We start from the raw sequence: 57,671 nt of genomic DNA, 5'->3' as shown, positions 1-57,671 counted from the left end.
CCGCGTGCTTGGCGTGCACGATGCGCCAGCACTGGCTGAGATAGAGGAGGAGCAGGGTTCCGACGACGATCCGGTGCAGCGCTCCATGTTAGCGCGTACCACCTTTCCACAGGACGTATCGCCAGACGCCGAAGACGAAGAAAAGCAGAAGGCTTGGGATGCGCAACAATCAACGGTGTGGCAAGGTTATTTTCACCTTGATCGCATTCTGACTGCTGCCGATGCCCAACTCGCACTGCATCATGTCAGTCAGGAATGTGTGGAATCATTGGTTCAATCGTACCCCGAGGTGGTCGAAGACTGGCTTGGGTGCATCGAGCGCGCCGGACACATCCAGCAGCGTCTTGCAATGCATTTCTGGCAGCAGCTAGTGATGGCATATTCGCATGTGCGGGGTCAAGTCGAGCCATTGAGCAGGCTCGCTGCGCTCGAACCAATTACCAATGTCGTGCGTGAATATCGTGGACCTAAATGGTTCACGTGGATGCTTTGGCGAGACGCCCATGTTCCCGAGGTGCGTGCGCGGTGCTTTCACCGGCTAGATACCGCGTTGACGGATGCCGCCATCGCGGCCGAGGTCTACGCTGCCGAAGATGCTGGAAGTGGTAACGCACTCGATGACTATCTCGACCTTCAACTCTCCGCCGGCGAGCCGCTCAACCTTTGCCGCGCCTTGATGATTGCAGGATACCGCGACAGTTCGTCGAAGGGTGCGCAACTATTAAAACAATTCGCTGCAGCAACGGGCATGGTGGGGGAAGCCTGGGTAGCAGCTCACTACGCCACCGAACGTAACCTGTGGTCATACCACTGGTTTAAAAAAATGAAAACTGCAACGACGGTAGAACAATTTTGGCTCGCATCCAAACTATTCCTGAAAATTGCCGATGTTCGTTACCGTCATTGGGAGAAAAGCATGAAGTCCGAACAAATCTTTTCGAAGTTCTTCCCTACGATCCGGACCGATTTATACCAGAGACTTGATCGCTGGGAAAAATTGCGAGGCAATAAGCTATACGGTGCCAAATTACCCTGGTGGGACCGATCCTGAATCTTCCCTGCGTGCCTGTCCAAGCGGGCTGCGGCGGTACATCACACAGGCTCGCCTCCTCGACCATACCGTTAAGGGCACCTCGAATAACTGGCTTTCATGACGCGTGAAGGAAAAGTACCTGCCAGCCGACGTTGCGGGTAACAAAAAAGCGATTCGCGCGGCAGAACGAAATAAGCGTCAAAGAGCGGGCAAGCGGATCAAATGGTGGAAAAACAGTCCCTTCCAGCCGATCCCCTCGCTGTTTAGAACGGAGCCAGCCCTCGTTCTTTCAAGAAGACGAGCCGCTTCAGGTTGTAGCTCGCTGCTTTGAGGTACAACGCGAAAGTGGTGCGCAGGATGCCCAGGCATCGCACGAGTTTTCCGCCCATCTGCGCCAGCGCGCCGAACACATGCTCGACGCGGGCGCGCGGGGTGGCGATACGGCGGTTGCGCCGTTTCTGCGCGGCCGAAATACCTTTGGTCGCGTGGCCCCGGCGCTGAATATGGACCTGCCAGCCGGCCTGTTTGAGGGCGCTTTCCCGTTCAGCGCTGGGGTAGCCCCGGTCGGCATACACCGCTTTGCTAGTGTTGCTCGGATCGAGTACTGCCTCGAATACCGAGGTGTCGGCTACGGCGGCGTTGGTGACGGCGATCTTGCGGATGAGCTTGTAGCGCTTGTCCACGCTGGCGTGCAGTTTGTAGCCGAAGTGCGATTTACCGTGCTTTTTGGTCCAGCGTGCATCGACATCTTTTTGCGCACGTTTGTGGGGTTTCCAAGTCAGGGGCATGGTGCCTTCTTTGACCGTGTCGGCCTCGTCGCGCTTGTTGCGTTGTATTGGCGCCTGCACCAACGAGGCATCAACGATTTGACCGCAGCGGGCCATGTAGCCATGTTTTTGCAATTGCAGTTGGACCTGCTCGAACACCAGCGTGCCGGCGCCGGCCTGGGCCAGACGGTCGCGGAACAGCCAGATCGTCTTGGCGTCGGGGATACTGCTGCTCTCGGTCAACTCCAGAAATTGCAGGAAACTGCGCCGGTCGAGCAACTGGTACTCGAGCGCGTCGTCGGCCAAGTTGTAAAGCTGTTGGAGCACTAGGATCTTGACCATCAACACAGTCGAATACGGCGGACGACCACCTTTGGCGCGAGATGGCCTCGGTGCGGCTGCGTCGATGCTGGCGGCCAGCGCGTCGAAGTCCACGTGTTTGGTTAAACCGACCAGCGGATCACCGATCTTGGATCGGCGATCTTCGCGTTCATGTTCTGCAAACAGGCTGATCCGGGGCTTCATCATTGCGGTACTCGTTGGTCGCGGGCTGATACAGAATTTTACCGAACCGGCGAGCGGTAGGCTAGGTTTCTAGAGGTGGCCTTAAGCGGGCACCTCCCTCACCTCGAACGTGAACTCCGCCACGCCGCCTGCTCCCCGGACACTTTGTGCCTAGGTGAAGATCTGCCTACGCCGGCTGGGGGGCGCCGAAAAAAGTCAACTCTTTACGCGCCCAGGGTAACGCAACGAGAGATGTATTTGGGGAGTCGGCAACGGGCCAGATCAGTTCGCTGCCACATGATAAGCCTCGATGCATAATGTGTCGATGCAGCGCGATTCGCAGCAGCTGACATGATGCAACAGGTCTACGAAGGACATCGAAAATATGGAACCGAAGGCAAGAAATGAAAAAGGCGCTTACGCGCCTTTTAGCTAAGGATGTTTCGCTTCCATGAGAGGCGTTCCCAGCGTTGTCATTTACAATGGTAAATACTTTGTCACGACTTGTCAAGCGGAGTGCTCCTTGTCAAGCCCACACCGGACGGGCCTCCCAGCCATTTGGAAAACCCAAGTGCATGCGTGGATCTACATGAGAGCATGACGCGAGTAAAGCTTGCAAACTGTCACGCCACCAGCCATTCAACCCCATTTCTGTCATCAACATCTGTATAACGACTGCGCGACAGTAGAAGGTTGTTTTTTGGGTAAACTCTGCACTGCAGCCTGTGTGCGACTCAGGCGCGAACAAAGTAATGGGATTATTCCACAATCGGTCTTGATGAGCACAAATATTGCGAACATGAGTCAGTGAATGAAACCATGAGACCAGCAATTTTTCCGGGTACGACCAAATATATCGTGCAATGATCTTGCGTCTGTCTATCTTCAGAGCCGCGTAGAAATGAGATAAAGCACCAAAACTCAGCTTCTCGCACACCAACCAAATAGGCGGTAAGACAGGGGTATGATAATTTTCAAAATAATGTGAAAGAGCCAAGCCTTTCTTGGTGCCAGCGCCTTGAATAATCTTGCCCATCACACCGTGAAATTTTATATCATCATCAAAATGAGAGGGATCCAGATACCAATGCGGCCCATGCTGTTCGGCAAGGGGGTTGATAAGCGCAGTGCGTAAAGCTACTTCCAACTTTTCAATCGCATTCAGCGTCAACAACCGGATTTCTCTGTCGAAATTGTACAAATCGACGATGTAACTAAACTTCGTTTTTGGCCGAAAATTTCTTGGGGCGACATTACTCTGAAAGTGCCGCATGTAGATCAGCAGGCGGTAGTACCCGATGGTCTTCATCGCGTTCTCAGCATCGAGGCGATTGTCTATCATCAGTGACTTCGTCCAAAGCCTGTGCAGCGTCTTCGAGTAAGGCTCGGCTATCTTGGAATAAACCTTGGTCACTTTCGCAGCCTTCGCTGGGGCTTTGACTTTTGCTTTTTTTGTTGCCATGCTAGTTGTTCACAATCCTGTCGTCACTGGGCAGATGGCATCATAGGCGCAAGCAGGCGATCCGAGAAGCTAAAAAGTAACACCGATCCGGCGCGCGCTTGCAGAGTGAAAAATTTTATCAACTATCGACGGGCGGAGTCATTTCGGACAGCTGTTGGCGAGCCCCATCTCATCACCCCGACATACGGGAAGAGAGTACGCCATAAAGTAATACAACGACTCGACGTAAACAGCGTTCCGCTTAATCATGCAGATCAAAAAATAGAGCGCCTGGAGCGTTCGCCGTCAGTGTCGGCATTGGCCATCGATAGTCGATGTTGCCTATGCACTCAGCTTAACTTCAAACCACCGTTGGTTACAAATCTGAAGCGACTCAGGAATCTCGCGCCGCCGCTTACGCAAAGCCTTTTCTCAACTTGGCCGCTCTGTTTGGTTGTTCCGAAAATGCGAACGATCTTTAACCTCTGCGCAGTGTGCTTCCATACAGTAAAATTATGATCTAACGTTAGCAAATTAATCTCATGAGATTTCACTCAGATGGGCCGGCGATACCGGATATACTACTACAACGTTGTGATGAGGGCCGCGTCGTATTTCTCTGCGGCGCTGGCGTTTCTTTCCCTTCCGGAATGCCAACTTTTGTCGACCTGACGAAGCACGTCATCAAAAATTTTGCACCTCCCAGCAATTCGGAAGTTATGAAAGCGTTTGGTCCATGGCGGAGGACAAAAAAGCAAACAGGAGCGAACGTACCTCTCGACCAGATCTTCAACCTTCTATATCTCGAATACGGCAAGGATGCAGTCAATGCGCTGGTCACGGAACGATTATCAGCAAAACGGAAAAACAAGGATTTCGCGCATGCGCATGGTCTGATAAAACGAATTTCAAAAAGCGCCGACGGTGTTCCGCAGATCGTTACGACGAACTTTGATCGATTGTTTGAGGTAGAGCCAGAAGGGGTGAATCTAGCCGTTCACGTACCACCTGCATTTCCAGAGCTAAAGTTCGGATCGCAAATTGAGGGGATTACATACCTCCACGGACGACTTGTAGATGCCGGCTCCGCAACGCCCTCATACGTCCTCAGTAGCGGAGATTTCGGGCGGGCCTACCTCTCTGAAGGCTGGGCGACCAACTTTATGCGACAACTTCTCGAACGATACACGGTCGTTTTGGTCGGATATCAGGCGGAGGATCCCCCGGTCAAATATCTTCTACAAGGTCTCAGCCACGACAGCAATAACGATCCATCTCAACTATTCGCCTTTGATCGTGGAGGGCCGGGGGAAGTGGCGTCCAAGTGGCGTGATCGAGGTGTAACAGCGATCGCCTATGCCGAACATTCCGATTTATGGAAAACCATGGAAGCATGGGCTCAGAGAGCTGATGACTCGCGTGGTTGGCGCTCGGCTATCATCGCGAAATGCCAGCATAATCCGAAAGATCTCCTCCCCCATGAACGTGGCCAAGCCGCCCATGTTCTCCGCACCGTGCAAGGCGCCAAATTATTTTCTGCAGCCCATCGGTTCACTCATCCGGAATGGATATGCGTGATGGATGCTGATGTGCGGTCAGCCACGCCAAACGATGGAGATTACAAGTTTGTTCCGCGCGAAGCGTATGGACTTGACGATGATATAAGGCATAGCTCCGATGCCCCCCCCAATCAGGACAACCTCAACGACAATCTTCTTGTGCGGCGCGACTCAGACACCAAGTCAGCTCAGGGTGATCGTCTCGGATGGGCAACCTGGGATCTCCCGAAACGCCTTTGTCACCTCGCCAGCTGGATGGGCAAGTCTGTCGATAGTCCCGTCCTAGCGTGGTGGGCCGCTCGGCAAAGGAACTTACATCCGCTTATGTTCGAGCAGCTCGAACGTGAAGTGAAGCAGTCAAAGACATTACACGGACGTGCTCGGGATATCTGGAAACTCATCCTGGAATATCATCGAACTCCACGCAGCACTCACCGGCTGGGGGAATGGCAGGGCTTAATCCGGCAGATCACCACCGAGGGATGGACCGCAAGCGTGAAACGTGATTTCGTCAACGCCATGAAGCCGCAGTTTGAGATGGCTGCGCCACTAGGCATAAGCCGGATCCAGCCGCCATCGTCGTCATGGAGCGAAATTAAACTGTTTGAATTAGGTTTATTCAAAGTCAGCATTCTTGAGCAGCGTGGCCAAGAATTATCTGTCCCAGACAATCAGTTAGATCAGGTATTGGGTATGCTGGAAGCACATTTAATCACGGCCTCGGGAATGCTGGGGGATATCCAGCCGGCATATTTTGAGACACCGACTTGCTATCCGGAACGCGAGACCGATGGAAAGTCGAGGGGGGAGACGTTTACCGGAATTCTTACATGGTTCGTGCGTCTTTTCGACCGAATCGATGCACAACGGCCAGAACTGGCCCATGCACATGCGATGATCTGGCCGGCAGAAGACCGCTTTATCTTTCGCAAATTAAAACTGTACGCACTTAGCAAAAAAAATTCGTTCACAGCTGACCAGGTTGCGAGAGAAATATGTGCCTTTAACCAAGACAGCTTTTGGGACAGTAAAGTGGCCCGGGAGTTGTTGTTCATGTTGGCGGATCGATGGAAGGAATTTTCGCAAGAGATTCGCGACAAACTCATAGATCGCATACTTGCCGGGCCAGATGAACCAGTAAAGGTCTCTGTCAATGAGTATCCCAAAATGAAAATCGTGCTCGCAGCAAAGTACGCGCGTTACCTCCAATTGCAGGGGTGCCAGTTCTCTGCGGATCGTAGCGAACATCTTGCTGAGCTGATTAGAAGTATTCCTGAATGGAATGACAGCGGGATCCATTCGATGTTGGTCAAGAGGGGGGCCAGGTCGGGATGGTTCGGTACAGACGATCGATCCGATGCCTTGAAGGACGTTCCGATAAACGATATCGTCAGTAAAGTGCTGGAACTTCACAAGCGTGAATTTGGAAGCATGACTGAAAAGCGGCCATTTACAGGACTGGTGAAAGAAAACCCTCGTAAGGCTTTGGCAGCGCTGGTCAGCGCAGGAAGAAAAGGCACCTATCCCACCGCATTGTGGTGCGCCCTGATCGAAGAACTTCCCTCAGATATTTCGCCAAGATTTAGGCGACTGTTTTTAAACCGTATAGCGAAGCTACCGTATAGCATTACCACCACGCTTGCACAAACTTTAGGGTACTGGCTCAAAGGCAACTTAGTTGATATTCTGGTGCTCGAAATGGCTCTTGGATGGGCAGTCTACGACCACTTGATCGACAGTCTGCTCTCCGCTCAAAAAGATGCAATAAAAGCCACTGCTGGAGATGGCGCCCCAATTGATGAAGACGTCCATAGTTTTAACCGTACCCTCGATCGCAGGGCGGCAGGGCCTGTAGGCGACTGTGTTGTTGCTCTATTTAATTTGGTGTCAGAAGCGCCGCTGGAGAAACACTCGCAAATTCCAAACGAGATCAAGATCCGAGTTGACCGGCTCCTAAGCGCCGGAGGTGAGGCATCCGACGATGCCGCATTGGAAGCAGGATATCGCCTCAATTGGTTAATGGCTATTGATCCCGAGTGGGCACTTAGCCGCATTGTGCCGATGCTAGCATTTGACCATCCCTCCTCTCGGCCTGCTTGGAACGGGCTTCTCAGCAGCGAGACACCACCTGATCCGGTCCTGGCGGAAAAAATTAAACCGAAGCTGCTGAACCTTTTTTCATGGATCGACCAATGTTCGTGGGGGAACGAGCTGTCAGATGTAGCGGCCTCTTGGCTGGGTCACGGAAGACTGTTTCGAAAGCGCGGGGCTGGCGGCATAGGAAGTGTTGAACTGCGCTCTGCTTTGCGAACGATGTCCGATACGACAAGGAATAAATTCATTGGATGGCTAGGTGCCGTCGGTACGGACACAACAGGTAGTTGGGTCGAAAACGTTATCCCGCTTATTAATAGAGACTGGCCCAGCGAGCAGCAGTACAAGACCCCTATGTCTGTGCAAGCATGGCTCTCGCTGCTTCAGGAAACGGGCGAAGCCTTCCCCGACGTGTTCGAGGCAATTAAAAAATTTCTGGTTCCAATTGAGACGGATGAACTATTGTATTGGCTTACACAAAGTAGTGACGTAGAAAATTCGCTTGCTGAGCGATTTCCTGAAACGGCGCTGGACTTGATGAACGTGATGACGCCTTCGATTCTGACGCGTACGCCGTACGAACTAGCGACTTTGTTAATAGTGATTTCAAGCGTTAAGCCTAGTTTTCTTTCTGATCCACGCTATATACGTCTTATTGAGTTAGTCGAACGAAATTAGGCGCTGGTGGCAGTGGCCGTTGACGCACATCATACTGGAATACTGTATTTCCGCCTTTTCATGCAACTAGATAGCCATCATCCATGTCGGGGTGGGGGCTGAATCTTTTCGTGGAAATGTAGATTGAGCTGTCTCGGTAGGGCAGCGCGTCCAAGCGATCAACGGCGTTGTTCAGGCGAATGCATTGCTCGTTATTAAAATAGAATCTATGTTCGTCAAGCCAATTGCGCGGTCTCAGGTAGTTTTTGCGCGAAGCAGACTCGAAGTCCGAGATGCTCTTTTCAATGACGCTACGGCTGGCCAACGGCCTTAGCTTTGGAACGACGTCAACGGTTCTGTCTTCCGATACGACTATTGCCAATCTCTTGTTGAGCCTGGATCTGACATAGCGAACGCCGGAATTGTATCTGGAACCCCGCGCCGGAGTGCATTCGTCGTTGGCTTCGCCATCCAGAATGATGCCGAATGCGTAGCAAATGCCGTACGGATCGACCAGAACTGTCCCGTCAATTCCACTGATTCGGCCCAAAAGGACCTTCGATAGAGGCGTGGGCACGATCAAAGTTCCTTGCTTGGCCAACCGGATCGCTTCACGTTGCGCGTCGTCGGACACAACTACCATGCTTCCGTGCGGAAGCGAGATTTGAAATTGAACGAGTTCCAGAATGCGGGCCACGTCATCGTCGGAAGAGTCCGGAAACATCCTGTGGTAGCTGTCTTTGAAGGTCTGCTGGTCTGTGAATTCCTTGAACAGTTCCGGGATTCCCATGCGGCACCGGAGCAAGATCGATTGACCACACTTCAGCTCCCAATAATGTTGGTCCAAGAACGCCACCGTAAAAGCATCCTGAGTGTTCTCGTCGTGGAAGCCTTGCAACTTTCCTAGGCCGTACGCATGCCTGCCGTCCGTGATGATGTCCACCTCCGGGGCCGCCATCTGAAGGACTTTCCTTATCCATCGCGGTTCGGTAAACGGCACCGGCTCACGGAACCGGATCAGGAAATCGATGCTCGGGTTTTCCTGATCGATGAAAACCAGTCTGCCGACTCCTTTCGCTCCTTCATAGACCATCGATGCCACCAGATTCAAGAAAGCAAATATGTCACTTTCAACGTAGCGGTGCCCAATTGACAAGACCGGCGTTGCGAGGAACCCGTTGGCGGCGATCTGTACAATTTCCTTCCTCGATCGCATTGCACCGTAACTGTCCCGACCAGGCTCTGGCGTGGTGAGGTGAGTCGTGGCCTCCTTCAGCACGGCGCTCATCGCGGCCTGTATCAGGCCACGATAGCCATAACTCTGGTTCTCGTCGGAATTGGGAAACGGGGGCAACGCTGGAAACCGTGCGAGCGTCGCGTTCGGAATCTGCACAACTGTGGCCACGTAAAAATCGTCCACCCGTCGGACGCCTCCGCAAAAAGAAGTCACGTCGTTGGCAACGTCGAAGGGGGCGAGTGCCAAGGCGACCGCGACGCCAACCGAATCCTGCCGAATCCATTCTGGTTTGTCCCGCATGCTGGCCTCGTCTCCGTAGAACATGTTCTGAAGCTTGTGACCGGCGACGGTTGATTCGACCGATTCTGGCAATCCAGCGAACAGGTCCAAGGGCCAACGTTCTTTTTCCGGTTCGACGCATACCGCATTTCGGTTGTCGCTGCCTGGAGCCCGAACGCCGACCAGCAATGCGTTTGCGAACCCAGGTGCTCCCAGCTCTTCAAGAACTCCGCGAGCCAAGACTTCTACGGAGGCGCGGAATGAGTACTGATAGGGCCACATGAAGAGGTCGGTTGTAATACGCGTCACGGATTCTCCTTTAGTAAACCGCTTCATTCGTGAAAACCCGTTCAGGTTGGTGAATCTTCAGTCTTTCAATGGCGCTGCTGCAGCTGGATGGCGCAAGTCCCAAATCGCGGGCATGCCCGAGCCCTTGTGGCGGGAGCTCGGTCTGCACAGCAGTTTCATACGTTCGCCCAATCCTTCATATCGGCCCAGGTTTGGTACGCCTCCGCAATCGACTCGACGTGTAGCTGCCCGCTGGATTGCCGCACCCGAACGAACCCGGTGGTGCCGGCTATGGTCCAAAACTCGCCCTCAAGCCAGCGCGAGCGGCTATCCTCGATAAGATCAAGCTCAGCCGCGCCATGTCTTGCTCCATGGTCTCCATTACTCGTACGTTTTTCCTGAAAAAGGTACGCAAGGAATTTCGTTCCGCGACCGCTGTCACATACCAACGATTCCACGTATGAATTCGTCTTCTGCCGTTCGCTGAAGGCGCGAACGGAAATCGCGAAGAAGGATTGCCTCACTACCAGGACGAACCTACCGGGAGGGACGCCCGCGCCGTCGGGCCCCGTCCAGTCCGACTTGAATTGTCCGATCCAGGTTCCGTTCAGGTTAGGCCGGAACAATATCCTCCTAGCATAGGGCTGTTTCCAGCCCCATGAGAAATAGATGGTCCACGCGATTGAAACGGTACCTGCCGAGACGTTTAGCGCTTTCAGGCTGGCAATTGAAAGAGGTGTGACGCCCGCGAATACAATGGTTGCAAGCCAAATCGCCGCCGAAAGACCAACTGTGACATAGGCAAATATCTTTATTTCGTCGGGCTTCACAGGGTCGTCTCCTCCCCGTCTTGAAAAACAATCACCTTTCCGTCCTTGCCGACTATTAGGACCGCGACGACGTTTTCGATAAGCGCCCCAAGCTCCGCCGCACGGTATCGCGCGCCAACGCCGTACCGCTTTGCCGCGTATCCTTTTGGTATGGGTGGCGAGAAGAACTGCGCGAAATGAGTCAGGCCGAGGCTCTCGTGCACAAAGTGGAACCCGTCGTGCCGGTCGTCCGAATATCGCGAAACTGCAAACAACAGGTCCGCGATCTTCGAAACGTCCCCCTCGGGAAAGCCCAATTCCGATCCAGGTGTCAACGGCGTCACGGGAAGGTCGGCAATGCTGCCCCGGTAAAACACCGCGCCAAACCCCGAGAAGTCGGACGAACTCGGCACCACTTGCCGCTCACAGACATATTGAACTATTTCCTGAATCGAATACATCGCCCCTCCGTTGCGTACGTGGACGACAGATTGGGGAATAGTGGCCAACGGCCGATCACGGCATCGGCACTCATGCTACGGCCTCCTTGTATCGAATTCACAGAATAACTCACCAGTTGTTCCACAAATGGACTAAACCATTCAGGAACGTATCGCAACTTTCAGAGTTCCAGCTAACATCACTATTGTCATTCAGTAGATTATATTGCTCATTTGCGCACACGAATTTCCTTCTGTCAGCTGCCAATAACCAGTTGATGCATTTAACCATTGATTCGTCATAGCTGGTTCCAAACATTTCAAGTGGAACGTTATAAAGCAGACCCTCGAGGTAGTATGAAGGGGCAACTCCCTTGCCTATCATTCCTTGTTCGATAAGCTTCTGTCGGCTATTTTTAAAGATGCGAACGATGTGCTTGAACCACTCGTTGGTAGACTGATTCTTCGTGATCATATTTGCTTTGTGCTGCTTGGGGTAATTCGCTACTCTGTTACCATCCTGCTTATGAAAGCTTATGCCCTGGACGAAAGACTGATCAGAAGCCGACACATATCGGTTGTACCTGCGATGCTGTATCGCAATAAGGACGTCTGCCTTACGGCGGTTGTGAAGTGGTTCGATCAAGATTGCTTTACTTCCTGGCTTAACGTACTCGCCAAATCTGGCATAAAGCGCTGCAAGAACATCGTCCCGGAAATGAGTATATGTGTATTTTGCTGGCCCGTGAACAGCTGTGAATGCCTGACTTTGCTCAAGCGGAAGGTTCGTCAAATCGTATGTAAAGATCGAGTCAAGGCAGACGACTACATCTACATCGCTTTCTCTGTAGATGTTGGTATCATTCCCGTAGGAGCCCTGCAAGAACACATTATAGTTTTTTGAAGCATACCCAGTGTCATTGGCCTCAAGCGCTAACTTTACAGTAGAGTACGTTTCTTTCGAGGTTATTTGCGCGCCGATCGCGGCCATTGTTTTTAGATCGGCTTCGGGAATTGCCATGTTCAGATTCCTTATGATAGTAGCTTCTTCAGATCATCCTCATGTTTTCCGAATGACTCGCCTCCTCGCTGATAGAGAATGTTTAGTTTCTTAAGGTCGTGCTCCATTAAGTCTGCTGCCATATCAGGTGTATTATAAGTGTCATTGATCCGAACCATTGGTACATCCTTAAAAAGCACGCTTGTTAAAGTCTCCATTGAATGGGTATTGATACCTAGCGTTTTGTGCAGTAAGCGAACGAGGAAAAATTTGGAAATCACCCAATTGTGCCAGTATTTTGGTGGCTCGGGATAGTTCCCTACACCAATACTGAGCACGCGCAACTGGTCATGCTCCATTTTAAATGCCTTGACCGCATCGGCAATTGCGTAAAGAGTTGGATTGTTCGCGCAATATCCTCCATCCAGCAACTCCACTTCGCTACCGTCCGCAATGGTAACCATCTTGCGATTAAAGATTGGGTACGCTGAGCATGAGGCAACAACAGCGTCAGCTAGCGTACATCCAAATCCAGGTTGAAAAGTCGCCTTCATGCCGTGCGCTTGCGTAACGCTTGTCTTAAAAATCATTGGCTTTTCTTCGAGCCAGCGTGCTGCAACGATGCCTATATCAGTCTGCATTGCATCGAACTTCAAATCTCTGTAGATCTCAGCCGCCAGCCTTTCTAGAGCGGCGGATCGCGCACCACTACTACGCAACGCCATGATGTTCGGCACGTGTGTCTTGTAAAGTTCGTGAATCTCCGCAACCGTTTTTCCAAGGGCAATAAGAGACGCGATTATTGCGCCAGTACTAGTACCAAAAATTAGATCAAAATGTGTACTAAGAGGCTTCTTACCCAACATAGATTCGAGCTGATTTAGAACTCCAAGCGTATAGAAGCCTTTAGCACCGCCGCCATCTAAGCTTAGAATTCGGCATGTCCTTGCCGGTACTGAATTCATATTCATTTAATTAGTTGTAACTGAATTCTGAGTGCTGCCGACTCTCTAATATTCCTATAGATCTCACAATTTTTTCCGTAGGAAGTTATATCGATGTCAGCAAGTAGATTAACATTTTACATAATAAAAATGTACGTAAATTATCACATGCCTGAATTTCGGGATTCTCCTACAACGTAGGCTCATACCTAAAATTCTGAATGCGATCCGGGAAACGGCAATTGGCAAGTAGCGCAGCAAGAAACTTGTCTTCAGTCGAGTTCGGGAAAAGTTCGTGGGTTAACATTCTCTCAGCTAACGGCAACTCGAAATCGATTTTAAAAGCGTGTACAAGATAGAGGCCTGCAAGATTAATTGCAAGGGAAGAGGAACGACAAATTACACATGACTGGTTCTTGGGACGAAGGGGCTCAAGATTATGGAGTACCCGACCATGAGCATACTCATGCATCTCATGTCGATCGTGCTTGAAGATGTACAATATTGATTCTCCTTCGTTCCTCCCGACAAATTGATACTCAGGGCCAATAACTGTTGACCTGTACTTGTGACTAGCGAAAAAGAGGGCGATCCTGAGGTCGCTCGATAGATCTAGGTAAGGCGTCGGAAGACCGTAATGCTGCAGAAGCGTGTCGAGGAGATCGGGAAGGTTCATTGGTGAGCCCAGCGAAAGATCTAGCTTGATACGACCGTATGTGCTCAACAATGGATCGTCGCAATCTTCTAGATCATGTGCTGAAGCCAACCATTCGCCCTGATCAATTCTCTCTTTTATCCGCCGATTAATGTCTTGAAGATCGAACTGGGACTCAATGATTTTCATCCACTCAGGCCAAAAGAGTCCCTCGAAGCCGTGATAGGAGCTAGGTTTTTTCTGCAAAAGGGTTCGCCAAATCGACGGGATAAGCGAAACCTCACCTAGCCCGTCAACGATAAAATTTGGGTTAGGTATCTTGCGTGTTGTTTGATAGTGCGTAGTCTGTCCCCTGAACAAGAGCTCCCGTCCATTTAACTTGCCTCGCAGATCCTTTATTTGCTGCTCTAGGTCACCTATAGAGGTGGCGGAAGTTACTTTTGGGGGCTTTCTGAACATGGGAGTGCGCGACTTCGCAGCTCCGTACCACATCTTAAACGTGCTTATATCGAATCGCGTTATAGAATCGATGCTCATGATTGGGCCGCCGTAATAGCGATCAATTATCGTATCGCCCTTTACATTTACATAGCCAGACTCGATCAGTGTATTGTGTTCTTCGGGAGGAATTCCTGCTTGTTCAAAAATCTGGCGAGTTCGTGTAATGTCAGGCCGAACGAAGTTATCTGGCCAGTCATAGTCGTCTTTGAAGTAATTCCAATAATTATGAAAGGTAAACATTCGTCCTCATTTGGGGGATAGGTGTGAACGAGAAGTAACCTCTCAGTCTTCTCGCAGCTGACTTCATTCTCGCCATGACGCTTGATCTAAGCATCTAGATTTTTAACGTTGCCCCGTTCAATCATGTCGCGCAACGCTAACTGCCGTTACGACGGGGAGGTTGTGTCGCATGCGGAAGTCCGTATATGGACTCCCCCTCGTTTGCAAACATTCCGTCTTTGACTTTTAGGTACGACTGCTCACGTATATTCGGTCTCTAACTGCTCTGCCCGTTCCGGGCAAGGACCATAATGGGCTATTCGCGCGCTGGCTCCCTATCGCTTCTCCGGACTCAATGGCCTCAGACATTCTCGGGTTCTGCCAGCGCCGGTTCGACCTGTTGGCCATCATCGGCTTGTTTCGCAATCGTGGTTGGATACTCTTTTTTACGTACTAACTGCTCACTGCTTAGACCGCTTCGAGACCAGGCTGACAATCGGTGCCCTTGGTTATCATCGCCCAGGCGATACGCGCCGTCTTGTTGGCCAGCGCGACCGCCGCGATGTTGTGGTGCCTGGTCTGGGCGATGTGCGTTACCCAGCGACTCATCCGATCATTCTTGCTCGCCGCCGTTCGTAACACTGAACGCGCCCCGTGAATCAACAGCGTCCGCAGCTGAGCGTCGCCGCGTTTCGTAATACCCAGCAATCGCTCCTTGCCGCCTGAACTGTTTTGCCGTGGCGTCAGCCCCAGCGACGCCGCCATCTAACTACCACTGCTGAACTGCTTCGCATCGCCGACATTCGCCACAATCGCGGTGGCGATGATCGGGCCGACGCCGCGCAGCTGTTGCAGCCGAGTGGCGACCGGATCGGTCGATGCCGCTATTTCTATTTCCTGATCCAGTTCCTTCACTCGCAGTTCCAGATTTAGCAGATCGAGCCACAAACCGCGCAGCATGCGACGGAAATGTTGCGTTAGCCCGTTCTCCATATCTTCCAGCCACAACGGAATGGCTGCTCGCAGTTGAATCATTTCCCTTGGCGCCACCAAGCCATACTCACTGCACAACCCACGGATCTGGTTGCCCTTGGCGTAGCGCTGGCTCACGAGCTCCGCTCTGATCCGGTGTATCGCCTGCAGGTCCTGCTGCTCCACCGATTTGACCGCAACAAAACGCATACTCGGCCGGCTCATCGCCTCGCAAATCGCCTCCGCATCGTTGGCATCGTTCTTGTTGCTTTTCACGTACGGCTTGACGAACTGCGGCGCGATGAGCTTCACCGTGTAGCCGCGTTTCTGCAATTGCCGGGCCCAATGATGCGCACCGCCGCAAGCTTCCATACCAATCTCGCAGCCCGGTTCGATTTTCTCCAGCAATGCCGTCAACCATTCTGACCGGCCAAGCTTCTTACGCCAGACAACCTTTTCGCAACGATCAACCCCGTGCACTTGAAAGACACTCTTAGCGAGATCAACGCCGAAGCGGATAATCTTCATGGTGGACTCCTTCTTTCAACTGGTTGTTTCGAAACTCCAGTTTAGGCGCTCAGGCGCCGATAGGTGAGGAGGAGTCCATCCCATTGGTTCTGGCCGAAGTCGGTCGATGGCCATAAGGATAACATCTTGCTCATCTGAAAAATACTCGAAATCTCACAAATCCAAGTGGCAGCGTTCAATGCGACCGGGGGTCGGCGGAGAGTGAGGACGAGTGGCGGCGACTTATGAGCATCGCTGGCAGCAACGGAGAGAGTACTTAAAGCTATACGCGCGACTAAGCGGCCATGCGGATCATACCGTGCCCACCGAGTTAAAAATTGAACGCTGAGGATTTTTAGCAACTAGCCAGCGACCTGCTGCGTGTCCATAAGTTAGTGTGGCTCACGGGACCCGATCCGATCGTCAAGCGCCCGGAGTAAAGCGCCCGTGCTGGATGCCTAAACCCCGCGACGATGACTAGCAACATCGTATCGTGGACATCTAACTTCCCATTCATCATTCGACTGCATCCATTAGCCATCTACTCCATGCGCCTACGGATGCCGTCCATCGCGACCATACATCATTTGAGCGGCGTCTGCCAAGCGACGCTCCCGAGCTCGGACATATACGGCTGTTGTCTCCGCGCTGGCGTGGCCCAGAATTTCTTGCACAACGAAGAGATCCACGCCTCCTTCCACTGCCAACATCCCGAACGTGTGCCGGAAGGCGTGCGGCGTGGCGTCAAGTAACGCAAACATATCCTCCTGCGCTAGTTCAGCATGGGCACCGATTGCTTTCAAATCGTCATGCACGCGTCGCAGCGCGCCTGTGACCACGTCGTACAACGCGCCGGCCGTATAACCGACATGTCCGCCGCGATCGGTGCCATGCCGCGCCAACGACGCAGGCGTAGACGGTATAACCAAGGGCGACAGCAACGGACGATCATTGCCAGCCTCGTCGAAATCGGCGCCAAGATCGGCCCAATGCGCGCGCAGCGCATTAATAGTTCGAGGACTGATGGGCAATACCCGCTTCTTCCTGCCCTTCCCCACCACCTTCAGCATCCACACGCCCGACACGTGACGACTGGGGGTAAGGGCGCCGCGACGGGCCGATACCGCCTCCGCCCGGCGCATCCCCGAATCGCCCATCAGCAACAGCATCGCCAAAGCGATGCGATCCCGCCCACTGTCGGCCTGCTGGGCACGACGCGCAAGCGCCGCAATCAGCGCCTCCCAGGCTTCGGCCGTAAGCGCTTTGTCCACCCTGATCGGATCGGTCTCGATATCGACCGCCGGGTCCTTGACCGCCAACCAGGGATTGCCGCCCAGGTAACGCACGCGCGCCAAGTATTCAAACGCCGCCCGCAAAATCTGCACCGTTTGCCTCTGCGACGCCGGCGACATGGCCTTGTCGGAGAACGGCCGCCACCGGCGACTGGTGCGCGGCGCGCGCGGACCACAGAATCGTGCAGCGGGTACGGCAAGGAACCGTACGTATGCCTGGCATTCATCGACCAGCAGCGACGATATCGGCTTGCAGGCGACCAACACGCTCCACAGCACCAGGCGCTCCAGTTCGCGCCGGTAGGCACGCAGCGTGTGCGGCTGGCCTTCGTACCGCGCCAGGTAGCAGTCGATCGCCTCAAGATCATTGGTCGCACTGATGAAACAAAACCGCTCGGCGCGGTTGATGCCGTGACTGCCGTCATACAGCGTGGACAGCAAGTAGGTACCCAGCGGTGACAGCACGCCGGCGGTGACATCGAGCACGGGAAGATTTTCAGGTGCCACCAGCGCGCGCACATCCGTATCAATGCTGCCCAGTGTGGCGGCGTGGCGGCGCAGCCAGCGCTCAAGGACTTCCGCACGGCCGCGTCCCACGCGCGGTACCGCGCGCCACCAAGCTGGCCCGCGCACGCGGATCATCGCCAGCAACTCGCCCAGCGTGCCGACCTCCTCGCCACGCAACGCGGCCGTCAGGCGCGGCCGGAACCAGCGGCCGACAGCATCCGCCGGCGCGGGTACCGGCTCCGGTATGTCCGCCGCCTGCACCAGGATCGATAACGCCTTGGTGGTGATCGTGCCGCCGCGCCGCGCGTTTTGCAAGATGTCGGCCAGCGCCGGGTTGTGACCGATCGCGCGATCGACCAGGTCATCCCGCATACGAATCAGGAAGCGCTCAAGGCCATATTGCACCTGGGGGCTGTCCTCCTGGTAGTACAAGTCGGCGATGCGCTGGATGGGCAACTTTTGCACGTAGGCCCGCAGCGCCGTGTAGTCGGTGCGGTTGTAGGCCACCGGGGGGATCACGATGTTGGTATTCTGCACCATTTATTTTCCTTCGTTTTTCATTGAACCGTCAGCGGCTCCGCCTTCGATATAGACTGCCCCATCGCGGCGCACTGTTCCACGACGAGGCGCAGCACCAGCCACCAGAGATAGATGCCATACGGCCCGCCAACCAGCCCCTGGTCCGCCAGGCCGTGCGCCACCATATTGCGCAGGTTCGGTCCCGCCGGATCGCACAGCAACGCGCGCATAGTGAAGGTCAGATCCACATCGAAGGCCTCAATCATTTCAGGACGTTCGATCAGGCTGGACAGGCCGATTTCGGTATCGAGGCAATCGGCGTCATGCGTCGTGGTCAGTGCCCCCGCTGCTTTGAGCCGCGTACGCACGATGTGTTCGAACTGTGGCACCAGGATGTGCGTCGCCTGGACGAAATCGCCGCACCAGCCGGCGTGCAATCCCTGCGCGATCAACCCGGCGCGCCCGCCCTGCACTAGCGGAGCGTGCCGGGCGGGCGCCAGGAATGTCTCAAGATCAAAATGCATCTCCCGCCACATCGTATCGAGCGCCGGGAGGTTAAATCCTGTGACGGTCATGCTGCACAACAGGTGGCATGCCTGGGTCGCTTCGGCGAGTACCTGGGGGTACGTGCGGCGCCATCAACACCGAGGCCCGGCCGTCGGGCAACTGCCCTGCCGTCATCGGCTAACACTATTGCGTCCTGCATGCGACCAGCACTTCCCGTCACCGCATTTCGCTCTACAGCGGCAATGAGCCGCTCGCGATTCGGTAAGGGTTGAATACGGACCAGCGTCCACAACGCGCGCAATGGCGAGTGGCAATGCATCCGAAACGCGGCCTGCGATACGTAAGGCGCCAGATCAATCACATATTCAAACGGTTCCATCTCATCCAAGGCGGCGCGCCCTGCGGCGTCCTGCTTCGTCCGCAGCGAGGCGATCATGTCGTCCACCTGGTGCTTATGACGGTAGGCGCCCGGCACCGAGCGGAACATGTCGATCGCCTTGGCATACCAGTATTTTTGCGCCAACGCGGCGCCAGCGGCGTCGCCCAGGGCGGCCATTATATGCCCGACCATGACCAACATCGCCGCCCGACGGGGACCACTGTTCGGCGCGCGTTGAAACCATCGCGCTGCCACTTCGGCGTATTCCAGTGCAGCGCGGTACTCGCTCTCCAGGCGACTCGCCTCGGCATGCGCCGCAAACAACTCGCCGATCTCCGCCCCGTTATCACGTGCGGCACCCTCAGCCCACAAGGGGCCGAGGTATGACAGTGGCAAATCACCATGTACAGCAACCGCATCGCGAAACGCCTGCAACAGGCTCGCTTCAATCAACGCAACGCGGTCGGCGTCGCCGATCCCCCGTGCCAGTTGCAACGCGCGGTGCCAGCCATCGCGCGCCGACAGCAGCCAGCTGTTCTCATCGAGCGCCGAGGCGCAGTAGGTATCGATGGCCACGTGGGCAAAAGCGATGCCACGTCGGCGATCGCGCAACCAGACGATATCGGCCAGCCGTGCCTTCAACAACGGGTTCGTCACGCTGCCGGAGAGCTCGGACAGGGATGCTACCTCGTCAGTCGAGAGGTCTTCGGGGGTGAATCCCCGGCGGCCATCGGTCGCTCTCCATTCGGGTTGAAAGGGCGCCGTCCTGTTGTCAGGGTCGAGCTGCAGTGAACAGATTCGGTCAAGCAGTATCAACGCGCGCTCACGCGTGTGGTCCCCTTCCCCACGGGCCGTGCCGATCTCGCCATTCAACTCCGTTGACATCGTTAAATACCAAGGCTCGGGACTGCGGGCGAACGCCGCCTCGTAGCCGCAGCCGGTCAGGTCGCCGGCGGTCAGCGGCTGCTCAGGGGTTTCGGGATGTGCAGTGGTCATACGGGGGCGGCTCCGGGGTGGCCGAATCGCGGCGCCAGACGGCGAAATTCGCAATCAGCTACGGTGTTATGCGGGTTTCAGGGAGCATCATAACCTTTTCAAGCCTAAAAAGGCTAATAACACAACAGTGATAATGAGGATTATCACGGAAGACAGTTGTTTTACCGCTGCCTCTTGCGGTATCCGCGAAGTTGTACACCAGGCTGCGCCTGGCCCACGGCCAACGACGCTTTCATGTGCAAAAACTCAGTGTTGTCGCCAATCTCCAGCACGGTGCCCTCCCCATGCGGCTTTACAAATTACCGAACAGTTGCTTGAGCAAGTCCAGACTGATCGATTTAAGCGACTCTGGACGGCCGTGAGCACCAGGGACGGGGCCTGCTGCTCCGCGCTTCCTTCTCGACCACGCTCTGGATCGCTTTCGCTGTCATGTCGTTTTGTTGGCGCTCAACCATACAGCGTACTAGATGTGAAATGGGGCATTCGGGCAGGATCGCTCCTCGTCCAGTCAATCGGCGCAGCGCCTCATCGAGATCAGAAAATTAGCATTGGTGATGACTTCTTGGCGCGGCAGGCCCGGTGTACCGCATGCTATTCTCTTCGCCGAGCGACACCATGTGGAGGAAGCGGTCGCGTGATTGCAGGACCAATATTTACACAATATCGCATGCAGCGATACTGTGTTGCGCACATGATAAATGGAAGTACTTCACCTAATCGAGGTAGGTATGCCTGTTTCGCTGCTAGTACTACGGTAGCTGGCAACAGCCACCGTTGCGCTTGATGCCGTCCAGCGTGTACAGGCCACGGCGGCCGCCCGTGGCGATGCCGATGGCATCCGCTATCACCAAGCTGCAATCTGCAGTGGAGCAACTTGCGCAAAAGCGCGACCATCGCTCTGATCTACTCATAGGTAACTGCCTACCAGCTGTCCTATGCCCCCACTGTGCGCTGCCCGCGGCTGGAGATTACGGCTATCGCGAGCAGCGCCAACCCGCCGACATGGCGCCACCCCACCCCGGCTGCCGCGTGGCCATGCCCATTCATAACGAAGGAGGCGTATCAATTCTTGAGGAGCATAGCATCAGGGTGCAGTTTCACACTGCGCAGCATCGCCATCACTAGCCGTGACGTGCTAAGTCTAACGGTGCAGAGGATTGACGGTTTGGTCCAGAACCGCAGTGAGGACGCGTAATAAGGACGGAGCCATGATTCCGTAACGTCGCCAGCGCCACCGCCTGTGACTAAGCCCAGGAGAATTTAGGAATTAGTTTGGAGCCGTAATGCTACTGGCGGAAAACCCACCACAAGAATCATTTATACGCCAACAGGATACTGGGCCTTGACCATACGTCGTCGTGACGACAGAAGCTGGCAGTGGTCCGAGTGCGATTGCATTGCATGTTGGGCCTCAAGCCACATAGTCGTGACGCAATACTTACATCCGTTATTTAGGAAAATTGGCCGGGTCGAATTACTTTACGGTCCGCAAAATAAGCAACATAAAGCGGTGCATGGCGCGCCACGACGATGAATAGGAACGTTACGATGCGCGATTTTTTGATGTGTATTTTGCAGGACGGCCCACGCTTCATGGAGGCGGCACAGCTGAATCTGGGCGGGGCAGCAATCCTTCTGGTACTGGTAGCAATGCTACTCGTTGCTGCCGTCTATGCAGCTCTCAAAGGTGTGGGAAAGGTTTTCTCCAGCTTCTTCTAAGCTGTGCCCCGCCAAGGACAGCCCTCCTCAGGAATCGGGTATGTGGCATGGGATCGGTACAGCTGGGGCTAGTCTCGCTGACCGCTTCAGTAGGCGCGGTCGGCGTGCTGCTGCACGCAAAGCTTTGCGGATGATCGCACTGATCCGACGTGCTCAACCAAAGATTTCAGCGAGCGCCTGGCGAAGGCAGGCATAAAATCGCCTGTGGGCAATAAGAGCGGCGGTTACAATACAGTCGTGGTCAAGACGTTCAAGGGGCTACAAATCTGAACTCTTCCATTGCCACGCACCCTTGAGAGACCCGTGAGTCCATTGAACCGGGCAGTCTGAAGCAGGCGGACTGTTTCAGCCGTCATTCACAGCTCGAACCGCTCAGCTGTGTCACGCTGTAGGAAGATAAGGCAAATTTTTACAACCAATTGTGCGGTCAAGTGGCTATTGCTCGGACCACATTACCCGATACCACGAAAGCCAAGGAAATCCACCATAGAACAGAACGAAACAGTTAAGTCATTGATTTCTTTGAGTGTTCGAGTTGAACATCACTCGCTATAACCCAAAGAGCTGCTTATGAATTGAATAGCGTTCAACTTGAACACTTAATAAAATCAACGACTTAGATGTCATCTGCTCATTAGCGGGTTAATGGAAATTACGACTGCTCGTATCCAGGTCACCAAGCAAATGCGTCAAATCCACCAAGCGCTTCGCCCCAGATGCCGTACGTTGTTCGAATACTGCCATTGTCCATACACGCCAAGCAGCCGTGCGCCCATCACTTCCCTGCTCTGCTCTTCAAGTAAACTTGGCCAAACGATGACGTTCACATTTCCTGTCTCGTCCTCAAGCGTCAGAAACACTACCCCTTTTGCGGTCTCCGGTCGCTGCCGCACCGTGACCAATCCGCAACCACGCGCAAGGCGCGCGTCGCCATACAAATTCAACACCTCGGCCGGCATGAATCGCATCGCATGCAAGCGCTCACGCAACAAGGCGAGCGGATGGCGGCCAAGCGTCAATCCCATGTGCCGATAATCTGCTACCAACTCCTGCCCTTCCGTTGCCGGTGCTATTTCCAGTTCATCCTCGACGATATGCGCCTCGCGTAGCTGCGGCGTTCCATACCGCCTGGCGGCGATTACCACTGATACCCGCCAATGCATTGGCACTGGCCAACAGTTTGAGTTGAGCCGCATCAAGCGCAGCACGCATACCCAAGTCATGCAAATCTTTGAATGGCCGTACGGCGCGCGCCTCCTTGACCCGCCAGGCTGCGTCGCGTTCCATGCCCCGGATAAGATTGAGGCCGAGACGGACCGCCGGCTGCTCGCCATTCGAGGTCTCTAACTTGGCATCCCAGTCGCTGATATTGATGTCGATGCCACGCACTTCTACCCCATGGCGTACCGCGTCTTGCACCACCAGCTGCGACGGGCTATAAAATCCCATTGGCTGGCTGTGGAGCAAGGCTGCCAAGAAAGCCGCCGGCTCATGGCACTTCATCCAGCTCGAGGCGTAAGCGAGCAACGCAAAACTCGCCGCGTGCGATTCCGGAAAGCCGTACTCAGCGAACCCACGAATCTGGCCGATGATGCCGTTGGCAAAGTCGGCGCTGTAGCCGCGCGCCGCCATACCGGACCTGAGCTTTTCCTCGAACTCCTCCAGGCCCCCTTTTCTCTTCCATGCTGCCATGGCCCGGCGCAGCTGATCGGCCTCGCCGGCCGTAAATCCCGCCGCGACCATCGCAATCTGCATCACCTGTTCCTGGAAAATTGGAATACCAAGCGTTCGCGACAACACCGCCTCCATCTCGGGACTGGGATACGTCACCGCGTCGGCGCCCTCGCGCCGGCGAAGATACGGATGGATCATCCCACCCTGGATCGGGCCGGGACGGATAATCGCCACCTCAATCACCAGGTCGTAAAACACTAGAGGCTTCAGGCGCGGCAGCAGCGACATCTGGGCCCTGCTTTCTATCTGGAACACGCCGATCGTGTCGGCCCGGCAGATCATTTCGTATGTCTTGGCATCTTCTTTCGGGATACCCGCCAACTCGAAACGTCCACCGCGTCGGGCCGAAACCATGTCCAGCGTGCGCCGCATGGCGCTCAACATCCCCAGCGCCAGGATATCGATTTTTAACAGCCCGACGGCATCAAGGCCATCCTTGTCCCACTGGACAATGGTGCGGTCCTCCATGCTGGCATTTTCCACCGGTACCAAACGAGAGAGCTTGCTGTGAGAAATGACGAAACCGCCGGGATGCTGCGACATGTGTCGCGGAAAGCTCATTATGTGCTCGGCCAGAAAAGCGCACTTGTGCGCAACGTCAGATTCCGGGTCAAGTCCGCAACGCTGCATGCGCTCGGCTAGCTCGGCGCGCGCGCCCCAGCCGTGGCTTGCCTTGGCGACCTTGTCAACAATAGAAAGGTCGACGCCCAGCGCCGTCCCGACGTCGCGCAGCACGCTTTTGGGGCGGTAACTAATCACCACCGCAGTCAGCGCCGCGCGCGTGCGGCCGTATTTTTGATAAATATACTGGATGACTTCTTCGCGGCGCTGATGTTCGAAGTCGACATCGATGTCGGGCGGCTCGTTGCGCTCCTTGGAAATAAATCGTTCGAAGAGCAGGGTGCCACGAGCTGGATCGACTTCGGTTACTCCAAGGCAATAGCACACGGCGCTGTTGGCCGCCGACCCGCGTCCCTGGCACAAGATTTTATTGGCCCGGGCGAAGCGCACGATATCGTAGACCGTGAGGAAATAACTTTCGTAGGCCATCTCCGCGATAAAGTCGAGCTCCCGTTCAATCAGGGATTGGACGTTGGCCGGGACGCCATCGGGATACCGCCAGTGCGCGCCAAGATACGCTTGCTGGCGAAGATAGCCGCTTGGTGTCATCCCCTCCGGCACGATCTCGACCGGATATTCGTAGCGCAATTCGTCCAGGGAAAACGTGCACAAATTTGCTACGCGAACGGTTTCGTCAAGCGCCGCGCGTGGATAAAGATTGCCAAGCCTGACCCGGGATCGCAGGTGCTGTTCGGCGTTCGACGCCAGGCGATATCCGCACTGCGCGACCGGCACGCCGTGGCGGATCGCGGTCATCGTGTCCTGCAGTGGCTTCGCCGATCTCACGTGCATGAACATCGCCGGTGGCTACCAGCGGCATGTCGACCTGCGCGCCGACCGCCGCCACGATATCCCGGTGTTCCTGATCGAATGATCGGAAATGCAGAAACAGTGCGATGCGCACGCGGCCAGCCGCGCACTGCAGCAGCCACGCCGCCTGTCGCTCGATGACTTCGATCGCGACGCCGTAGCGTGGCAGCAGGATCAGCTGACAATCTGGCATGCCCCGCAACGCTGCCAAGTCGGGCGGTGGCGCCGCGATATCGCGCGGACGTACCAGATATTCGCCCTTGTTCGCACGCCGGCGCGCCACCGTAATCAACTCGCACAGGTTGTCGTAGCCGTTTTTGTTCATTGCCAGGATCAGCAGCGAGAAGGGCGGTGTGCCGTCCTCCGGTGTTACCATCATCTGACTCCCTATCAGCAATTTCAGGCCAACCTCTTTGGCCGCAAGATGCGCCTTGACGACGCCGGCGACCGTGCATTCGTCAGCGATGGCCAGCGCGTGATAGCCCAGTCCGGCGGCGCGTTGTACCAGCTGTTCTGGCGCGGACGATCCATGCAAGAACGCGTAATGGCTCACGCACTGCAATTCGGCATAGGAGGGGAGGGCAGTCGCCATGATCCTGATCCTTCAGGCGTAAAGGCCATGCAAAAACCAGCGACCATCGAGGGTGCGCTCAAGATAAATCCAGTAACAGGTCGCATCCGTTCCTTACGCAACATAGTAGTCGCGCGCGACTGATTGCGCATCCCACCAGCCGGCTTCGAATCGCTCCGGCCCACGTATCAACTTGAGTGGACTCAAATAGAAAGGGCGTTAGTCGCGCATCAGGAGCTGTATCGGGTTCGGTAGCACGAAACACGGACGATCGAGCACGATGTCCTCCTCAGGCGCTGATTTCATTTTTGTCGTGGCCGGCCCCCAGCTGTTGCAGAGCTCGGGCTGATGGTCGGGCGACCCGACCGGCGCCAACACATTTTCCGGTCCCAGCCTTGCCGACAAAAGCTCCAGCAGCCGCGTAAAATACGCCGGCGAGCAACCAGGTTCCGGGAATAGCTGATCGGTGGGGGGCTGCATCGCTTCAAGCTGCACGACTTCGAGCCGCAATCCGATCACCGGCGCCGTCAATTCGGTCTTGGCCAGGCGCTCCTTCAACAAGCTCAGCAAGTGAGGCTCTTTCCACGCCGGCTCGGCCAGCGTGATTTCCAGCGATGTCGGCGGCACGGCCGCGCGGCCACGCTCGTGCTCCATCAGCAGCTGGAAGGTGATCACGGCCAGCTGGCGCGCGGCAAGCCACCCGGTGAGCTGCAAAATCAACGTGGTGGCGCCGTGCATCAGCGCTTCGGCCTGCTCGATGCGGTCGAAAGTCTCGATATAAGCTGCGAATCGCGCGGGTATCGCAATCCAGCGCTGCATCTCTTCGACTTCACCATAAGCGCGATCGAGGGAATACAGCAGCTGTTTGCTGGTCCGCCGTAACAAGCCAGTGCGCGGCAGCTTGCGCAAATCCCCCAGCGTGACAGCACCGATGCCGTCGAACCAGGTCATAAACGGCGCCGCGGACGAAACGAGTGAACACGGTAACAGGTCAAGACGCCACGCCAAGGTCGACATCTTCATGCATCGGCGATGCGGGCGATGACGACCGAGTGCTGCATGGGCCAACAACCACGAACCTTCTGCCGTGGGAGCCGCACCGATCCGACCTGTAAAACCAAGACGCCGGACTACGTCACTAACCCGGCGGCATAATGCCAGCGGTCCGCCGAACAACCGCAAGCTCGCCCCAACATCGAGCAGCACACTGAAATCCGCAGTAAAAGCGACCTCGGGCGTAAACTGCAACATGGCGATCGCGATCGCGTCGAGCGCGCGTGCCTCTTTCTCCAGGTCGCGATCGAGCATGACTGCGCCAGGCGCAATAGTCGCTACGCCGCCGCGCCGCATGCCAACCCGCACACCGGCATCAACCGCGCCTGCAGAAGCGACCAGCACCTGGTCGCAGTCAACGATCGCATAGACGCCGGCGTCAGACTAGGACGGGCGGAGCGTTTCGAGCGGTAACAGCGGCAGGTACAAAGTTAACAGCAGTGGCGTTTTCATGGTGCGCAGGATGACGCCCGGTCGGCATATCGGAAAGTAGAATAAACAGGGTTTTATCGGAGGCAGGGCCACGCCGCTTCAACACTTCAACCTGGACGCCGCCAACCGGAGGCCGGATGCCCAACCGCAGCGGAGCAGGTGAGGCCTCGCTAGCGCACGCCATCGGACGCATGAGCCAGAACCAGGTTTCGGCACCTTGAGCCGCAAGATTCAGGCGTCTGAGCGACTCGGAACGGATGTGGTTTTGCCAAAAAACCACGGCGCCGCAACTGCCATTTTTCGGTATCTGTTCCGTCGTCCACAGGCATCGCCGGTACTCGAGGCACGCACTCACAACAACCGGCTGGTATCGATACCCCAGATATTGAAAGCCAGCGAGTGCGGAAGGTAAGGCGGCTGCACCAGCGCAATCCGCTGCTTGCCAGATAACTTGGCCAAGAGCGGTTTGAGTAACTGCAGCTCGCCAATACCGGATTGCTGGACCAACAGCTCAACGAGCGACGATCGTGGCCAGCCAGCTCCAGGCAATTCCTGATCCAGAGATACATGCCCGGATGAATTGGTTACTGCTCTCGACACAGCCAACTCGCTCGCGCGCCAAACGTGCGAAATCGCAAGCGGATCAGTAACGTCTGCGGGGTCACTGGAGTGAAGTTGTGAGCAAAGCAGGGCCATGGAGAAACACAATCATTAGCAATTTTATACTGTATGGATACACAGTATATGCGTGATTGTTCGATTCTGCAAGAGCCAACTCAGCAGGACCCCGATTCCAAAACGTAACGACTTAGAAAATCAGCAACAATACAGAACCGATACGCACCGGCTCACACTTTAAAAATGGCTGCGAGCGACATCTTCGCGCGCGGGTACCCCCGCTTGCTTGCGCCCCGACGGAACACCCGTCGCCACGCCCGGTTAACGTGGAAAACCTTTAAATACAACACCCATAAAAGCAACCCCAAAAACCGGTGTTCGAGCACCTCCAGCTACCCACAAATTGCCCTCAACGATCAAAACCCCAACCGCATCATCCGTCGTCAATTCGCCGAACACTGACACCACCAGCCAGAGGAGTTTCAGAGGACTCCGCCTCGAGGACCACAATCGTAGGGCGTTGCAAACCAGCAACCCCCACGGCAGGTACCTGATGAGCACCAAACTTAACATCGCGCGGTGCTGCGGTGGCGACCTCACTTTTGACGGTTTTCAGCACCTGGCGTGCCTGGTCAACGATCGTTTTGTAGGTGGCCACCGTCTGCCGGGTGACGCCGGCCAGGCGGCCGATGGCGATCTGGGTCAGGCTTTCTCCGCGCTGCCGCAGCACCCTGCAGGCCGCGCGGATCTTGTCCGCAGTACTTTTTTGCCGCTCGGTGCGGGTACGTTCCGCCGCCAGGGATTGGCGCGCCGGCAGTGGCAAATCGGGGTCGAGTTGCATGATGCCGCGCCGGCAGCGGCCGCTACCGGTGTAATGGGTCCACGTCCAGCGCGCAATTGAGCGGATGGTTGCCGTCAGCGAGGAACCGGGCAAGTCTTGGGCAAAACCTTGCTCCCTGAAACGGTTCAGATCGTTCGCTTTGACATCAAGCCAGCGCACGAAACTCTCATAGCTTCCCTTTTCCCGCTCACGGTTGACAATCGAATAGGCGTAGTGCCGCAGATGTTCGAACAGCAGGCAATGGCGGGAATGGGCGATATCGTTCACCTTTACACGTTTGGCCCACGGGGTGGCCACGGCCAGGTCGACGTAATCGGCCAAAGCGCCCAGCTCGTACACCGAATTGTGTAACTCTTCGGTCGACCACCACGGGTGCCCCGGGGTTTTCGCAACCGGTCCGGAGTGAAAATTCGGATCCGCGCGCAGCGCCACGGAGTAAGCAGCGTAGACTGCCTTCATGTAGGCGATCGGTTTATCGCGCGCGGCCTCGGTCGTGCACACAGGGGGAATGGCGTAGTACAGGTGACTGCTGCCGGAGACGCGGTTGCGTACGATCAGGTTCGGCGCCGGCAGACCGGCGTCTTCCCACACCCGCGAATTGGCGTGGTCGAGATCAAAAATCAGCCAGCTGACAAAGCCAGGCCGATTGATTTGCATATACGGGTATCGCACCGCATATTCGCGGGGGCGGGTACGGGTCGCGGTCTTGTTATCGCTGCAGCGCGGCAGATAGGGCGCCTCATGCAATACGCGATGCAAGGCGGTGCCGTCTTCGAAATACCGAACATCCGGCTCGGCAACGGCGTTCACGCACCGCTCCAACAAGGACACGGCACGGCGCCGACGAGCAGCCTGAACCCAGTACGACGTTCAAATTTTAAGGCGAGCAAGTACTCACCTCGGCCATGATTCTTCATGGAGGTTCCAGTTGCCAAGTGACAGGCGTAAAAAATCCCTTGCGCTGACTGGACCACCGAACTAGAATCACGACTGACGAAGTACGTAATTATTGTTGTGGCCTTGCCAGAGCATTGCGAAGGTCCCGGTTCCCGCCGGGGCCTTTTGCTTTTTTAGGGCATCTAATTGTTGGCGTTTCGATTTACATCGTCATCGCAATCCCTCTATCTCGTTATCCGTTCGATTATTTCTTGCTGCCATCGGCCAGCGCTTGCAGGGCCTTGGTAATTTCACTCATTGCCAGTTCGGCATCGACGTCGCTGGTGAACTCCAGGCGCAGTACTTTTTTGGCCTGGTGCACCTTGCAGTAGGTAGCGCGCCCCGAGCGCACGGTCACCGGCGCCGGCGCCACGCGTGGCGCAACTGCCGGCCGCGCCGACCTGGTGGCCATGGCCACGCCCTCGCTTTGCGACGTCGTGCCGCCAACGATCGCCTCGATCGCTGCCATCACACCGCCCGTATGTCCCTTGGCGTGCAGGGCCGCCAGTTCGGCGGCCGCGCTGCGGCCAAGCTTGTCCTGGTGGGCATCGAGCAGCGCCACCGCGGTCGCCGGCAATTCGCCGAACACCATCAGGTTGGCCACGGTCGAGCGCGGCACGCCGGCGTGTTTGGCAACATCGGCAATGGTCAGCGTCGGATCGTCGGCCAGGAGCTTTTTGAATCCGACGTACTTTGCGTAGTCGGGCAGACTGTTGTGCAGCAGGTTGGCATAAAACGCATCGCGGTCCGCGTGCTCGTCGTCCGACAGATCCAGCACGGCCGGTATGGTGGCGCGGCCGCGGTCAGCGTAATAGTCATACCGGTTGTGTCCGGAAACCAGCTCATACCAGTTGTCGGGAAGAGGGCGCAACGTCACGGGCGTGACCAGCTTGTTGTTGTCGAGGTTGGAGAACAATGCCTCGCGTTCAGCCTCTGTCAGCAGGCGCTGGCGGCCGGGCACCTTGCGGATGCGGTCCACCGGCGCATCGAAAGGCTTGCCGGCGTTGCCGGCTGCCTCATCGATTTTCGCTTTCAGCGCCTCGACTTCCGCCCGACGCTCGTTTTCCACTTGCGCCAGACGCTCACGCAGTTCAGCCGACTCGGCGCCAGAGCCGCCGTCCGCCTGCTTGGCCAGCGCTTCTTCGAGCTGCCGCTGCAGGTCGTCGATCTTGCCCTGGTACTTCTGGGCCTCGATACGGAAAGCGCCGAGCTGGCCAGGCATGGTCACGTTGCGCTGGGTGGCAATCGGCGCCGGCGGGTTTTCGCTGACATTTTTTTCCAGATTGGCCGTCTGGCCAAGCAGCCGCTGCGCCAGCTTGTTGATGCGCGGCGGGCGGTCGTTCTTGTTACTCATGCTGCTTCCTTCATTTCGCGGTGTGCCCAGCAAGTCTGCAGGGACACGTCGATCTCGGCCACGACGGCATTGAACGCTTCAATCGCACGGTTGTACGTGCGCGCGCTGCCGTCATAGCTCTCGAGGTCGTAAATTGTCTTGAACTCCGCGTAGGCGTTTTTTACCAGGTCCGTCTCAGGGATTTCGGCCGTGCCCAGCAACTCCGGATACGTCTGCTTGATCCAGGTTTTGACGATATCGGTCATCGACACAGCCGACTTCACCTTGGACAACACGATCTTGATGAACTCGAATTCCTTGTCGATCTGTTTGCCGTCGCGCATCGAGTTGAATAGCTCGGAGAACTGGCGGAAGAATTGGGTGGACGACGCGTAATCCAGCGTTTCCGGAGGCAGAGGGATGATCATGCCGTCCGATGCCATAAAGCTGGCCAGTGCCAGGTATGACAGCGTTGGCGGCGTGTCGATGATGATCACATCGTATTTTTCACGTAGCGGCTGCATCGCCTTGTTCAGCACGTCCCAGAACTGGAAATCCGGGTCGCTGGCCTGCTTGTTGGGCAAAAAGTAATCGGCGCCGAACAGATCGGGCGACGACGGAATCAAATCGATGCCGTCCCAGTAGCTCGGCTGCGCGGCATACGTCAGATCATCTTCATCGCCGTACACGACGGGCATTACCGTCATTTTCTCTTCCACTTCCGCGTCGGGCACATAACCCATCAACGTGGTGGTAGAGGCTTGCGGGTCCAGATCGACCAGGCAAACGCTGTGTCCCATGAGGCTCAGGCCCTGTGCCACCGCCACCGTGGTGGTCGTTTTGCCCACGCCGCCCTTGAAGTTGCCGCAACAGACTACAATACCCATGGTGCCCGCCGGGCGGCGCTTGTGCGGTCCGATTTGCTGAACAATCGCGCGCGCTTCGGCCAGCGTGAACATGCGGCTGCGGCCGTTGCCTTTCAGCTCGCCCGGCGGAATGATGCCTTTGCTGCAAAGGTGATTGAGTTTGGTGCGCTCGATATTACACATCTGGGCCAAACGGGTACCGGAGATCATGGGTGACGTTTTCCGCGGCCAAGGAGCCAGCAGGTCGTCCCGCAGTTGCAGCAACGTGGCCTCCGCGCGATCGGCGATGCGGATCAGGCCGTCGATATCGACGGCGTTTCGTGCAGGCAGAATACGTTTGGCGGTCATGCGCTTACCTTGGTCATTAGCGGTTTTTGTCGGTGTCGCCGCTTTTGCTCAAAAAAACCGAAAAGCGACGACGCGAGCGGATATTAACGTTTACAGTTCAAAACGTACATAACTTTTCTTGGTTTACAAGCAAAATCTTGCTCCGATGTCGATTTTGCACAAATAATCACGGCTGTTCGCACCCATAAATTACCTAATTGACATCAAAAAAACTGGGGGATGGTGACTCGTTCTGTCGAATTAGCGAACGCCGGCGGGCCAGTTGGGTAAACTGCGGTGTCCGAATCCAGGACGAATCGACATGCTCAACTTCAAAGGAATGCGCTTTGCGATCGATGTGATCTTGGTGTGCATTCGCTGGTACGTGGCGTAAGAGCCGCCGATTCGTCAACATTAATAATGTAGCCGAGCGAAAGCTGGCCCAGCTCGACGCGGCTCCTTCGGTGAACTTCATGAAGGCGCCGCCGGGTAACGACCTGAAAGAGTACGACGGCGCTTGGCATGTACGGATTAACGACCAGTGGCGTTTGACCTTCAAGTGGGGTGATAACGGCCCTTATGAAGTGCTGATCGAAGATCCACACTGAGCAGGACCTAGGCCTGCGTAGATAAACCTGAACAGCCACGGAGGGCATTATGTTCAAAAATGGTATGCGTCCTATCCACCCCGGCGAAATTTTGGTGGAGGACTACATTAAGCCCATGGGCGTCAGCGTGCGCGCCGTATCTCTGGCCCTGCACGTCCCGTATTCTCGCCTTAGGGAGATCACCAAAGGCGAGCGCGGCGTCTCTGCTGACACGGCACTTCGTTTGGAGCGCTATTTTGGCAGTGAGGCTCAAGGATGGTTGAATATCCAAAGTGCGTATGACCTGCGTGTCGCCGAGATATCCGCTGGTAAGGCCATCGCCAAAGCGATCAAGCCGCTTGCACTGGCATAGCTCAAGGAAAATCGCTTATAGCAGCATCCAGACCGCGCCAGACGCGGTTTTGGCGTAGAAAGCTGCCTCGGTCTTGAGCAGGGCTAAAAGTTGGAACGCGTATTTGTCGATGGCGTTGTGCGAGCGCCGCACGGTTTAGGCCGGCTCGGTGATTTCCGCGCGTAGGTAGTCAAGAAAGCTCTGATGTCGCTAGAGGCGAGTGCTAAAAGACATGGTATCTCGGAGCTCGCGCGGTTGATCGTCTGCGCGAGGACGGCTGCAAGATGGTGGTGTTCAATTGGGAATGGTAACGTGGGCGCCGCGAAGGAGTCTCGCATGAGTGGCCGTGATCGCTTCCTGTTGAAGTTCTAGAAAGTGTTGGTACGCAGCATGTCCACTCCTATCGGGCGAGAATTTAAATCACTGCCAACACTAAGGCTTGACCCAGTCTGGCAAGTATTGACCATCAAGAAACTCAGCAATGTCTTTATTGCTTCCAAAAGCTCCAGACGTCCAACGGGGGGGATCGCCTTGACTAAATTCGAAGTATTCAAAAAAGAAGCCGGTGGTATCGTCTTTAAACCATGACGCGCTTAACTCGTAATTAGTTCTCTTCACAGGTAAATGCTCCAAAAACTTGTACCGTTTGAGTAACATGCGGAAACTGCCGTCATCCACCATGTCTTTTGTGCAATTTATGAGTAATACCACTAGCTCATGTGCTGACAGCTGCGCCCGAAGAATTTTCGCATATCGTCTGCGCGTTTCAATATCGACCTGAACGCCATCAATAGAAAAACGGTCGATATGATCGAGGATCTGATAAAGGTGGCGGAAATAATGCCCAAGTACGTCATTATGTTGAGTTTGCAGCTGCCGATATATATCAATTTGGGAATGATTAAGTGATGCCCCACGCTCAGTGCTTCGAAGGACTTCAGCGAATACGGCACGCCCTTTTACAGGTGGTGGTGCGACAGGAAGGACTCCACTCGAAAGATAACCCAGCCGAGCAATAGGAAGCAACAAGTTAGAAATAGGTGCCTGTATTACAACAGGATCGAACCATAACTCCTGCACATTCTGGACGTGCAAATCCACCATATTAAAGAACGTGCTTTCGAAAGCTTGAATTTGGGCATACCTCCCAGCTCCCTTTGCCTCTTCACGGGCCTGACGAAGCTGAACCCGTTGTTGAAGCATAGTGATACCCAGACCCACCAATGTCCCAACTGTAAGAATTGGATTCAACACGCCACCGAAAAAATCTCCATACGTACCTAAGAATCCTCCCGTACTTTCTATCCAGCTTGATTGCCCAACTTGGGATTGCACACCATTCTGTTTTAAGGAAACCTCGTCTTGAACTGGATGATTGGTTGTCGAAATCGCTGCAGCGGCTGTCTGCTCCTGCCTACTTTTTAGATCGGCGCTTGCAGAGTGCCCCCAATAATCAAAAACAAGCAAAATCCAGACGAGTGTAGCCATTAACACACTGACGACCGCAATATAGCCGGCAACACGGTCAATATCCGGATCCTTATCGTCGTAACCGACCAGCAGTCGAATTTCTGCCTTCACGACTAATGATAGTAGCCACATTAAAAAGCAGTATCCAAGACAGTATAGCCACCATGATCTAATAAACGTCACGATGGTGTAGGGGGGCTCAGTCGTTGCGATGTCAAACTGATGATTAATAGAGAAATAGACAAACAACGAAAAGAAAACTAGAAAGACTAGTGCAAGGCCTAGTACTGGAACTGCTTTGAGGTTAAAAAATCGAATTTTTCCTCGAAAAATTTGGCACATAGCTTTGCAAAAAAAATAAAAATCTAAGGATACAATAAAAAGTGAGAGAGCGGTCAGTAAGCCGCAGACCGTTAGTGACAATGGACGCGTGTGACTCGACTCATCCAAAGAGTTAATGGACTATTGTTATTTACTACTCTGGTGTTGGCACCTATATCTATCGAACCGCAGGCAAGCTACGACTTTTACGTATTTCGATTCATCAGGCCCACTGGCGAGCGGCCGACATGCGCTATATGGTTCTGTCGCATTAGCGCTGGCCGGCGGGTGGATCAGCTAAACTGCGGTGTTTGAACGTTAGACGAATCGACATGCTCAACTTCAAAGGGATGCGTTTTCCTAACGATGTGATCCTGGTATGCATTCGCTGGTATGTAGCGTACCCGCTGAGCTATCGACATCTGGAAGAAATGATGGAAGAGCGCGGTGTGTCGGTCGACCATTCGTCGATCAACCGGTGGGCGATTCGTTTCCTGCCACTGGTCGAGAAGATGGCCCGGAAACACAAGGGCCCAGTGGGCCGCAGCTGGCGCATGGATGAGACCTACATCAAGGTCAAAGGCGTCTGGAAATACCTGTACCGCGCCGTCGATAAGCAGGGAAAGACCGTCGACTTCCTGCTGACGGCCAAGCGCGACATGGCCGCGGCGAAGCGCTTCTTCGACAAGGCTATGGAAGCCAACGGCGATCCCGACAAGGTTGCTATGGACAAGAGCGGCGCGAACAAGGCGGCGATCGATTCGATCAACGCCGGGCGCGACGTGCCGATCCTAGTGCGCCAGGTTAAATACCTCAACAACATCGTCGAGCAGGATCATCGCGCCATCAAGCGGGTGACCAGGCCAATGCTCAACTTCAAATCGTTCCGATCGGCCTGCTCCGAACTCGCAGGCATCGAGCTCATGCACATGATCCGCAAGGACCAGTTCGCGATCGAGGGCGCGGATGCGATGTCGTTCGCCGAGCAATTTTATGCGCTGGCGGGAAAGGTCCGTCCAATTTAAGGGACACAGTGCCATTCCGGCAAAATTTCGCCCTCTGGTCAGCAACGCGACAGATCCCCAACGGGCGATATGAAGCGAACGCATAATATTTAATTGGGCTTTAATCGGAATGGCTCGCGAGGTCGAGCCGCCACCCTTAATAGCGTATACGGCCACGCAGCTCCCGGTATCGCTGTCAGTGCCTACACTGCGTGCGCTTGTTTGACCGGGCGTCGCTTGCGCTGGCGGACGTCAGGTGAAGAGGCTCGTTTCAGCGTGTCTGCATCCGAGGCTTGGCGGCGTGCCGCCAGCCAAGCCCCCACCTCCGCAAGATCTCATACCACGCAACGCGGTGTCAGATTAAAGCGCCTCGGAAATTCACCGCGACGCTCCATGTCGTAGATTGTCGTATCGGCAAGCGGGACCAACTGATGCAGTTCGGGTCGGCGGATGGTGCGCCGGAAAGGAAGAGGGCGCGCAGGGACAAGTTGGAGACGTTCTTCGTGCCCGTCTACGCCGCGAGGCGGTTCGGCCGACGTGTTGCAAACGTCGCGGCGGTCGAGTTGGCCGGAATCTTGGTTATCCATCTTTTGCTCCCCTAAAGGGCGATGCTTGATCGTAAGCGTCGCCCCTGCACCGTCTGTTCATAGCGAGTAGCGTCTGCCAAAGTAGTTCCCGTTACTTTTTTAGCGGGAACTACTGTGGACACTGAAGTGGAGTCGGGCAATCGTAGAGGACGGCCCAACTATTCGCCCGAGTTTAAACATCGACTCGCTGTGGCGGCATGCAAGCCCGGCGTTTCGGTATCGAAACTGGCCCAGGATCATGGCATCAACACCAACATGCTGTTCAAATGGCGACGCGACCTGCGCGCCGGCCTGCTGACCGGGCCGGCCACGAGTGAGACCAGGCTGCTGCCGGTAGTGCTGAAGTCGTCTTCACCGGCAACAAAGCCGGCCAGCGGTGCCGCTCACGGGGGTGCTATCGAGATCACCATTGCCGATGCCACTGTGCGCGTCTGCGCCGGCACGGACGCGGCGCTTCTGCGGCTGGTACTGCAAAGTCTGCGCGCATGATTGGCCTTCCTGCCGGCACCCGGATCTGGCTCGCTGCCGGCATCACCGATATGCGCGCTGGCATGAACGGGCTGGCGGCCAAGGTGGAGACTGCGCTGGCCGAAGATCCTTTCAGCGGCCACGTCTTCGTGTTCCGTGGCCGGCGCGGCGACATGATCAAGGTGCTGTGGTGGACTGGCGATGGCCTGTGCTTGCTGGCCAAGCGTCTTGAGCGGGGACGCTTCGTCTGGCCGCAGGCCGACAGCGGTAGCGTGGCACTGACGCAAGCCCAGCTTTCGATGCTGTTGGAGGGAATCGACTGGCGCCGACCAGAGCGCACCTGGCGGCCGACGTCGGCCTTGTAAACGTCACCGGCCTCGCGTAAACTCGCTTCATGCTCACTGCCGCCGACCTCCCTGACGATATCGCTGCCCTGAAGGCATTGCTACTGGCAAGCGAACGTCGCGTTCAAGAGCGCGATGACCAGGTCGCAGGACTGGAAGCGCAGTTGAACACGCGCGCTGCCGAGATCGAGCATCTCAAGCTGTGGATCGCCAAGCTGCGGCGCATGCAGTTCGGCCGCAAGTCCGAGAAACTGGACCACCAGATCGAGCAGCTGGAACTGCAGCTGGAGGATCTGCAAGCCGATGAAGGCGAGGTGGTGAAGGCGGTACCTGAAACGGACCGGGCACCACGCAACAAGCTTGTACGCAAACCGCTGCCTGACCACTTGCCTCGCGATGAAAAGGTCCACCTGCCCGCCACCGACGCTTGCCCGTCTTGCGGTGGTGGACTGCGCTTTTTGGGCGAGGACGTGGCCGAACAGCTCGAATATGTACCGGCCAGTTTCCGAGTCATTCGCCATGTGCGCCCCAAGCTCGCTTGCAGCTGCTGCGACGCCATCGTGCAAGCGCCGGCGCCGAGCCGCCCGATCGAACGCGGCATCGCCGGCCCCGGTTTGCTGGCACATGTCCTGGTGGCGAAGTTCGCCGACCACTTGCCGCTCTACCGCCAGAGCGTGATCTATGCACGGGAAGGCGTGGATCTGGATCGCGCACTGCTGGCAAGCTGGGTTGGTGCCGCCAGCGCCTTACTGCGACCACTGGTCGATGCTATCAGGCGTCATGTGCTGGCCGCCACGAAGTTGCATGCTGACGATACGCCGATCCCGGTGCTCGCTCCCGGCAATGGCAAAACCAAGACTTCCCGACTGTGGACGTACGTGCGCGATGACCGGCCAAGCGGCGACACGGCGCCAGCCGCCGTCTGGTTCGCCTACTCGCCGGATCGCAAAGGCGTCCATCCACAAACCCACCTGGCCAAGTTCGAGGGCGTGCTACAAGCCGATGCCTATGCCGGCTTCAACGCGCTTTACGAAAACGGCGCGATCCACGAAGCCGCATGCTGGGCTCATGCCCGGCGCAAATTCTATGACCTGCATGAAGCGCGGCCTTCAGCGCTCACGACCGAAGCGCTACGCAGAATCGCCGAGCTCTACGTCATCGAAGCCGATATCCGAGGCAAGCCTCCCGATCAACGGCGAAAGGCCCGGCACACCAGGGCCAGGCCCCTGCTCGACGACCTTGAACGCTGGCTACGCGCCGCGCTGGAGAAACTGTCGCGCAAGTCTGATACTTCGGCAGCCATCCTGTACTCGCTCAACCTGTGGCCGGCACTGACACGCTACTGCGATGACGGCGCCATCGAAATCGACAACTCCGCCGCCGAGCGTGCCTTGCGTGGCGTGGCGATCGGACGCCGCAACTATCTGTTTGCGGGGGCCGACTCCGGCGGCGAACGCGCCGCCGCCATCTATTCACTGATCGGTACGGCCAAGCTCAACGGGGTCGATCCCGAAGCTTGGTTACGCCATGTGCTAGCCCACATCGCCGATCATCCCGTCAATCGGGTTGACGAGTTACTGCCCTGGCATTGCGCCGGGCAACTGGCCCCTGCCTGAACAACACGCCGCTTCCCAGCGGTGTGACGCTATCATCTAGTGATTCGACGCTGGTATCAATACGGCCCCGGGCCGACGCTTACGCTTGATCAGTCATCGTTCGGAATTGGTCACGTTGAGTAATGGTGACTATCCGCCGTCTTATGGACAACTCGCTAGAGCGTACTTGGGCAAGGCGCTGCCAAGTCGCTCGTCAGCGCTTTGCTTGCACATGGCTGAGTTTTCGAGCTCGCCAAAGCTGAGCGTCTGGAGGTGCTCAACGTGATTGCAAGCAGTTCCGGCCGCCTGCCTAATGTTGCTCCGGCTGTCATGCTGGACTTTGGTGCCCCCTCTACTGGTGAACTCAGTGAGCCACGCCTCATCGAGTGCGATGCGGCTGCATAACTGCTGATGCTCGTATTTCGAGTGCCATGCCGCAGGGATGCGCGCCGAGCTACCTTCTGGGAAAGGCCACGGCGATTCATGTCGCCTGTGCCCAGGGTACTTGTACCTGACGACGACGTGAAGATTGCCTAGTTTAGTCCTGAACGGATATAATTCGTAGGGGAAGCCGATGTCTCTTCTAGGCTCAGTTGGAGATAAATGATGCGAAGCAAAGACAATCACAAAGGTACGGACAACGTACTGGACGATCTCGGGATCGAGCATGCGGAGGAGCAGTCAGCGAAAGCCGTGCTCGCCGTGAAGCTCAACACTCTGATCGAGGCGCGGGGATTGAGCCAGACCGAGGCGGCGAATATCACTGGCATGACCCAGCCCAAGGTGTCGCAGGTGCGCCGCTACAAGCTCGAGAACATTTCGCTCGAGCGCCTAATGCAGGCGCTCGTGTCGCTTGATCAGCAGGTAGAGATTGTCGTGCGCCCCGCGCGCCGCGCGCATGGCGCCGGCATCACGGTGGCCGCCTGATGCGCCGGCGTGAGCAGGTACCCGGCGCGGAGGTGAGATGAAGTACGCCTATGAAGACTTGAGCGACGGTCAGTTCGAGACACTGATCGTTTTTTTGTGTCAGCACCTGCTCGGTATTTCCGTACAAGGTTTCGCCAAGGGGCCTGACGGCGGACGCGATGCGAAGTTTGTTGGCACGGCCGAACTCCATCCGAGCAAGGCTGCGCCATGGCTGGGCACGACTGTTGTTCAGGCCAAGCACACCAACGGCTACAACCGAAATTTCTCGGAGTCTGATTTCTTCAGCACCACGGCATTGAACACAGTGCTCGGCAAGGAGATCCCACGCATTAAGAAATTGCGCGAGAGCAAACAACTCGACCATTACATGCTGTTTGCCAACCGGCGCCTGGCCGGCAATGCCGAGAGCGAGATACGCGAGTACCTTGCGGCGCAGTGTGATGTCCCTGCATCGTCGATTTACCTGTGTGGCCTGGAGCAACTGGAAATCCTGCTGAAGACGTTTCCCGACGTGGCGGCGAAGGCCGATCTCGATCCTGTCGATTCGCCGCTCATCGTCAGTCCGGACGACTTGGCCGAAGTGGTACAGGCGTTGGCGCGGCAAAAGGACGCGGTGACAGCGCTACTCGATGATCCGCCGACAGTTCGCGTGACGTTCGAGCAGAAGAACGTGCTCAACAACATGAGCGCGGACTATGCCAAGGCGCAACGAAAAAGGTACCTGAAAGAGACGGCACAGATTCGCGCTTTCCTAGCTGCCCCGGAAAACCTAGATCTTTTGCACTTGTATGAGTCTGTGGTCGATGAGTTCCAGCTCAAGATCATTGCCAAACGCAAGGACTACCAGACCTTCGACCAGGTCATGGAGTACCTGGTGGACCTGCTGTTCAATCGCGATGCCGTGTTGCGTCAGCAGGCGCACAAGCGCCTCACACGTGCCGTGTTGTTCTATATGTACTGGAACTGTGACATCGGGGAGGTGGATGATGCTGCGACCGACTAAGCACTCGCACCCGGACCGCACGGTCATCAATGTGTCACTGCTGCTGCTGGCACGGCTGCGGGATCGCCGCGTGGACGAATACGACGTTCTGCGCAAGTACGCGAAGAAGTCCGTCACGGGTGGGGACGTCCTGTTCCTGCCAGCGCTGAATTTTCTTTATCTGATGGGACTGATCGACTATCGCCCCAAGACCGATGCCGTGGAATACGTGGGGCCCAATGAAGCTATCTAGACTCTATTCGAACAAACCGGACATATTTGAACCCGTGGACTTTGCGTCGGGCTTGAATGTCGTCATGGCGGAAATTCGCCTGCCAGAGAACCGCAACAAGGACACCCACAATCTCGGAAAGACCACGCTGGGACGGCTGCTTGATTTCGGTTTTCTTGCGAAGCGAGACCCAAAGTTTTTTCTGTTCAAACATCACGACCTGTTCAAAGATTTTGTCTTTTTCCTAGAGATCGAACTGGATGATGCCTCGTTCGTCACGGTGCTGCGAGGCGTTGATGACGCGACGAAGATCAGCTTCAAGAAACACCAGGCTGGTCATCAGGACTTCTCGGTTCTGCCGATATCGGAATGGGACCATCAGGAAGTGCCGTTCGAACGCGCGCGGGATCTGCTGGATGGACTGCTTGACTGGCGTGCCCTCAAGCCCTGGTCTTTCCGCAAGGGCTTGGGCTATCTACTGCGTTCGCAGGACGATTTCCGTGATGTATTCCAGTTGCGCAAATTCCAGGCCGCACATGCCGGCTGGAAGCCGTTTCTCGCTCATATTCTCGGCTTCGACGCACCGTTGATCGAGCAGCACTATGCCAAGGAAGCTGAACTCGCAAAGAAGCAGGCCATTGCGCAAACCGTCAAGGACGAGTTGGGTGGCTCCATCGAGGACATGAGCAAGATCGAGGGCCTCCTGCTGCTCAAGCAGAAGGAGGCCGAGAAAAAACAGAAGTTGCTCGACGCTTTCGACTTTCGCTCGCAGGACAAGGATCGCACCAAGCAACTGGTCGATGATGTCGACGAGCGGATCGCGTCGCTCAATGCGGAGCGCTATTCCCTGAACCAGAACAGGAAGAAGATTCTTGCCTCGCTGGAGGAGGATCAGATCCTTTTCAATCCAGATGAAGCACAACGCCTGTTCGAGGAGGCCGGCGTGCTGTTCAAGGGGCAGATCAAGAAGGACTTCCAGCAGTTGATCGCATTCAACAAAGCGATCACGGACGAGCGCCGCGGTTATCTCCAGGAGGAGCGCACCGAGGTTGAGACCGAACTGAAGCGCGTCAATGCGGAACTGAACGTCCTGGGCAAGAAGCGCTCGGAGATGTTGTCATTCCTGAGCGGGACAGATGTGTTCGTCAAGTACAAGCAGGTGTCGGACGACATGGTGACCCTGCGCGCCGACATTACCTCATTGGAGCGCCAGCGGGAAGGTTTGCACCGGCTGCAGGAACTTCGGACGGAAATTCGGGCATTGACGGAAGCGCGTGGCCATCTGCAAACGCAGATCGAAGCGGACGTTGAAAAGCAGAACTCGGACAAAAGCAGCCTGTTCTCGGTCATTCGTCTCTTCTTCAGCGAAATCGTTGAAGAGGTCATCAACCGCAAAGCCTTGCTCAGCGTGTCCCCTAACAGGGAGGGGCACCTGGAGTTCAAGGCCGAGATCCTAGACGAGTCTGGCAACGCGACGAGCGCCGACCGTGGGAACACGTACCGCAAGCTGCTCTGTATTGCCTTCGACTTGGCGATTCTTCGTGCTCGTATAGACGAAAAATTCCCGCGTTTCGTCTATCACGATGGCGTGTTTGAATCGTTGGATGACAGGAAGAAGGAGAACCTGTTGATGATCATTCGTCGGTACGCTGAGCTCGGCCTTCAGCCTATCATTACGCTGATCGACTCAGATCTGCCTGTGCGTACGGGTGAAAGCGAACCGGTGTTTGAGGGAGCGGAAATCGTGCTGACCCTGCACGATGAAAATGAGCAAGGTCGCTTATTCAAAATGAAAGCGTGGTGATATGCCTACCACCACCGCCGATATAGTCTTCAAATCGTCTGGAAACATTGCATCATCCAATTTTGCCACCACAGACACGGCATCAGGCGCCTCACACTCGCACGTCGTTGACGAGAGTGTGCCATGAGCCTGTCCTTTTTCTTCGACGAGAGCGGACACAGCGGAGACCTCGTCAAATCAGGTATTGCCTACGATTTCCTAGATCAACCTTTTTTTGTATTGGCGGCGTTGGGCATCGAGGATGAGGCGGCGCTGGTGCAGAAGATCGAGGCGATGCGGGGCCGACACAGGATACCTGCAGGCGAGCTTAAATCCAAGTCGCTCCAAAACCAATCGGCCTTCGTTGCTGAGTTGCTCTCTGAAGTGCTTGATGCGGAACTCCCGCTTTTCATCGAGGTTGTCGACAAACGCTACTTCATTTGCATGAACTTGGTGAACCACCAGTTGCTGCCTCCCGTGATGGGTTTTCCTGAAGGTCCGCAGTTGCATTTTCTGAAGAGTGTCGCCGTCGACTTCCTGTACGACGAAGTTTCTGATCACGTACTGAACCGGTTTGTCGAGGCTTGCCTCTCCCCATCCGATGATTCGCTGATGAGTTTATTCGGAAGTCTGATGCTGTTTTCTGCGGGAGAGTCCAAGATGCCCCAAAATCAGGACATACGTGAGGGCGTACACCGCATGGTCGTGGAGGGGGCAACGGAATATGGCGAGATGCGGAAGGCTGACCCCTCGGCCTACTTGAGGTTTCTTCCTTCGCCCGATCTGAACAGGCACAGCAAACAGGTATGGATGCTTCCCAACCTGTCGTCGTTCACGAACATCTACGCTAGGATCAATCTGTTCCGTAGGCGAAAGCTGGCAGGCGTAAGTCTTGTGCATGACCAGCAATTGGAGGTCGAAGAAATCTTGCGTGTGGCCAAACGCACGGCGGAGAGTATGAAGGACTCAGGCTTTGAGGCATTCACACCCGCTGCCGACTATATGTTTCATGAACAGGCATCGCTTGAATTCGCGGCATCGCATGAGTCGGTAGGTATTCAGGCTGCTGATGTGATCGCAGGGACTGTGATGAGGTTCTTTCGAGATATGCAGCGCAACCCGGAGAAGATTTATCCAGGCGTCGATAGGTCGATGCGCGAGTTACGGAAGCGCTCCGATGAAATTACTGCATTTGGCTTGAACCAGGTCGTGCCGCGCCGTTACATGCTATGAGATGCTTTTTAGATAAATCACTGAGGTACTCTGACATTAATGGACACTTCCATTTGATAAACTTGTCAAAAGGAGTGAAAACATGAAATCACCAACATACACGCCAGAGTTCCGGGCCGAGGCGGTCAAACTGGTACTGGCGCAGGGATTGACGCTAGAGGAAGCGGCGCAGCGTATCGCGATGCCCAAAGGGACGTTGGCCAATTGGGTGAGCGCGGCCAAGCGCGGCACGGACCCCAAGGCGCCCCCCGGGAGCCGCAGCGTCGCCGAACTGGAGGCCGAGGTAGCCAAGCTGCGCAAGGAGCTGGCTGTCGAGCGGATGGAGAAGGACGTGTTAAAAAAGGCCACCGCGTACTTTGCCAGGGAGTCGCTGCCCGGTACGCGTTCATGAAATCGATGCGACTCGAGTATCCGCTTAGCCTGCTGTGCCGCGTCTTCGATGTGTCGCGCAGCGGCTTTTATGCCGCGCTTGCGCGCCCGCCGTCGCGGCGGGCTCAGGACGATGAGCGATTGAAGGTGGCCATCAAGGCGGCCCACGTGCAGACCCGTGAAACCTACGGGCCTTTGCGCCTGCAGCCGGAGCTCGTCGCCCAGGGATTCGACACCGGCCGTGATCGCATCGTTCGGCTGCGGCGCGAGCTTGGCCTGCGCTGCAAACAAAAGCGAAAGTTCAAGGCCACGACAAACTCGAACCATAGCTTCCCGGTGGCGCCGAACCTGTTGGAACAGACCTTCGCCCCGACGCGCCCGAACGAAGCCTGGGTGAGCGACATTACCTACGTCGCCACCGATGAAGGATGGCTCTATCTGGCCGGCATCAAGGACGTCTTCACATGCGAGATGGTGGGCTATGCGCTTGGGCCGAGGATGACGCAGGAGCTCACGGCGCAAGCGTTGTGGCGGGCCGTTCGAGGAAAGCGGCCGGCGCCAGGGCTGATTGTGCACTCGGACCGTGGCAGCCAAGGCGGATTCAACTGGTCCTCGCAACACCCTAAATCAAGGAGGTGTTTATGGGACGACCCGCGAGGTGGATGGAAAAATTGACGGGGCGTGGAGCGATGCGCTCACCAGGTGCGCCGTCGCTTCGCCGCGAAACAATGCGGCTATTCTGGGAGCAAATAGCAACAGGTATTACGAGTGAGAAGGCTGCTGAGGCGGTGGGCGTTTCTCAAGCGGTTGGGACGCGATGGTTCCGCCATAATGGCGGCATGCCACTTTCTATTTTGAGCCCGGTTTCCGGGAGGTACTTGTCGTTCGCGGAACGAGAGGAAATCGGACTTCTTTCGTGCCGAGGTGCTGGAGTACGCGAGATTGCTCGTCTTATCGGGCGCAGTGCATCAACGGTTTCCCGCGAACTGACGCGTAACGCTGCAACTCGCGGCGGCCGACTTGAGTATCGAGCTTCGGTTGCGCAGTGGAAGGCGGAGCTGGTTGCCAAGAGACCTAAACCTTCGAAACTGGCGATCAATGAGCGCTTGCACGACTACGTTCAAGACCGTCTTGAAGGTAGGATTCGAGACGCCAATGGCCGTCCAGTTTCTGGGCCGCAGCAAGCGCCGTTCATTGGGAGAAACAAGCCGCATCGCGGTGACCGTAAATGGGTCAGTGGTTGGTCGCCCGAACAAATTTCTAACCGGCTGAAGACCGATTTCCCTGACGACGAATCGATGCGCATTTCTCACGAAGCCATTTATCAAGCACTTTATATCCAAGGGCGAGGAGCCCTCAAGCGCGAGTTGGTTAGTTGTCTGCGCACTGGGCGGGCTTTGCGCGTGCCGAGGACAAGGGCCCAAGCTAAGGCTTGGGCACACGTCAGGGAGGATGTGATGATCTCCAAGCGGCCCGCTGAGGCCGAAGATCGTGCTGTGCCAGGACATTGGGAAGGTGACCTGATCATTGGCCTAAACCGATCCGCGATCGGCACCTTAGTCGAGCGATCAAGCCGATTTACGATGCTTGTGTGACTTTCCGAAATAGATGCGACGTTTTGGAAATTGCTGCGACTACCGAAGGCATGAAGTAGCGAAGTCCACCGGTTCTTGCTGAGTTACACTGAGCGCGAAGAACTTCCGCTTTCGGCCAAAAGCGGACTGTCGCTGTCCGGCAAGCCCGTAGTAGCGAACCTGTGGGCCAGTTGGTGCCCGTCGGCCGTCGAGAGACGACGGTCTTGGCCAAAGCGCAGGCAGGGCGTGGCGATGTCGTCTTCATCTTTGCTAATCAGGGTGGTTTTGCCCCGGCATTCAAATGCTGTCTTTCCCAAAAAAGCATGGTCCTGCAAAATGTTCTGATCGACCATATTGGCGCCATGGCGCGCTAATCAGGGGCGCGCGGCTTGCCGACAACACTTTTTTTCAATGCCAAGGGGACCAGCCAGTCAAACGCCGCAGGGGCGAGCTATCGCCGGCGACCTTGGCCAAGCATCTCGACAAGCTAGCCGTTCGGCGACAGCGCTGTCGGCCATCAGCATCGCGATGCCGTGGCCAAACGCAACGACCTCGATCCTCACGTTGTCGGCGCCTAGGTCATCCTGCGCATTACAAGTATTGTTGAGCGTCAGATTCCGTTTCATGGGGTTGGCGTCGCTCCCCTGGAAGACGACCCGCCATGCGGTGGCAGTCCCTGCGGCTGCAGCTCCAGAAAGGGTTCCAAGTGCACCGGGCGCTGCCAGGGCAAGCGATTGGGTCACGACCGCCCCGCGCGATGGTGCGTTATTGTCCATTTTGTCTAGGAATCGTTACCGCCGCCGTGCGACGCGCTGCACGCGGTACCTGAATATACTGAAACCCGCCGCAGGCCCACAATCCGGCGCTCATTATTTCTGCCAGCCCCACCTGGCAAAGATCGCGCTGCCTTGCGGCGATTGCAGGAATGCGATGAACTGCTTCGCTTGCGGGTTGGCAGCGCCATGCTCAGTCAACGCCACGCCGGTATCGCGGTAAATCGCATAATCAGGTTCGATTGGCACGACGTCGGCCAGGCGCGGGTTCGACACCTGCCAGATATTCCAGATAAGCCACGCGTCGATGTCGGTGCGCGCGGTCCAGGTACCGCGCGCGCTCGCGCTGTTGGGTGCGTAACTGGCAATATTTGCGCGTACCTTGCGCACCGACTCCATGCTGCCTTTGCGGCCAGCCATGTCTTCCCAGACGCCGTTCTGGCCGGCACCGTTGACCACCAACAGGCGCACGCCGGGCTGCATCAGGTCGGCCACGCCGCGCAGGTGCTTGGGATTGCCGGGACGCACCAGGATCGCCAGGGGACGCATATATAGCGGGGTAATGCTTGCCTCCTGTATCTTGCCGCCCATCGCTAACGTAAAGTCCGTCATCATCGTTTCCGAACCGCTGTAGATGATGTCCGCATCCTGTTTTGCGTGGTCGACCAGCTCGGCGTGGGGCCGGCCGTGACGGTGACTTTGATGCCGTTCGCGTGCTCGAATGCCGCCGCCGCCTCTTTCATCGCAGGAGCCGGTCCACCCGGGCCGTACACCAGCAACGGCTGCTGGGCACACGCGATACCAGCGGTGAGCGAGACTGCAACAACAAGGCTGCAGCGCGCCGCGGTCAAATAGTGATGTGATGTCATGGCGTTTTCTTTCGTTTTTGGAAAATGGATGGCGTACTGCTACGTCCTTAAACACCCAGAAATTTGATCAGGGCGAAACTGATGACACCAAGGCCGAGCAGCGAAAAAATGACAACCCCGGCAACCTTGCCGCCGGCACGCAGGACAGCGCGGGCATCGACGCCGAGGCCGAGCGCGGCCATCGACATAATGGTGAAGAAATTGGCGGCAACGTGCGCTGGCGCCAGCGCTGCCTGCGGAATCCAGCCCAGCGAGCGCAAGCCCAGCAATGCAAGGAAGCCGACGATAAACCACGGCACCAGGTGCGCGACGTTCAGGCGGGCGCCTCCCCGTCCGCGCCCTGTCAAGGACAACACCAGCACGACCGGGCCCAGCATCAACACGCGCACCAGCTTGACCAGGGTGCCAATGTGCACGCTGGCTGCGGACACCGAACTCGTTGCCGCCAGTACCTGTGGCACGGCATACACGGTCAGCCCGGCAAACACGCCGTATTGAACCGGCGTGAATGACAACAGCCCGACTAGCAACGGCAACCCGAGCACCACCACCACACCCAGCACCGCCGTAAAGGCGATGGAGGCGGCCACGTCCTTGCCATCTGCGTCGATCACTGGGGCCACCGCCGCAATCGCCGAGTTGCCGCAAATTGAATTGCCGCAAGCAATCAGGATCGCCATCTTTTTCGGCAGACCGGCGCTGCGGCCCAGGAAATAACTGAACAGAATTGCCAGCACGACTACCCCGGCAATGCCGCCGACCAGTCCCATGCCGTTTTCGAGCAGCGCGCCGGCGCTGACGGATGCGCCCAGCAGCACCACGGCAATTTCAAGCAGCAGCTTGGCGCCCATATGGATGCCTGGCTCGAACCGCTGATCGAGACGGTGCACGGTGCGCAGTCCGGTTCCGAGCAAGATCGCCAGGACCAGGCTTTCAAGCCACGCGCGTCCGAACAGATGGGCTTCTACAGCTTCCAGCCCATACGCGGCCAGCGTGACGGCGCCGCACAGTAACAGGCCGGGTACAAATGGAGCGCATTTTTGATAGTGGGATGTCATGGTCGACTCTCGTTCATATATTTAGTGCATGCATTATTGAACGGCGATTTCGTTCGGTCCATCGTATAATTAATGACAAATCATTAGATTGGATCGAACGATGACATTGGACCAGCTACGCATTTTTGTTGAAGTCGCACAACGCCAGCACCTTACTCAGGCGGCTTCCGCGCTGTTTCTATCCCCGTCTGCCGTCAGCTCATCGATCAAGGCCCTGGAAGAGCGCTATGGCACGGCACTGTTCCATCGGATAGGACGGCGCATCGAACTCTCCGACGCCGGTTTGATTTTCTTGATAGAAGCGCAACGCACGCTGGCCAGCGCGCGTGCAGCGGAAAACACGTTGTCGGAGCTGGGCCAGATGCGGCGCGGCACGCTGGCAATCCACGCCAGCCAGACCATCGCGAGTTACTGGCTACCGCGCTTGCTCGTGCAATTCAGTCAAACCTACCCGGCCATCGACCTCACCCTGGAAGTGGGCAATACCGACAGCGTGGCGCAGGCCATCCTGCTGGGTGGCGCCGATCTCGGTTTCATCGAAGGCGATATCGACGAACCCTCCCTGGCCATCGAAGCTGTGGGGGAGGATCAGCTCGTTGTCGTGGTAGCACCCGATCATCCATGGTCCGCCGGGGTGCCGCTGGCGGCTGCCGACCTGGTGCAGGCGCAATGGATTTTGCGCGAAACCGGTTCCGGCACGCGTTCGGCGTTTGAGAAAGCGCTGTCGGACATGGGCGTGCCGGTCGCCGCAATGCAGGTTGCTCTCAGCCTGCCGTCCAACGAGGCGGTGCGCAGCGCGGTGATGGCCGGTCCCTTTGCCACCGCGATTTCCGAACTGGTCGTGGCATCGCATGTTCAGGCGGGCCTGCTGGCGCGCGCGGCGCTGGTCCTGCCGGCGCGTGGGTTCTCGATGCTGCGTCATCCTGAACGCCATCGCAGCCGTGCGGCGCTGGCATTTGAAGAATTGATGAACACAAAAAAATAAATACAAATACATGGAATAAAAACAGGGCAATGACGTTTGCACCTGTAGCAAGCCCGTTTTTCAACCTGACCTGTACTGGACCGCACCCATGAAAACCACCCACCTGATGTTCCTGTTGGCCAGCACCATCGGCATCGCCACCACGGCTGTTGCCGGGCCTGCGCTGGATATGGCGCAAGCCCACTTCGCCGCCATTGGCGCCGGTGAACACGCCGCCATCGTGCATGATTACGCCGACAATGCGCGGCTGACCTGGGTTGGTGGACCGCTTGACGGCAGCTACGACGGTGCAGCCGCCATCGGCGCCGTATGGAGCAAGTTCGGCGCGATGGGCCCGCTGCGCGTCACCGTTATGGGCGCGTCCGAGTCGGTCAATCCGAAGGGTGCGACCGTCACGGCGGCAGTGCAATTCGACGGCAAGGCCTCCATCAAGGTGCGCTACGTGCTGACCTACCGCGACGGCAAACTGGTCAATGAAACCTGGCAGATCGATCCGAAGCTGGCCGCCAGCGCGATGTAATCACTGGTTCCATGAGCGTCCTGCCCCTTCTTCCCGGCGCGGAGTTGCTGGCGTGTGTCCCGCGGCTGCGGCGCTACGCGCGCGCGCTCGTGGGCGAGCGCGCCGCGGCCGATGACCTGGTGCAGGACACGCTCGAACGCGGCTGGGCCCAGCGCGCCGCGCTACAACCCGGCACGGACGCGCGCGCCTGGCTGTTTGCGATCATGCACAATATGCGTATCGATCAGATACGGCGCGGCGCACTGGTCACCGAGCCGCTCGACGATGATACGCCGATGCCGGCCCTGGCGGATCGCAGCACGGTCGGCATCCAGGTGCGCGAGATGGATGCCGCGCTGCGCCTGCTGAGCGAAGAACAGCGCGCGATCCTGCTGATGGTCGGGCTGGAAGACATGCGTTATGAAGAAGTGGCGTCGACGCTCGGCATCCCGGTCGGGACCGTCATGTCGCGGCTCGCGCGCGCCCGCGAAAAGCTGCGCAGCCTGATGGACGGCGGCGCCCGCGTGAACTCGTTGAAAGTCGTGAAATGAACCTGCCCGTGACTGAAGCCGATCTGCACGCGTACGTCGACGGCGTGCTGCCGGCAGCACGCGCTGCCGAGGTCGCCGCCTACCTGGCAGAGCGCCCCGAGGAAGCTGCGCGCGTGCGCGCCTACGCGGCCCAGAACGACGCCATGCATCGCCTGTTCGATCCGGTGCTGGGCGAACCGGTCCCGGCGCCCATGGCAGCGGCCACCACGCCGCAGCGCAACCGGCACTGGCAATGGCAGGCGCTGGCGGCGGGCCTGGCAATCGCGTTGGTGAGCGGTGGCGCCGGCTGGGGCTTGCGCGGCGCGGCAACTGGCCAGTCCCTGGCGCGTATGGAGCAGCAAGCGCCCGCGTATCAGCAGGCAGCGTGGTCCGGCCTGGCACACCAGGCCGCAATAGCCCATGCCGTGTACAGCCCGGATGTGCGCCGGCCAGTGGAAATTCGCGCCGACCAGGAAGACCAGTTGGTGACCTGGCTGTCGAAGCGCATGGGCAGCAAGATCCGTCCGCCGCATTTGGGCAAGCTGGGCTATGAACTGATCGGCGGGCGCCTGCTGCCCGGGGCCAGCGGGCCGGTAGCGCAATTCATGTACCACGACGGCGCTGGCCAGCGCCTGACGCTGTACGTGTCGACGGAGCAGGCGCGCAACAAGGACACCGGCTTTCGGTTCGCCAAAGAGGGCGACGTCAACGTGTTTTACTGGATCGACGGGAAGTTCGGCTATGCGCTGTCCGCAGCCGTCGACAAGGGCGAACTGGCACGGGTTGCCAGCGCCGTCTATGAACAACTGGAGGGACCGGTTTGAAATTTTCACTTTTTTTGGGCGCCATGCTCTGGTGCTGCACCGCCACAGTCTCGGCGCAGCATGCTGGCCACCATGGCGCGACTGCGCCGCCTGCCTCGTTTATCGCCAGTAGCGACAGGCCCTATGCGTCTCTCGCGGATGATGCCATGGCGATCATGGATGACGGCATGCGACGCGCGCCGACAACCGGGGACCCCGCGCATGACTTCATGAGCATGATGATTCCTCACCATCAAGGCGCGATCGATATGGCCAAGGCCATCCTGGTGCACAGTAACGACCGCGAACTGCGCAACCTGGCACAAGGCATCATCGTCGAACAACAGAACGAAATCAATGTAATGCGCGCCTGGTTGCAACGCTACCAGGCAGCCCACGGCGCAAGAGCCGATTCCACCAACGCAGACACCAGGAAAGACTCTCATGCAACTCACTGAATTGAATAAGCTCACCTTCGCCATGACGCTTGCGGTCGCTGCCATGGGTACTGCGCAGGCTGCGCCAGGCACACAGGACCGCGTCTATACAGCTGACCAGAACAGCAACACCGTTTCGGTGATCGATCCATCCACCAATCAGTTGCTGGGACAAATCCGGTTGGGTAATCAGCGGCCCAACATCCTGTCTCCTTTGTACAAGGGGCAAGTGAATGTTCATGGACTGGGTTTTTCGCCGGACCATAAAACCTTGATTGCGATATCGAATGGCTCCAATTCGGTGACCTTCATCGACACGGCCACCAATAAGGTCAAGGGCGTTACCTATATCGGGCGGTCGCCTCACGAAGGATTTTTCACCGCGGACGGTCGCGAAGTCTGGGTCGTGGTACGCGGCGAAGATTACGTCTCGGTCATCGATCCTGTCACCTTCAAGGAAAAACGCCGGATCCAGACAACAGGTGGTCCGGGCATGGTGATGTTCCATCCCGATGGCAAACTGGCGTTCGTGGTATCGAGCTTTAATCCTGTCGTCGATGTCATCGACATGAAAACATCCAAAGTGATCAAGCATATTTCTGTCACTAGCCCGTTCTCGCCGTTCTTGCAGTTCACGCCTGATTTCAAGGAAGTCTGGATGACGCACAAGGACGTTGGCAAGGTCACCCGCATCGACGTGGCGACGCTGACAGTCAAAGGCGTCATCGACACCGGTTTTATTACCAACCACCTGGCGTTCGGGAAGAACGCTGGCGGCGCAAGAGCCTACGTGACAGTGGGCGGAGAAAATGTCGTCAAGGTCTATTCCACCGGTGATCAGCCACAACTGATGGCGACGATACCGACCGGGGCCTTGCCGCATGGCGCATGGGCGTCGGACGACGGCAGCAAAGTGTACGTTGGTCTCGAAAACGGCGATGGTGTCGACGTGATCGACACCGCAAGCAACAAGGTCGTCGCGCATGTGGCGGCCGGCCAGGCGCCGCAAGCGCTTGTCTACGTGTCCCATGCCGTGCCCACCGGTGCTGGTACCAGCAACCTGGTGCCGCGTGTGAACGGCGAGTCGAGCAATATCGCTCTCAAGTCCCGCGGCGACGCCAAAGGATTCGTGGTCGTGCGCAGCCTGGGCGTGACCGATGCACTGGAAGTGTTCTTGTACAAACTGAAACCGGAGACTGTTTACAACGTCTACGCCGGTGGTCAGCGCGCGCCGGTGGGTCGCTTCAAGACTGACGGCAAAGGCATGGCGAACGGTACTGCCATTGGGCCCATGCGCGACGTGCGGCCGGGCCTGGCGCAGCAGCCGGCTGGCGCCAGCCGGATCCTGGTGATGGAGGGCGACACGCCAGCCGGAGCGGAGCAGGCAGCGCTGGCGAGCAGCGAGTGACGTCTGGCGTGCCGGTGGCTCCCTTGCTGGACGATGTAGCCGAACTGGCACGCCGCGTCGAACTGCTGTCTCTTCCCCATGTGGTCGCGCTCAACCAGTGGGTCGACACGCACGCCGCCGTCCGCGCGCTGCCGTACTTCGATCCGCTGGACGGCGGCGCCGATGCGTCCATTCTCATCTTGCTGGAAGCGCCGGCGCGCCATGCGATGCGCCCGCGCTTCGTCTCGCGCGACAATCCTGGTCCTGCGCAGCGCAATCTTCAACGTTTCCTGGCGCAAGCCGCCGTCACGCGTGCGCGTACCGTGCTGTGGAATACCGTGCCCTGGCTGGCCGACGAGCAAGCTCCGCCGGCGCGCCTGGGTGTGGCGGCGGTACGCGCAGGCATCGCCATGCTAGGCGATGTGCTGGACCTCCTGCCATGCCTGCGGGTGGTCGTGCTGGCCGGACGCACGGCCCGCCAGGCCCACGCTGCCATCGAGGCCAGGCGGCCGGGCTTGATCGTACTGGAAATGCCTCATCCGAGTCCGCTATCTGTTTGTACGTCGCCAACTGTGGCCCCGCAAATCGTCGCGACACTGGCGCGCGCGGCGCAACTGGCGCGCTGAACGTTGGCCTTCAGGGCCGGTTCATCGACGCAATACAGGGAGAGACGAACAGGTTGCCACGGTAAGCGCCGAGCGCGGTGCGCCATGCGACAACCAGCCACAGGCTTGCCAGTACCACTACCAGCGCGCTGCCGAAGACCTCGAAGAACAGCGAATCGAGCACCTTCGCCAGACGCAGCGTGGTGACCGCGAATACGCCGAGCGGAAAGGTATAGCCCCACCAGCCCAGGTTGAATGGAACGGCTGCCCTGAAGTAGCGCAGCGTAATCAGGGTTGCCAGCATCATCCACCACAGGCCGAGTCCCCAAAGCAGCAGGCCGCTCACCACGCCCATCCCGTTGGCCACGTGGCCAACCTCGGCCAGGCCAAACGGCGCCAGCGTCGCCGGCGCGGCGGCGCCGAGCACCAGCATGCCGAGCGCGCCGGTGCCCACTGGCCCGAGCGCCAGCCAGCTTGATGCCGCCATGCTTTCGTGCGGCAGTTTGTGCAGGGCCATGCGTAATAACAGAATCGCGAGAATGCTGAGCGCCACTGGCACCGAGTATGCCCACAGCACGTAGCCGGTGATCAGGACTGTGAAGCGCGCGCCACCATCCTGCAGGTGTGGCACAAGCAGCCCGGCGCTCGCCGCTGCAACCTCGGCAGCGACGACCGGCAGCAGCCAGACCGCCGTCATTTGGTCGATGCTGTGCTGCTGGCGCGTGAACATCAGGTAAGGAATGAGGACGCCGCAAGCAAGTGCCATGGCCACATCGATCCACCACAAAGCTTCGGCCACCGCGACGGCGGCGGCGCCCCAGCGCGACACGCCAAAGCTGAGAAATCCATTGATAATTGTAGCTAAGCCCATGGGAATGGTACCGAAGAACATGGAGACGGTCGCATGGCCGAACACCTGTTTCGCTTCGTCGAAAAACATGACCCAGCGCGCGCTGTACAGCGCGGCAAACAATACGAACAGCGCAATGTTAAAAAGCCAAAGTCCCTCGGCCAGGCGGGCCATTCCCGGGAGCGCGCCTGGAAGTTGGGCGAGCGCGAGCGACAAGATGCCGGTGCCCATCGTTGCCGCAAATGTGACTTTCCGAAATAGATGCGACGTTTTGGAAATTACTGCGACGACAGGGCATGAAGTAGCGAAATCCACCGCTTCTTGCTGAGTTACACTGGCGACGACGAACTTCTGCTTTCGGCCAATACCGGCCATTCAATTGTTTTCTTGTAGAGAGTGCAAATGCTAGTAGACGGTTTCAAGTACAAACAATGGGCTGATCGCCGCACCCTTGATGCTGCCAAAGCGCTTGAGGTGACTGCTGGAAGTACAGCTGTTTCCTTCATTTGCCAGCAGTTGAATCACATGGCCATCGTGGAAGAATTATTTAGAGCACGTCTCCTAGGCAATGAGACTCCGCATCACACCACAAACACAGAAGTCGTTCCCACGCTTGACGAACTTGACGTAAGGCTGATGCAATCGAACGAATGGTTTTTGCGTTACGTCGCTGAGTCGACTTCCGAAATACTGAATGTTCAAATCTCCTTCCAGTTTGTAGACGGTAAACAAGGGCGGTTGACGCGCCTCGAAATCCTTTTTCATATCGTCAATCATGGTGCATACCACCGGGGAGCAATCGGCCATGCCTTGGACTTGGCAAAGGCTGTGCGCCCGGCCGATACCTTTACTGTCTTTATCCACGCAGTTGAACCAGAGCGAAGACAGTAATTCTGAATCGAGCCAGTACCGACAAGGCCGAGTTCGGCCAAAAGCTGCCGTTAAAATTTGAGAGGGCATCTTGAAGAAAATCGAGCTACTCAAGCTCCTTTCCAAGTATGAGGACCAAGATGAGATCTTGGTCGAGAGCGCGGATGGCGGCTTCGATAGTCCTACCATCTACATCTCAGCAGTCCGAGCTAGACTGGGAAGAGACTATGTTACTGGTTCAAGCTCGGAGTATGTAAACGATACTACCGGGACCGGCTCGGGTGCAGTCATACTGGGCACTTCAGTCGGTTTCATCAGACTACGGTAGCAGATGCGAGGGCCGCGTTCGGCCAGATGCGGCCGTTCGATAAAGTCGCGTAAACCATCAAATCGGAAGAAACTTCCCACCTCCAAGAGGTCTCTTGAATAAGTTACTTTGTGCATTTTTGTTGTTAATTTCTGGGGCAGCTATGTCAAGCGATCAAAAGGTTTATTTTCCATCGTCACAAGACATAGAAGCGTTGGCACACCAGCGGGCAGTCATCGAGAAGCTCTTGTCCCCATCGGACTTGGAATCAAAATATATCACTGCACCTGGAAAACTGGGAACGTTGCGCGCGGTTATTGCAGCGAACATGTTCAAAGCAAACCAAACGTTCGAACTTCAGTGCATGGGGGTCGTCTTGGGCGACGCGTTTGTCCTCGACATGGGCTTCCATTGGGTAGTCGTCGAAGACGAATACGGCAGAGATTTTGCTCTTAGATACAAAGACACATCCGTCATAGTCTTCCCGATCACCATGATTTCAAAACGTGTTGAACGGGGAGAGACCGTTGATGTTTTTGATCTCTACAACGGTGTTGCAAACGGGTTTGAAGAGATTTCGAGTAAAAAGCCCAACAAACTTTAGTCTAGATTTTCAGTGCAAAACCGGCGGTGCTAACGGCTGAACGGCCGGCCCACGACTTCATTCACTCAGTCAACAGACTCCCAAGGCAATGGCCCTCCGCAAGAGATGAAGGTCGGCTTTGGGGCTTTAGCCGACGTCAACAATCGCGAAGTCTGTTCATGAAAAACACTATGGTAGAATAATTTGCGTGTATTCGATCTCTTACATGGAAGGTTTCGCAATGTTTCGTACGTTGATCAAGCGCGCGCTTGGATATTTGACGAAAGAAAATGTTCCGGAAGAGCATTCCAGTGTTCTACGTTATGAACTTACGATCATCCGATTTACACCTGACCCGGTGCAGAGGACGTCTACTTTAAGCTCAGGGCCTGCAGCCGCCACTTGGATTGGCGCTCCACTCGACACAGACTGTTTTATCGAAGCTTCTGTGAATGAGGGCAAATATAGCCTAGGCGACTTCTACTTATGGTGTTCTGGGGAATATGCAGTTGCGCGAATAGGAGAGCATCGCTCCCATCATGCGAGCCATCCCCACAACACGTTTGCGATTGGAAAAACCATTACCTTTAAAGATGATGACGGCTCACTTTACACCCCCTCAAACGAGCTAGTCTTGCCGCGCGAGCTGGCCCTCAGTGCCATGCGCGCTTGGCTCATCGACCTGAAGCATCCGAGTTTCCTGCGATGGAGCTAATGCCGTTCCAATATCGGCTGAAGAAAAGAAGGTTTTGACGTCCGCTATGGGGCGGTTGCGGTGTCGCCGCCAGTTTGGGTATTTTCAGATCGCAACATGCTATGCTAGCCCGACCGGCCGAGAACGGCCAAGAACAGCCATTCAATCCAGCCGACGCAAAGTTGCGGCGCGACTTCAATAACATATTAAGAGTATTTAATGTCCGGTTCTTTCTTCCCCGTTTCCGTTCCAAATGAAGCACTTGAACTTGCGGGCTTCGTTCTCGCCCACTGTGCAGCAATTGCTGACGCAAATCGAGCCGGTGAGCTGATCTGTCCATTCGCCATTCTCGAAGGCGATGATGGGAGACAGGTGGTCGACTTTGAGTCCGAAACCCAGGAGGAAGCAGTGTCTCAGGGGTGGGCCAGTCTAGGCGAGGCAAAGTCAAGCAAAGTCTCGTGGGCGTTCGGGCGTGAAGGTTTCTACAGGGAGCCTGACGGAAATGCTCTTGACGTACTGACTGTCTCCGTGTGGATGCCCGGTATGACGGAACACTACAGCGTCCTACAGCGCTTCGGGAGACGGGAGGCCCAAGCGATTTACCTCATTGGATCACCCGAATTGTT

The 57,671-nt window shown here is 56.6% G+C and carries 48 protein-coding genes and 4 pseudogenes (1 of these 52 running past the window's edge); 27 read left to right on the top strand and 25 right to left on the bottom strand.

Annotation, left to right across the window (positions count from 1 at the left end; genetic code table 11):
• Positions 1–1,051 carry the 3' end of a hypothetical protein gene (locus tag ASF04_RS08525; RefSeq protein WP_056139969.1) on the top strand. 3,512 nt of this gene lie to the left of the window's left edge, so 1,051 of the gene's 4,563 nt are visible here — the last part of the coding sequence; its start codon lies beyond the left edge, outside the window; it ends in the stop codon at positions 1,049–1,051.
• Between the two features lie 245 nt (positions 1,052–1,296).
• Here the strand turns inward: ASF04_RS08525 and ASF04_RS08520 are convergent, their stop codons facing one another.
• Entirely contained in the window at positions 1,297–2,325 is a 1,029-nt protein-coding gene (locus ASF04_RS08520) for an IS5 family transposase (RefSeq protein ID WP_056140048.1), read from the bottom strand.
• Between the two features lie 505 nt (positions 2,326–2,830).
• The gene (locus tag ASF04_RS26640; RefSeq protein ID WP_082488636.1) at positions 2,831–3,766 is read right to left on the bottom strand and encodes an Abi family protein; all 936 of its coding nucleotides are present in this window, start codon (positions 3,764–3,766) and stop codon (positions 2,831–2,833) included.
• A gap of 521 nt (positions 3,767–4,287) precedes the next feature.
• Here ASF04_RS26640 and ASF04_RS08515 point away from each other — a divergent pair.
• Positions 4,288–8,076 carry an SIR2 family protein gene (locus ASF04_RS08515; RefSeq protein ID WP_056139966.1) on the top strand — a complete coding sequence of 1,263 codons (3,789 nt, stop codon included), beginning with the start codon at positions 4,288–4,290 and terminating at the stop codon, positions 8,074–8,076.
• A 58-nt stretch (positions 8,077–8,134) separates the two neighbouring features.
• On the opposite strand, the gene ASF04_RS08510 is transcribed toward ASF04_RS08515, so the two are convergent.
• The 10 genes and pseudogenes from ASF04_RS08510 to ASF04_RS08465 all read right to left on the bottom strand — a co-directional run bounded on the left by ASF04_RS08510 (position 8,135) and on the right by ASF04_RS08465 (position 20,106).
• Positions 8,135–9,880, bottom strand: coding sequence for a hypothetical protein (locus tag ASF04_RS08510; RefSeq protein ID WP_200931077.1), 1,746 nt, complete (start codon positions 9,878–9,880; stop codon positions 8,135–8,137).
• A gap of 155 nt (positions 9,881–10,035) precedes the next feature.
• Entirely contained in the window at positions 10,036–10,689 is a 654-nt protein-coding gene (locus ASF04_RS08505) for a hypothetical protein (RefSeq protein ID WP_056139960.1), read from the bottom strand.
• Positions 10,686–11,129, bottom strand: a complete 444-nt coding sequence (locus ASF04_RS08500) for a hypothetical protein (protein ID WP_056139957.1) — start codon at positions 11,127–11,129, stop codon at positions 10,686–10,688. The genes ASF04_RS08505 and ASF04_RS08500 overlap by 4 nt, the downstream gene beginning before the upstream one ends.
• A gap of 109 nt (positions 11,130–11,238) precedes the next feature.
• Positions 11,239–12,129: a nucleotidyltransferase gene (locus ASF04_RS08495; RefSeq protein WP_056139954.1), complete on the bottom strand. Its 891-nt coding sequence runs from the start codon at positions 12,127–12,129 to the stop codon at positions 11,239–11,241.
• A gap of 11 nt (positions 12,130–12,140) precedes the next feature.
• Positions 12,141–13,073, bottom strand: a complete 933-nt coding sequence (locus ASF04_RS08490) for a patatin-like phospholipase family protein (protein WP_229204969.1) — start codon at positions 13,071–13,073, stop codon at positions 12,141–12,143.
• 169 nt (positions 13,074–13,242) lie between these two features.
• Positions 13,243–14,448 (bottom strand): FRG domain-containing protein, encoded by a 1,206-nt coding sequence (locus tag ASF04_RS08485; RefSeq protein ID WP_056139948.1) that lies wholly within the window; start codon positions 14,446–14,448, stop codon positions 13,243–13,245.
• A gap of 447 nt (positions 14,449–14,895) precedes the next feature.
• Positions 14,896–15,927: pseudogene (locus ASF04_RS08480) on the bottom strand (IS110 family transposase).
• A gap of 533 nt (positions 15,928–16,460) precedes the next feature.
• Positions 16,461–18,245 carry a site-specific integrase gene (locus ASF04_RS08475; RefSeq protein ID WP_056139945.1) on the bottom strand — a complete coding sequence of 595 codons (1,785 nt, stop codon included), beginning with the start codon at positions 18,243–18,245 and terminating at the stop codon, positions 16,461–16,463.
• Between the two features lie 17 nt (positions 18,246–18,262).
• Positions 18,263–18,799 (bottom strand): DUF4209 domain-containing protein, encoded by a 537-nt coding sequence (locus ASF04_RS08470; protein ID WP_056139943.1) that lies wholly within the window; start codon positions 18,797–18,799, stop codon positions 18,263–18,265.
• A complete protein-coding gene (locus tag ASF04_RS08465; RefSeq protein ID WP_056139940.1) occupies positions 18,796–20,106 on the bottom strand; it encodes a hypothetical protein in 1,311 nt (436 codons plus the stop codon). Before ASF04_RS08465 ends, ASF04_RS08470 begins: the two co-directional genes overlap by 4 nt.
• Positions 20,107–21,654: 1,548 nt before the next feature.
• On the opposite strand from ASF04_RS08465, the gene ASF04_RS27400 reads away from it, so the two are divergent.
• A complete protein-coding gene (locus tag ASF04_RS27400; protein WP_156368574.1) occupies positions 21,655–21,825 on the top strand; it encodes a hypothetical protein in 171 nt (56 codons plus the stop codon).
• A gap of 642 nt (positions 21,826–22,467) precedes the next feature.
• Here ASF04_RS27400 and ASF04_RS08460 read toward each other — a convergent pair.
• The 6 genes and pseudogenes from ASF04_RS08460 to ASF04_RS08435 all read right to left on the bottom strand — a co-directional run bounded on the left by ASF04_RS08460 (position 22,468) and on the right by ASF04_RS08435 (position 31,988).
• Positions 22,468–25,582, bottom strand: a pseudogene (locus tag ASF04_RS08460) (error-prone DNA polymerase).
• A gap of 198 nt (positions 25,583–25,780) precedes the next feature.
• Entirely contained in the window at positions 25,781–26,959 is a 1,179-nt protein-coding gene (locus ASF04_RS08455; RefSeq protein WP_307139985.1) for a DNA polymerase Y family protein, read from the bottom strand.
• A 438-nt stretch (positions 26,960–27,397) separates the two neighbouring features.
• Positions 27,398–27,742, bottom strand: a complete 345-nt coding sequence (locus ASF04_RS28110) for a hypothetical protein (protein WP_229204968.1) — start codon at positions 27,740–27,742, stop codon at positions 27,398–27,400.
• A gap of 355 nt (positions 27,743–28,097) precedes the next feature.
• Entirely contained in the window at positions 28,098–29,315 is a 1,218-nt protein-coding gene (locus ASF04_RS08445; protein ID WP_229204967.1) for a replication initiation protein, read from the bottom strand.
• Positions 29,316–29,646: 331 nt separating this feature from the next.
• Positions 29,647–30,795, bottom strand: a complete 1,149-nt coding sequence (locus ASF04_RS08440) for a ParB N-terminal domain-containing protein (protein ID WP_056139938.1) — start codon at positions 30,793–30,795, stop codon at positions 29,647–29,649.
• Positions 30,792–31,988 carry a ParA family protein gene (locus ASF04_RS08435; protein ID WP_056139935.1) on the bottom strand — a complete coding sequence of 399 codons (1,197 nt, stop codon included), beginning with the start codon at positions 31,986–31,988 and terminating at the stop codon, positions 30,792–30,794. Before ASF04_RS08435 ends, ASF04_RS08440 begins: the two co-directional genes overlap by 4 nt.
• A gap of 392 nt (positions 31,989–32,380) precedes the next feature.
• Here ASF04_RS08435 and ASF04_RS08430 point away from each other — a divergent pair, with 392 nt between their 5' ends.
• Together ASF04_RS08430 and ASF04_RS08425 are read left to right on the top strand one after the other, a co-directional pair.
• The gene (locus tag ASF04_RS08430) at positions 32,381–32,575 is read left to right on the top strand and encodes a type II toxin-antitoxin system RelE/ParE family toxin (RefSeq protein WP_082488634.1); all 195 of its coding nucleotides are present in this window, start codon (positions 32,381–32,383) and stop codon (positions 32,573–32,575) included.
• A gap of 49 nt (positions 32,576–32,624) precedes the next feature.
• On the top strand, positions 32,625–32,927 hold the full coding sequence (locus ASF04_RS08425) for a HigA family addiction module antitoxin (RefSeq protein WP_056139933.1): 303 nt from the start codon (positions 32,625–32,627) through the stop codon (positions 32,925–32,927).
• 411 nt (positions 32,928–33,338) lie between these two features.
• On the opposite strand, the gene ASF04_RS26635 is transcribed toward ASF04_RS08425, so the two are convergent.
• Positions 33,339–34,487, bottom strand: coding sequence for a putative phage abortive infection protein (locus ASF04_RS26635; RefSeq protein ID WP_162241427.1), 1,149 nt, complete (start codon positions 34,485–34,487; stop codon positions 33,339–33,341).
• Between the two features lie 542 nt (positions 34,488–35,029).
• Between ASF04_RS26635 and ASF04_RS08415 the strand changes: the two genes are divergently transcribed.
• A complete protein-coding gene (locus tag ASF04_RS08415) occupies positions 35,030–35,722 on the top strand; it encodes an IS6 family transposase (protein ID WP_082488632.1) in 693 nt (230 codons plus the stop codon).
• Between the two features lie 314 nt (positions 35,723–36,036).
• Here ASF04_RS08415 and ASF04_RS26630 read toward each other — a convergent pair whose 3' ends face one another.
• Positions 36,037–36,288, bottom strand: a complete 252-nt coding sequence (locus tag ASF04_RS26630) for a helix-turn-helix transcriptional regulator (protein WP_373922128.1) — start codon at positions 36,286–36,288, stop codon at positions 36,037–36,039.
• Between the two features lie 114 nt (positions 36,289–36,402).
• On the opposite strand from ASF04_RS26630, the gene ASF04_RS08410 reads away from it, so the two are divergent.
• From ASF04_RS08410 to ASF04_RS26625, 10 genes and pseudogenes are all read left to right on the top strand, one after another.
• Positions 36,403–36,777 (top strand): transposase, encoded by a 375-nt coding sequence (locus ASF04_RS08410; protein ID WP_056139926.1) that lies wholly within the window; start codon positions 36,403–36,405, stop codon positions 36,775–36,777.
• Positions 36,774–37,121 carry an IS66 family insertion sequence element accessory protein TnpB gene (gene tnpB / locus ASF04_RS08405; RefSeq protein ID WP_056139924.1) on the top strand — a complete coding sequence of 116 codons (348 nt, stop codon included), beginning with the start codon at positions 36,774–36,776 and terminating at the stop codon, positions 37,119–37,121. The genes ASF04_RS08410 and tnpB overlap by 4 nt, the downstream gene beginning before the upstream one ends.
• Before the next feature lie 29 nt (positions 37,122–37,150).
• Positions 37,151–38,716 carry an IS66 family transposase gene (locus ASF04_RS08400; protein WP_056139922.1) on the top strand — a complete coding sequence of 522 codons (1,566 nt, stop codon included), beginning with the start codon at positions 37,151–37,153 and terminating at the stop codon, positions 38,714–38,716.
• A 585-nt stretch (positions 38,717–39,301) separates the two neighbouring features.
• Positions 39,302–39,622 carry a helix-turn-helix domain-containing protein gene (locus ASF04_RS08395; RefSeq protein WP_056140045.1) on the top strand — a complete coding sequence of 107 codons (321 nt, stop codon included), beginning with the start codon at positions 39,302–39,304 and terminating at the stop codon, positions 39,620–39,622.
• 37 nt (positions 39,623–39,659) lie between these two features.
• Positions 39,660–40,625: an ABC-three component system protein gene (locus ASF04_RS08390; RefSeq protein WP_056139919.1), complete on the top strand. Its 966-nt coding sequence runs from the start codon at positions 39,660–39,662 to the stop codon at positions 40,623–40,625.
• Positions 40,609–40,857 (top strand): ABC-three component system middle component 8, encoded by a 249-nt coding sequence (locus ASF04_RS08385; protein ID WP_056140042.1) that lies wholly within the window; start codon positions 40,609–40,611, stop codon positions 40,855–40,857. The genes ASF04_RS08390 and ASF04_RS08385 overlap by 17 nt, the downstream gene beginning before the upstream one ends.
• 64 nt (positions 40,858–40,921) lie before the next feature.
• Positions 40,922–42,640, top strand: coding sequence for a DUF2326 domain-containing protein (locus ASF04_RS08380; RefSeq protein WP_229204966.1), 1,719 nt, complete (start codon positions 40,922–40,924; stop codon positions 42,638–42,640).
• 123 nt (positions 42,641–42,763) lie between these two features.
• Positions 42,764–43,852, top strand: a complete 1,089-nt coding sequence (locus tag ASF04_RS08375; RefSeq protein WP_056139913.1) for a DUF3800 domain-containing protein — start codon at positions 42,764–42,766, stop codon at positions 43,850–43,852.
• Positions 43,853–43,934: 82 nt separating this feature from the next.
• Positions 43,935–44,815: pseudogene (locus tag ASF04_RS08365) on the top strand (IS3 family transposase); the annotation flags it as partial.
• Positions 44,816–44,883: 68 nt separating this feature from the next.
• Positions 44,884–45,813, top strand: a pseudogene (locus ASF04_RS26625) (IS30 family transposase); the annotation flags it as partial.
• Positions 45,814–45,899: 86 nt separating this feature from the next.
• Here the strand turns inward: ASF04_RS26625 and ASF04_RS08360 are convergent.
• From ASF04_RS08360 to ASF04_RS08350, 4 genes are all read right to left on the bottom strand, one after another.
• On the bottom strand, positions 45,900–46,148 hold the full coding sequence (locus ASF04_RS08360) for a hypothetical protein (protein WP_056139905.1): 249 nt from the start codon (positions 46,146–46,148) through the stop codon (positions 45,900–45,902).
• A 516-nt stretch (positions 46,149–46,664) separates the two neighbouring features.
• Positions 46,665–47,180, bottom strand: a complete 516-nt coding sequence (locus ASF04_RS08355) for a substrate-binding domain-containing protein (RefSeq protein WP_307139974.1) — start codon at positions 47,178–47,180, stop codon at positions 46,665–46,667.
• Entirely contained in the window at positions 47,180–47,437 is a 258-nt protein-coding gene (locus tag ASF04_RS28620) for a substrate-binding domain-containing protein (protein WP_229255202.1), read from the bottom strand. The genes ASF04_RS08355 and ASF04_RS28620 overlap by 1 nt, the downstream gene beginning before the upstream one ends.
• Positions 47,438–47,484: 47 nt before the next feature.
• Positions 47,485–48,495 carry a YeiH family protein gene (locus ASF04_RS08350; protein WP_056139903.1) on the bottom strand — a complete coding sequence of 337 codons (1,011 nt, stop codon included), beginning with the start codon at positions 48,493–48,495 and terminating at the stop codon, positions 47,485–47,487.
• A 100-nt stretch (positions 48,496–48,595) separates the two neighbouring features.
• Between ASF04_RS08350 and ASF04_RS08345 the strand changes: the two genes are divergently transcribed.
• The 7 genes from ASF04_RS08345 to ASF04_RS08315 all read left to right on the top strand — a co-directional run bounded on the left by ASF04_RS08345 (position 48,596) and on the right by ASF04_RS08315 (position 53,762).
• On the top strand, positions 48,596–49,480 hold the full coding sequence (locus ASF04_RS08345; RefSeq protein WP_056139900.1) for a LysR substrate-binding domain-containing protein: 885 nt from the start codon (positions 48,596–48,598) through the stop codon (positions 49,478–49,480).
• An 88-nt stretch (positions 49,481–49,568) separates the two neighbouring features.
• Positions 49,569–50,000: a nuclear transport factor 2 family protein gene (locus tag ASF04_RS08340; protein WP_056139895.1), complete on the top strand. Its 432-nt coding sequence runs from the start codon at positions 49,569–49,571 to the stop codon at positions 49,998–50,000.
• 11 nt (positions 50,001–50,011) lie between these two features.
• The gene (locus ASF04_RS08335) at positions 50,012–50,530 is read left to right on the top strand and encodes an RNA polymerase sigma factor (RefSeq protein ID WP_056139892.1); all 519 of its coding nucleotides are present in this window, start codon (positions 50,012–50,014) and stop codon (positions 50,528–50,530) included.
• A complete protein-coding gene (locus ASF04_RS08330) occupies positions 50,527–51,333 on the top strand; it encodes an anti-sigma factor (protein ID WP_056139889.1) in 807 nt (268 codons plus the stop codon). The genes ASF04_RS08335 and ASF04_RS08330 overlap by 4 nt, the downstream gene beginning before the upstream one ends.
• Entirely contained in the window at positions 51,330–51,770 is a 441-nt protein-coding gene (locus ASF04_RS08325; RefSeq protein WP_082488630.1) for a DUF305 domain-containing protein, read from the top strand. Before ASF04_RS08330 ends, ASF04_RS08325 begins: the two co-directional genes overlap by 4 nt.
• Positions 51,757–53,157 (top strand): cytochrome D1 domain-containing protein, encoded by a 1,401-nt coding sequence (locus ASF04_RS08320; protein ID WP_056139881.1) that lies wholly within the window; start codon positions 51,757–51,759, stop codon positions 53,155–53,157. The genes ASF04_RS08325 and ASF04_RS08320 overlap by 14 nt, the downstream gene beginning before the upstream one ends.
• The gene (locus ASF04_RS08315; protein ID WP_082488629.1) at positions 53,154–53,762 is read left to right on the top strand and encodes a uracil-DNA glycosylase; all 609 of its coding nucleotides are present in this window, start codon (positions 53,154–53,156) and stop codon (positions 53,760–53,762) included. Before ASF04_RS08320 ends, ASF04_RS08315 begins: the two co-directional genes overlap by 4 nt.
• A 10-nt stretch (positions 53,763–53,772) precedes the next feature.
• On the opposite strand, the gene ASF04_RS08310 is transcribed toward ASF04_RS08315, so the two are convergent.
• Complete coding sequence (locus tag ASF04_RS08310; RefSeq protein WP_082488628.1) at positions 53,773–54,966, bottom strand: TDT family transporter; 1,194 nt, start codon at positions 54,964–54,966, stop codon at positions 53,773–53,775.
• A 27-nt stretch (positions 54,967–54,993) separates the two neighbouring features.
• Here ASF04_RS08310 and ASF04_RS08305 point away from each other — a divergent pair, with 27 nt between their 5' ends.
• The 4 genes from ASF04_RS08305 to ASF04_RS28100 all read left to right on the top strand — a co-directional run.
• Positions 54,994–55,482, top strand: a complete 489-nt coding sequence (locus ASF04_RS08305; protein ID WP_056139879.1) for a DinB family protein — start codon at positions 54,994–54,996, stop codon at positions 55,480–55,482.
• A 401-nt stretch (positions 55,483–55,883) separates the two neighbouring features.
• On the top strand, positions 55,884–56,372 hold the full coding sequence (locus ASF04_RS28105) for a DUF3806 domain-containing protein (RefSeq protein ID WP_229204965.1): 489 nt from the start codon (positions 55,884–55,886) through the stop codon (positions 56,370–56,372).
• Between the two features lie 187 nt (positions 56,373–56,559).
• Positions 56,560–57,066, top strand: coding sequence for a hypothetical protein (locus tag ASF04_RS27395; protein WP_156368572.1), 507 nt, complete (start codon positions 56,560–56,562; stop codon positions 57,064–57,066).
• A 198-nt stretch (positions 57,067–57,264) separates the two neighbouring features.
• On the top strand, positions 57,265–57,671 hold a 407-nt coding region (locus tag ASF04_RS28100; RefSeq protein WP_229204964.1), incomplete at its 3' end, for a hypothetical protein.

Source organism: Duganella sp. Leaf61 (assembly GCF_001421905.1).
Taxonomy (GTDB): domain Bacteria; phylum Pseudomonadota; class Gammaproteobacteria; order Burkholderiales; family Burkholderiaceae_D; genus Rugamonas; species Rugamonas zoogloeoides.
This window is presented reverse-complemented; position numbering and strand designations above follow the sequence as displayed.

Excerpts from the sequence above, each read along its gene's own strand:
- ASF04_RS08415 (WP_082488632.1), top strand. The coding sequence starts at position 35,030 with ATGCTCAACTTCAAAGGGATGCGTTTTCCTAACGATGTGATCCTGGTA.
- ASF04_RS08345 (WP_056139900.1), top strand. The coding sequence starts at position 48,596 with ATGACATTGGACCAGCTACGCATTTTTGTTGAAGTCGCACAACGCCAG.
- ASF04_RS08330 (WP_056139889.1), top strand. The coding sequence starts at position 50,527 with ATGAACCTGCCCGTGACTGAAGCCGATCTGCACGCGTACGTCGACGGC.
- ASF04_RS08485 (WP_056139948.1), bottom strand. The coding sequence starts at position 14,448 with ATGTTTACCTTTCATAATTATTGGAATTACTTCAAAGACGACTATGAC.
- tnpB (WP_056139924.1), top strand. The coding sequence starts at position 36,774 with ATGATTGGCCTTCCTGCCGGCACCCGGATCTGGCTCGCTGCCGGCATC.
- ASF04_RS28620 (WP_229255202.1), bottom strand. The coding sequence starts at position 47,437 with ATGACATCACATCACTATTTGACCGCGGCGCGCTGCAGCCTTGTTGTT.
- ASF04_RS08495 (WP_056139954.1), bottom strand. The coding sequence starts at position 12,129 with ATGGCAATTCCCGAAGCCGATCTAAAAACAATGGCCGCGATCGGCGCG.
- ASF04_RS08515 (WP_056139966.1), top strand. The coding sequence starts at position 4,288 with ATGAGATTTCACTCAGATGGGCCGGCGATACCGGATATACTACTACAA.
- ASF04_RS08355 (WP_307139974.1), bottom strand. The coding sequence starts at position 47,180 with ATGACGGACTTTACGTTAGCGATGGGCGGCAAGATACAGGAGGCAAGC.
- ASF04_RS26630 (WP_373922128.1), bottom strand. The coding sequence starts at position 36,288 with ATGGATAACCAAGATTCCGGCCAACTCGACCGCCGCGACGTTTGCAAC.
- ASF04_RS08380 (WP_229204966.1), top strand. The coding sequence starts at position 40,922 with ATGGCGGAAATTCGCCTGCCAGAGAACCGCAACAAGGACACCCACAAT.
- ASF04_RS08310 (WP_082488628.1), bottom strand. The coding sequence starts at position 54,966 with ATGGCCGGTATTGGCCGAAAGCAGAAGTTCGTCGTCGCCAGTGTAACT.
- ASF04_RS08470 (WP_056139943.1), bottom strand. The coding sequence starts at position 18,799 with ATGACCGTCACAGGATTTAACCTCCCGGCGCTCGATACGATGTGGCGG.
- ASF04_RS26640 (WP_082488636.1), bottom strand. The coding sequence starts at position 3,766 with ATGGCAACAAAAAAAGCAAAAGTCAAAGCCCCAGCGAAGGCTGCGAAA.
- ASF04_RS08490 (WP_229204969.1), bottom strand. The coding sequence starts at position 13,073 with ATGAATTCAGTACCGGCAAGGACATGCCGAATTCTAAGCTTAGATGGC.
- ASF04_RS08375 (WP_056139913.1), top strand. The coding sequence starts at position 42,764 with ATGAGCCTGTCCTTTTTCTTCGACGAGAGCGGACACAGCGGAGACCTC.
- ASF04_RS28110 (WP_229204968.1), bottom strand. The coding sequence starts at position 27,742 with ATGGCCCTGCTTTGCTCACAACTTCACTCCAGTGACCCCGCAGACGTT.
- ASF04_RS08435 (WP_056139935.1), bottom strand. The coding sequence starts at position 31,988 with ATGACCGCCAAACGTATTCTGCCTGCACGAAACGCCGTCGATATCGAC.
- ASF04_RS08335 (WP_056139892.1), top strand. The coding sequence starts at position 50,012 with ATGAGCGTCCTGCCCCTTCTTCCCGGCGCGGAGTTGCTGGCGTGTGTC.
- ASF04_RS08395 (WP_056140045.1), top strand. The coding sequence starts at position 39,302 with ATGCGAAGCAAAGACAATCACAAAGGTACGGACAACGTACTGGACGAT.
- ASF04_RS08440 (WP_056139938.1), bottom strand. The coding sequence starts at position 30,795 with ATGAGTAACAAGAACGACCGCCCGCCGCGCATCAACAAGCTGGCGCAG.
- ASF04_RS08475 (WP_056139945.1), bottom strand. The coding sequence starts at position 18,245 with ATGGTGCAGAATACCAACATCGTGATCCCCCCGGTGGCCTACAACCGC.
- ASF04_RS08340 (WP_056139895.1), top strand. The coding sequence starts at position 49,569 with ATGAAAACCACCCACCTGATGTTCCTGTTGGCCAGCACCATCGGCATC.
- ASF04_RS08500 (WP_056139957.1), bottom strand. The coding sequence starts at position 11,129 with ATGTATTCGATTCAGGAAATAGTTCAATATGTCTGTGAGCGGCAAGTG.
- ASF04_RS08320 (WP_056139881.1), top strand. The coding sequence starts at position 51,757 with ATGCAACTCACTGAATTGAATAAGCTCACCTTCGCCATGACGCTTGCG.
- ASF04_RS27400 (WP_156368574.1), top strand. The coding sequence starts at position 21,655 with ATGCGCGATTTTTTGATGTGTATTTTGCAGGACGGCCCACGCTTCATG.
- ASF04_RS08350 (WP_056139903.1), bottom strand. The coding sequence starts at position 48,495 with ATGACATCCCACTATCAAAAATGCGCTCCATTTGTACCCGGCCTGTTA.
- ASF04_RS08465 (WP_056139940.1), bottom strand. The coding sequence starts at position 20,106 with ATGACCACTGCACATCCCGAAACCCCTGAGCAGCCGCTGACCGCCGGC.
- ASF04_RS08520 (WP_056140048.1), bottom strand. The coding sequence starts at position 2,325 with ATGAAGCCCCGGATCAGCCTGTTTGCAGAACATGAACGCGAAGATCGC.
- ASF04_RS08305 (WP_056139879.1), top strand. The coding sequence starts at position 54,994 with ATGCTAGTAGACGGTTTCAAGTACAAACAATGGGCTGATCGCCGCACC.
- ASF04_RS08390 (WP_056139919.1), top strand. The coding sequence starts at position 39,660 with ATGAAGTACGCCTATGAAGACTTGAGCGACGGTCAGTTCGAGACACTG.
- ASF04_RS08385 (WP_056140042.1), top strand. The coding sequence starts at position 40,609 with ATGCTGCGACCGACTAAGCACTCGCACCCGGACCGCACGGTCATCAAT.
- ASF04_RS08425 (WP_056139933.1), top strand. The coding sequence starts at position 32,625 with ATGTTCAAAAATGGTATGCGTCCTATCCACCCCGGCGAAATTTTGGTG.
- ASF04_RS08360 (WP_056139905.1), bottom strand. The coding sequence starts at position 46,148 with ATGGTCGATCAGAACATTTTGCAGGACCATGCTTTTTTGGGAAAGACA.
- ASF04_RS08400 (WP_056139922.1), top strand. The coding sequence starts at position 37,151 with ATGCTCACTGCCGCCGACCTCCCTGACGATATCGCTGCCCTGAAGGCA.